Annotated in this window: 52 protein-coding genes (1 of these 52 running past the window's edge); 21 read left to right on the top strand and 31 right to left on the bottom strand. The window is 67.2% G+C overall.

Going from position 1 to position 57,671, the window contains the following annotated elements:
• Positions 1-1,063 carry the 5' portion of a M24 family metallopeptidase gene (locus ACIBK2_RS31925; protein ID WP_396972617.1) on the bottom strand. It extends 65 nt beyond the left edge of the window, so 1,063 of the gene's 1,128 nt are visible here — the first part of the coding sequence; its start codon is at positions 1,061-1,063; the stop codon falls past the left edge of the window.
• A gap of 403 nt (positions 1,064-1,466) precedes the next feature.
• Here ACIBK2_RS31925 and ACIBK2_RS31920 point away from each other — a divergent pair, with 403 nt between their 5' ends.
• Positions 1,467-2,438 (top strand): 5'-3' exonuclease H3TH domain-containing protein, encoded by a 972-nt coding sequence (locus tag ACIBK2_RS31920; RefSeq protein ID WP_396972615.1) that lies wholly within the window; start codon positions 1,467-1,469, stop codon positions 2,436-2,438.
• 785 nt (positions 2,439-3,223) lie between these two features.
• Here ACIBK2_RS31920 and ACIBK2_RS31915 read toward each other — a convergent pair.
• From ACIBK2_RS31915 to ACIBK2_RS31885, 7 genes are all read right to left on the bottom strand, one after another.
• Positions 3,224-3,904, bottom strand: a complete 681-nt coding sequence (locus tag ACIBK2_RS31915) for a DUF4333 domain-containing protein (protein ID WP_396972613.1) — start codon at positions 3,902-3,904, stop codon at positions 3,224-3,226.
• 119 nt (positions 3,905-4,023) lie between these two features.
• Positions 4,024-6,726, bottom strand: coding sequence for a DEAD/DEAH box helicase (locus ACIBK2_RS31910; protein WP_396972611.1), 2,703 nt, complete (start codon positions 6,724-6,726; stop codon positions 4,024-4,026).
• Positions 6,727-6,728: 2 nt separating this feature from the next.
• Entirely contained in the window at positions 6,729-7,682 is a 954-nt protein-coding gene (gene tatC, locus ACIBK2_RS31905) for a twin-arginine translocase subunit TatC (RefSeq protein WP_396972609.1), read from the bottom strand.
• 111 nt (positions 7,683-7,793) lie between these two features.
• Positions 7,794-8,069 (bottom strand): Sec-independent protein translocase subunit TatA, encoded by a 276-nt coding sequence (gene tatA / locus ACIBK2_RS31900; RefSeq protein WP_357389358.1) that lies wholly within the window; start codon positions 8,067-8,069, stop codon positions 7,794-7,796.
• A 113-nt stretch (positions 8,070-8,182) separates the two neighbouring features.
• Positions 8,183-9,208 (bottom strand): 2-dehydropantoate 2-reductase, encoded by a 1,026-nt coding sequence (locus tag ACIBK2_RS31895; protein WP_396972606.1) that lies wholly within the window; start codon positions 9,206-9,208, stop codon positions 8,183-8,185.
• On the bottom strand, positions 9,205-10,179 hold the full coding sequence (locus ACIBK2_RS31890) for a helix-turn-helix transcriptional regulator (RefSeq protein ID WP_396972604.1): 975 nt from the start codon (positions 10,177-10,179) through the stop codon (positions 9,205-9,207). Before ACIBK2_RS31890 ends, ACIBK2_RS31895 begins: the two co-directional genes overlap by 4 nt.
• Positions 10,176-11,171, bottom strand: a complete 996-nt coding sequence (locus tag ACIBK2_RS31885) for a helix-turn-helix transcriptional regulator (RefSeq protein WP_396972603.1) — start codon at positions 11,169-11,171, stop codon at positions 10,176-10,178. Before ACIBK2_RS31885 ends, ACIBK2_RS31890 begins: the two co-directional genes overlap by 4 nt.
• Positions 11,172-11,260: 89 nt before the next feature.
• Here ACIBK2_RS31885 and ACIBK2_RS31880 point away from each other — a divergent pair, with 89 nt between their 5' ends.
• The gene (locus ACIBK2_RS31880; RefSeq protein WP_396972601.1) at positions 11,261-11,557 is read left to right on the top strand and encodes an MTH1187 family thiamine-binding protein; all 297 of its coding nucleotides are present in this window, start codon (positions 11,261-11,263) and stop codon (positions 11,555-11,557) included.
• A gap of 83 nt (positions 11,558-11,640) precedes the next feature.
• Here the strand turns inward: ACIBK2_RS31880 and ACIBK2_RS31875 are convergent, their stop codons facing one another.
• From ACIBK2_RS31875 to dop, 6 genes are all read right to left on the bottom strand, one after another.
• On the bottom strand, positions 11,641-12,018 hold the full coding sequence (locus ACIBK2_RS31875; protein ID WP_396972599.1) for a nuclear transport factor 2 family protein: 378 nt from the start codon (positions 12,016-12,018) through the stop codon (positions 11,641-11,643).
• 188 nt (positions 12,019-12,206) lie between these two features.
• Positions 12,207-13,565: a Pup--protein ligase gene (gene pafA / locus ACIBK2_RS31870; RefSeq protein WP_396972597.1), complete on the bottom strand. Its 1,359-nt coding sequence runs from the start codon at positions 13,563-13,565 to the stop codon at positions 12,207-12,209.
• 208 nt (positions 13,566-13,773) lie between these two features.
• Positions 13,774-14,544 carry a proteasome subunit alpha gene (gene prcA / locus ACIBK2_RS31865; RefSeq protein ID WP_396972595.1) on the bottom strand — a complete coding sequence of 257 codons (771 nt, stop codon included), beginning with the start codon at positions 14,542-14,544 and terminating at the stop codon, positions 13,774-13,776.
• Positions 14,541-15,401, bottom strand: coding sequence for a proteasome subunit beta (gene prcB / locus ACIBK2_RS31860; protein ID WP_357389342.1), 861 nt, complete (start codon positions 15,399-15,401; stop codon positions 14,541-14,543). The genes prcA and prcB overlap by 4 nt, the downstream gene beginning before the upstream one ends.
• Positions 15,398-15,592, bottom strand: a complete 195-nt coding sequence (locus ACIBK2_RS31855; protein ID WP_107657679.1) for a ubiquitin-like protein Pup — start codon at positions 15,590-15,592, stop codon at positions 15,398-15,400. The genes prcB and ACIBK2_RS31855 overlap by 4 nt, the downstream gene beginning before the upstream one ends.
• Positions 15,593-15,752: 160 nt before the next feature.
• Complete coding sequence (gene dop, locus ACIBK2_RS31850) at positions 15,753-17,252, bottom strand: depupylase/deamidase Dop (RefSeq protein ID WP_357389339.1); 1,500 nt, start codon at positions 17,250-17,252, stop codon at positions 15,753-15,755.
• Between the two features lie 156 nt (positions 17,253-17,408).
• Here dop and ACIBK2_RS31845 point away from each other — a divergent pair, with 156 nt between their 5' ends.
• Positions 17,409-18,617 (top strand): DUF418 domain-containing protein, encoded by a 1,209-nt coding sequence (locus ACIBK2_RS31845; RefSeq protein WP_396972592.1) that lies wholly within the window; start codon positions 17,409-17,411, stop codon positions 18,615-18,617.
• Positions 18,618-18,654: 37 nt separating this feature from the next.
• Here ACIBK2_RS31845 and ACIBK2_RS31840 read toward each other — a convergent pair whose 3' ends face one another.
• Positions 18,655-19,410, bottom strand: coding sequence for a DUF6882 domain-containing protein (locus tag ACIBK2_RS31840; protein ID WP_396972590.1), 756 nt, complete (start codon positions 19,408-19,410; stop codon positions 18,655-18,657).
• Between the two features lie 64 nt (positions 19,411-19,474).
• Between ACIBK2_RS31840 and ACIBK2_RS31835 the strand changes: the two genes are divergently transcribed.
• Positions 19,475-20,026: an NUDIX hydrolase gene (locus tag ACIBK2_RS31835; protein ID WP_396972588.1), complete on the top strand. Its 552-nt coding sequence runs from the start codon at positions 19,475-19,477 to the stop codon at positions 20,024-20,026.
• Here the strand turns inward: ACIBK2_RS31835 and ACIBK2_RS31830 are convergent.
• The gene (locus ACIBK2_RS31830; protein WP_396972586.1) at positions 20,019-20,729 is read right to left on the bottom strand and encodes a TetR/AcrR family transcriptional regulator; all 711 of its coding nucleotides are present in this window, start codon (positions 20,727-20,729) and stop codon (positions 20,019-20,021) included. The genes ACIBK2_RS31835 and ACIBK2_RS31830 overlap by 8 nt on opposite strands.
• Before the next feature lie 99 nt (positions 20,730-20,828).
• On the opposite strand from ACIBK2_RS31830, the gene ACIBK2_RS31825 reads away from it, so the two are divergent.
• The 13 genes from ACIBK2_RS31825 to yidC all read left to right on the top strand — a co-directional run bounded on the left by ACIBK2_RS31825 (position 20,829) and on the right by yidC (position 38,512).
• Positions 20,829-21,728, top strand: coding sequence for a diiron oxygenase (locus tag ACIBK2_RS31825; protein ID WP_396972584.1), 900 nt, complete (start codon positions 20,829-20,831; stop codon positions 21,726-21,728).
• The gene (locus ACIBK2_RS31820) at positions 21,725-23,482 is read left to right on the top strand and encodes a DUF4873 domain-containing protein (RefSeq protein ID WP_396972582.1); all 1,758 of its coding nucleotides are present in this window, start codon (positions 21,725-21,727) and stop codon (positions 23,480-23,482) included. Before ACIBK2_RS31825 ends, ACIBK2_RS31820 begins: the two co-directional genes overlap by 4 nt.
• Before the next feature lie 40 nt (positions 23,483-23,522).
• Entirely contained in the window at positions 23,523-23,804 is a 282-nt protein-coding gene (locus tag ACIBK2_RS31815; RefSeq protein WP_396972580.1) for a DUF427 domain-containing protein, read from the top strand.
• Between the two features lie 199 nt (positions 23,805-24,003).
• Complete coding sequence (locus ACIBK2_RS31810) at positions 24,004-25,614, top strand: right-handed parallel beta-helix repeat-containing protein (protein ID WP_396972578.1); 1,611 nt, start codon at positions 24,004-24,006, stop codon at positions 25,612-25,614.
• Between the two features lie 336 nt (positions 25,615-25,950).
• Positions 25,951-27,756, top strand: coding sequence for an AMP-dependent synthetase/ligase (locus ACIBK2_RS31805; protein WP_396972576.1), 1,806 nt, complete (start codon positions 25,951-25,953; stop codon positions 27,754-27,756).
• Between the two features lie 20 nt (positions 27,757-27,776).
• Positions 27,777-28,949: a PucR family transcriptional regulator gene (locus tag ACIBK2_RS31800; protein WP_396972574.1), complete on the top strand. Its 1,173-nt coding sequence runs from the start codon at positions 27,777-27,779 to the stop codon at positions 28,947-28,949.
• 270 nt (positions 28,950-29,219) lie between these two features.
• A complete protein-coding gene (locus ACIBK2_RS31795) occupies positions 29,220-31,268 on the top strand; it encodes a CocE/NonD family hydrolase (protein WP_396972571.1) in 2,049 nt (682 codons plus the stop codon).
• A gap of 564 nt (positions 31,269-31,832) precedes the next feature.
• On the top strand, positions 31,833-33,137 hold the full coding sequence (locus tag ACIBK2_RS31790; RefSeq protein ID WP_396972569.1) for a condensation domain-containing protein: 1,305 nt from the start codon (positions 31,833-31,835) through the stop codon (positions 33,135-33,137).
• A complete protein-coding gene (locus ACIBK2_RS31785; RefSeq protein ID WP_396972567.1) occupies positions 33,131-34,585 on the top strand; it encodes a condensation domain-containing protein in 1,455 nt (484 codons plus the stop codon). Before ACIBK2_RS31790 ends, ACIBK2_RS31785 begins: the two co-directional genes overlap by 7 nt.
• Positions 34,582-35,964: a condensation domain-containing protein gene (locus ACIBK2_RS31780; protein WP_396972565.1), complete on the top strand. Its 1,383-nt coding sequence runs from the start codon at positions 34,582-34,584 to the stop codon at positions 35,962-35,964. The genes ACIBK2_RS31785 and ACIBK2_RS31780 overlap by 4 nt, the downstream gene beginning before the upstream one ends.
• 196 nt (positions 35,965-36,160) lie before the next feature.
• On the top strand, positions 36,161-36,952 hold the full coding sequence (locus ACIBK2_RS31775) for a helix-turn-helix transcriptional regulator (protein ID WP_396972563.1): 792 nt from the start codon (positions 36,161-36,163) through the stop codon (positions 36,950-36,952).
• A gap of 132 nt (positions 36,953-37,084) precedes the next feature.
• Positions 37,085-37,384, top strand: a complete 300-nt coding sequence (locus ACIBK2_RS31770) for a DUF6412 domain-containing protein (RefSeq protein WP_357389310.1) — start codon at positions 37,085-37,087, stop codon at positions 37,382-37,384.
• A 96-nt stretch (positions 37,385-37,480) separates the two neighbouring features.
• Complete coding sequence (gene yidC / locus ACIBK2_RS31765) at positions 37,481-38,512, top strand: membrane protein insertase YidC (RefSeq protein ID WP_396972560.1); 1,032 nt, start codon at positions 37,481-37,483, stop codon at positions 38,510-38,512.
• Positions 38,513-38,653: 141 nt separating this feature from the next.
• Here the strand turns inward: yidC and ACIBK2_RS31760 are convergent, their stop codons facing one another.
• A complete protein-coding gene (locus ACIBK2_RS31760; RefSeq protein WP_396972558.1) occupies positions 38,654-39,037 on the bottom strand; it encodes a nitroreductase family deazaflavin-dependent oxidoreductase in 384 nt (127 codons plus the stop codon).
• 91 nt (positions 39,038-39,128) lie between these two features.
• On the opposite strand from ACIBK2_RS31760, the gene ACIBK2_RS31755 reads away from it, so the two are divergent.
• Positions 39,129-39,635, top strand: coding sequence for an NUDIX domain-containing protein (locus tag ACIBK2_RS31755; protein WP_396973049.1), 507 nt, complete (start codon positions 39,129-39,131; stop codon positions 39,633-39,635).
• A 34-nt stretch (positions 39,636-39,669) separates the two neighbouring features.
• On the opposite strand, the gene ACIBK2_RS31750 is transcribed toward ACIBK2_RS31755, so the two are convergent.
• The 3 genes from ACIBK2_RS31750 to ACIBK2_RS31740 form a co-directional block, all read right to left on the bottom strand.
• Positions 39,670-39,873, bottom strand: a complete 204-nt coding sequence (locus ACIBK2_RS31750) for a hypothetical protein (RefSeq protein ID WP_396972556.1) — start codon at positions 39,871-39,873, stop codon at positions 39,670-39,672.
• On the bottom strand, positions 39,843-40,523 hold the full coding sequence (locus tag ACIBK2_RS31745; protein WP_379290395.1) for a TIGR00266 family protein: 681 nt from the start codon (positions 40,521-40,523) through the stop codon (positions 39,843-39,845). The genes ACIBK2_RS31750 and ACIBK2_RS31745 overlap by 31 nt, the downstream gene beginning before the upstream one ends.
• 62 nt (positions 40,524-40,585) lie before the next feature.
• Positions 40,586-40,942 (bottom strand): arsenate reductase family protein, encoded by a 357-nt coding sequence (locus ACIBK2_RS31740; protein WP_396972553.1) that lies wholly within the window; start codon positions 40,940-40,942, stop codon positions 40,586-40,588.
• Between the two features lie 91 nt (positions 40,943-41,033).
• Here ACIBK2_RS31740 and ACIBK2_RS31735 point away from each other — a divergent pair, with 91 nt between their 5' ends.
• On the top strand, positions 41,034-42,518 hold the full coding sequence (locus ACIBK2_RS31735) for a bifunctional phosphatase PAP2/diacylglycerol kinase family protein (protein WP_396972551.1): 1,485 nt from the start codon (positions 41,034-41,036) through the stop codon (positions 42,516-42,518).
• Positions 42,519-42,551: 33 nt separating this feature from the next.
• On the opposite strand, the gene ACIBK2_RS31730 is transcribed toward ACIBK2_RS31735, so the two are convergent.
• From ACIBK2_RS31730 to ACIBK2_RS31695, 8 genes are all read right to left on the bottom strand, one after another.
• The gene (locus ACIBK2_RS31730) at positions 42,552-43,859 is read right to left on the bottom strand and encodes an aspartate aminotransferase family protein (RefSeq protein WP_396972549.1); all 1,308 of its coding nucleotides are present in this window, start codon (positions 43,857-43,859) and stop codon (positions 42,552-42,554) included.
• A 1-nt stretch (position 43,860) separates the two neighbouring features.
• Positions 43,861-45,003: an ABC transporter substrate-binding protein gene (locus tag ACIBK2_RS31725; protein ID WP_396972546.1), complete on the bottom strand. Its 1,143-nt coding sequence runs from the start codon at positions 45,001-45,003 to the stop codon at positions 43,861-43,863.
• Positions 45,000-45,788: an ABC transporter permease gene (locus tag ACIBK2_RS31720; protein ID WP_396972544.1), complete on the bottom strand. Its 789-nt coding sequence runs from the start codon at positions 45,786-45,788 to the stop codon at positions 45,000-45,002. The genes ACIBK2_RS31725 and ACIBK2_RS31720 overlap by 4 nt, the downstream gene beginning before the upstream one ends.
• A complete protein-coding gene (locus tag ACIBK2_RS31715) occupies positions 45,788-46,684 on the bottom strand; it encodes an ABC transporter ATP-binding protein (protein WP_396972542.1) in 897 nt (298 codons plus the stop codon). Before ACIBK2_RS31715 ends, ACIBK2_RS31720 begins: the two co-directional genes overlap by 1 nt.
• Before the next feature lie 175 nt (positions 46,685-46,859).
• Positions 46,860-47,747, bottom strand: a complete 888-nt coding sequence (locus tag ACIBK2_RS31710) for an ABC transporter permease (RefSeq protein WP_396972540.1) — start codon at positions 47,745-47,747, stop codon at positions 46,860-46,862.
• A gap of 106 nt (positions 47,748-47,853) precedes the next feature.
• Positions 47,854-48,888: a TIGR03842 family LLM class F420-dependent oxidoreductase gene (locus ACIBK2_RS31705; protein ID WP_396972538.1), complete on the bottom strand. Its 1,035-nt coding sequence runs from the start codon at positions 48,886-48,888 to the stop codon at positions 47,854-47,856.
• Positions 48,889-48,927: 39 nt separating this feature from the next.
• Positions 48,928-50,349, bottom strand: coding sequence for a dihydropyrimidinase (gene hydA / locus ACIBK2_RS31700; protein ID WP_396972536.1), 1,422 nt, complete (start codon positions 50,347-50,349; stop codon positions 48,928-48,930).
• Positions 50,350-50,363: 14 nt separating this feature from the next.
• Positions 50,364-51,200, bottom strand: a complete 837-nt coding sequence (locus tag ACIBK2_RS31695; protein ID WP_357389285.1) for a nitrilase-related carbon-nitrogen hydrolase — start codon at positions 51,198-51,200, stop codon at positions 50,364-50,366.
• 387 nt (positions 51,201-51,587) lie between these two features.
• On the opposite strand from ACIBK2_RS31695, the gene ACIBK2_RS31690 reads away from it, so the two are divergent.
• Both ACIBK2_RS31690 and ACIBK2_RS31685 read left to right on the top strand, forming a co-directional pair.
• On the top strand, positions 51,588-53,000 hold the full coding sequence (locus tag ACIBK2_RS31690) for a PLP-dependent aminotransferase family protein (protein ID WP_396972534.1): 1,413 nt from the start codon (positions 51,588-51,590) through the stop codon (positions 52,998-53,000).
• Between the two features lie 260 nt (positions 53,001-53,260).
• The gene (locus ACIBK2_RS31685) at positions 53,261-53,992 is read left to right on the top strand and encodes a peptidylprolyl isomerase (RefSeq protein ID WP_396972532.1); all 732 of its coding nucleotides are present in this window, start codon (positions 53,261-53,263) and stop codon (positions 53,990-53,992) included.
• Between the two features lie 50 nt (positions 53,993-54,042).
• Here the strand turns inward: ACIBK2_RS31685 and ACIBK2_RS31680 are convergent, their stop codons facing one another.
• From ACIBK2_RS31680 to ACIBK2_RS31670, 3 genes are all read right to left on the bottom strand, one after another.
• A complete protein-coding gene (locus tag ACIBK2_RS31680) occupies positions 54,043-55,977 on the bottom strand; it encodes a CocE/NonD family hydrolase (RefSeq protein WP_396973047.1) in 1,935 nt (644 codons plus the stop codon).
• A 234-nt stretch (positions 55,978-56,211) separates the two neighbouring features.
• Positions 56,212-56,652 carry a VOC family protein gene (locus tag ACIBK2_RS31675; RefSeq protein WP_396972530.1) on the bottom strand — a complete coding sequence of 147 codons (441 nt, stop codon included), beginning with the start codon at positions 56,650-56,652 and terminating at the stop codon, positions 56,212-56,214.
• 99 nt (positions 56,653-56,751) lie between these two features.
• Positions 56,752-57,468, bottom strand: a complete 717-nt coding sequence (locus ACIBK2_RS31670; RefSeq protein WP_396972528.1) for a methyltransferase domain-containing protein — start codon at positions 57,466-57,468, stop codon at positions 56,752-56,754.
• Positions 57,469-57,671 lie beyond the last annotated feature (203 nt).

The following is a 57,671-nucleotide window of genomic DNA, read 5'->3' as shown; positions in this document are numbered from 1 at the left end:
CGATGTCTTCGATGCGGGCGCCCCAGTTGCCGCGGAAGTAGATGCCGGGTTCGATGCTGAAGGCCATGCCCTGCTGCAGGATCAGGTCGTTGCCTTCGACGATGTAGGGCTCTTCGTGGACCGAGAGACCGATGCCGTGGCCGGTGCGGTGCACGAAGGCGGGGCCGAAACCGGCTTCGGTCAACAGGTTTCGGGCGGCGGCATCGACGGATTCGGCGGTGACGCCGGGACGGACGGAGGCTACGGAAGCGGCCTGGGCCTGTTCGAGGGCGGCGAAGCTGGCGGCGATCTTCGGGTCGGGTTCGCCGAGGACGTAGGTGCGGGTCGAGTCGGAGTAGTAGCCGGGGTCGACCGGGCCGCCGATGTCGATGACCACGACGTCGCCGGATTCGATGCGGCGCTCGGAGTCGTGGTGGTGCGGGTCGGCGCCGTGCGGGCCGCTGCCGACGATGACGAACGCGGCCTCGGTGTGGCCTTCCTCGACGATGGCGGCGGCGATATCGGCGCCGACCTCGGCCTCGGTGCGTCCGACCTGCAGGAATTCACTCATTCGCGCGTGCACCCGGTCGATGGCGGCACCGGCGCGACGCAGCGCGTCGATCTCGGCGGCGTCCTTGATCATGCGCAGTTCGCGCAGCACCGGCGTGGCGGAGGCGGGCAGGCCGGTGAACGATTGGGCCAGCGGGATCAGGTGCAGTGCGGGCATGGCGTCGGCGACGGCCACGCGGGAGCCGGCGTGCAGCGCGGACTTCACGATGCCGTACGGATCGACGCCATCGACCCAGTCCAGGACCTGCAGGCCGAGTTCGCCGGCCGCGGATCCTTCCAGTGAGGCCAGTTCCAGTTTCGGAATGACCACCGAGGGGGTCGCGCCATCGGCGGGGATCACCAGGCAGGTCAGCCTTTCGAACGACTCGGCGGCCGACCCGATCAGGTACCGCAGATCCGGGCCCGGCGTGATCAGCAAAGCGTCCTGATGAGCGGCCCGCATCAGCTCCACCGCCCGCTCCAACCGCTTACCGTAAACGTCCGCCGCGAACCTGGAATCCGTATGCGAGCTCATTCATCCGACGTTACCTGTCCGACCCGCGCACGCGAACCCGAGCACCCCCACTCCACTTCGCAGAACCGCACCGTCTTCGCACACTCGCTCGGCGCCTCGCACAGCCGTCGACCGGTCTAAAGATGTGTGACAAGACGACCAACTTTGCGAAGACGGAAGTCGTCGAGTGGGACCCGATCGGCGCATGTGGGGATGCCTGCTCCGGAGTTGGCGGGGCGCTGAACCCCCGCTGGCCGATATGGAGGCAGGGCACGGATTCGGCACGTGCCTGCTGAACGCACTGGATTGGGCTCCGAGAAGTCCGGTCAGGACTGTCGTGGCCTCGATGCGTCGACCGCACTGCGGCTCGCACATCGGGCCGGATCGTCGGGGGTTTGTCGGGGGTGGGAGGTAGCCTCAGCGCGTGACTTCTGCTGCGACCTCCGGTGGACCGCTGTTGCTCCTGGACGGGGCGAGCCTGTGGTTCCGTGCCTTTCACGCGATTCCCGAAAAGATCACCGCGCCGGACGGGCGGTCGGTCAATGCGGTGCGCGGGTTCACCGATATGGTCGCGTCGCTGATCACGAAGCATGCGCCGAGCCGGTTGGTGGTGTGCCTCGACCTGAACTGGCGGCCCACGTTCCGCGTCGAACTGGTGCCGTCGTACAAGGCGCATCGGCTCGACACCTCTGCCGACGCAGGTCCGGGCGCCGAGACGGTGCCGGACACGCTGACCCCGCAGGTCGACATGATCATGGAGGTGCTCGCGGCGGCCGGGATCGCGACCGGCGGCGCCGAGGGGCTGGAGGCCGACGACGTGCTCGGCACCTTGGCGACCCGCGAGACCAGTGACGACGTCGTGGTGGTCAGCGGCGACCGCGACCTGCTGCAACTCGTCCGCGATTCACCGAAGCCGCCCGTACGGGTGCTCTACGCGGGACGTGGACTGGCCAAGGCAGAGCTGTTCGGCCCGGCCGAGGTTTCCACCAAATACGGTGTGCCGCTGGAGAATGCGGGCCGCGCCTACGCGGACCTCGCCACCCTGCGCGGCGACGCCTCGGACGGCTTGCCCGGCGTCGCGGGCATCGGCGAGAAGTCCGCGTCGCTGCTGATCACCCGATTCGGTTCCCTGGAGGCACTGGTAGCCGCAGTCGAAGACCCCGAAGCCGACCTCTCCCAGGGTATCCGCGCCAAACTCCGTGCAGCAGAAGACTATTTGAAGGCAGCAGCCCCCGTAGTCCGCGTAGTCTGCGACGCCGAAGTCGAACTCTCCCGCCCCGACACCCTCCCCACCACCCCCGCCGACCCCGACCGCCTCCACGAACTGGCCACCACCTACAACGCCGAAAGCCCCATCACCCGCCTCACCAAGGCCCTCGCCACCCGCACCGGATAGACAAACCGCCGCCCGCCGCGCATCTCTTTGCCCGCCGGCGCACAGTATTGCCAGCAATCCCGTGCGCGGTAGCACAACTCGTGCGCGGCGACTTCCATCACGCGCCACTCCGCCCACTGCGCACCGGTGAGGATCGCCGCGCCCCCGCGCACCTTTCAGCCAGTTGCGCACGAAATTGCCAGCAATCCCGTGCGCGGCTGCATAATTCGTGCGCGGCGAGGCCCACCCCGCATCTGACCGCATTCGCGAGTTGGCCACCCACAACGCCGAAAGCCCGGTCACCCGCCTCATCAGGGCCCTCGCCACCCGCACCGGCTCGACAAAGCAGTCCGCCGCGCATCTCTTTGCCCGCCGCGCACGGTATTGCCAGCAATTCCGCGCGCGGTAGCACAACTCGTGCGCGGCGACTTCCATCACGCGCCACTCCGCCCACTGCGCACCGGTGAGGATCGCCGCGCCCCGCGCACCTTTCAGCCAGTTGCACACGAAATTGCTGGCAATACCGTGCGCAGCTGCACAATTCGCGCGCAACGAGGCCCCCGCGCACACAAGCGGTGTGCAGCCTCTAATTCGCCTCGCTGACGACAAAATCCGCGCACACTCTCGGGATCCGCACTGGCTCTAGGGCCCTATTCCGAGTGCAGATCCCGAGAGTCGGTGCGGGGGTTGGCATGGCGGGACCGCCCGCCGCGCGCGACAGGGTGCGGATCTCGGGTGGGCGTGGGTACAGACGCAGACGGTCGGCCCATGGGGATGGGCCGACCGGGGCGTTGGGTGAAACGGTCCTAGTTGGGGCGGCCGACCTCGTAGGTTCCGTCTTCCTTGGTGATCTTGATGGTCACCTTTTTGGCTTCGCCGCTGACCTTGAGGTTGCAGTCGAAGGTGGCGTCGACCTTGACTTCCTGGCCGGAGGGGCAGGAGACGTCGGCGACGTCCTGGATGCCGTAGGAGTCGGTGAGGACCTTTTTGACGCCGTCTTGGACGGCGGACTGGTCCAGTTTGTCCTTGGAGGTCAGCACGAGGACGAGGGCGATGATGGCGCCGATGACGACGACACCGAGCACGACCAGGCCGATGACCAGGCCTTTCCCCTTGCCGCCGGACTGCGGCGGTTGCTGCTGCTGGCCCCACTGCGGCTGCTGTTGCCCCCATTGCGGCTGCGGCTGACCCTGCTGCCAATCCTGCGGCTGCGCCTGACCCCACTGCGGCTGGCTCGGCTGACCGGGCTGACCCCACTGCGGAGTGGGCTGCTGACCCCACTGCGGCTGGGCAGGCTGCTGCGGCTGCGGAGCCCACGGCTGCTGCGGCGGCTGCTGATCACCCCACTGCTGGGTCGGCTGCGCCGACGCAGGCGTCTGCGGTTGGCCCCACTGGGGCGTCCCGCCGGGTGCCTGCTGTCCACCCCACTGCTGGGTGGGATCGTTGCGTCCCTCCCCGGGTTCGCTGGGTCCAAACGGGCCGCTCATCTGGTTGCCTCCACTCGCATCGTTGTACACACGGTAGCCCCCCGCGTGGGAACGGTCGGATTACTCGAGTCCTCCGCCACGGTCGGTACGCGAAAGAAATCAAATCACAATCGAATCCGCTACGCGGCGTCCACCGCGACGACACCCCGCCTGATCGCTCGCACGGCCTTCGCAGCGGTCGAGGCGACCTCCGGATCGTCGGCGCTGCCGTGGATCTGATCGAGCAGGTCGATCACCTGCCTGCACCAGCGCACGAAATCGCCTGCGGACAGCGGCGCGGCCTGGTCGCCGCTGGCGAGCAACGACTCGGCCAACCCGTCGCCACGTGCCCATTTGTGCACGCCGGTGACGAATCCCAGGTCCGGTTCCCTGGTCGGCGGCAACTTGTGCCGCGACTCGTCGGACCGCAATTCGCTCCACACCCGAATGGTCTCGCCGATCGCCCGCCGGATCGGCTCCGTCGGACCCGTCACACCGAGATACCCACCGTCCTGGCGGGATTCGAACACGAGAATCGAAACGACACCGGCCAATTCGGCCGGACCGAGCCCGCGCCACAGCCCCTGCCGCAGGCATTCGGCCACGAGCAGGTCGCTCTCCGAGTAGATCCGCGCGAGCCTGCGCCCGTCCGCGGTCACCTCGGACTCGTGCACGAAGCCGCGTTCCTCCAGCAGCCCGACGATCCGATCGAAGGTCCGGGCCAGCGAGTTCGTGGTGGCGGCAACCTTCTGGCGCATGGTCTCGGTTTCCCGGGCCAGCCGGTTGTAGCGCTCGCCGATGCGGGCCATCTGCTCCCGATCCGCGCGGGTGTGCGCCGGATGGGAGCGCAGGCTGCGGCGCAGGGTCGACAATTCGCGATCGTCGGCGGCCGAACCGCGTTTGCCACGCCGCGGCCGGCCCGGCGCGGAAATTCCGGTGCTGCGCAGCGCCAACGCCAGATCGCGGCGGGTCTGCGCGGTGCGGTGGTCGATCCGTCGCGGCAACCGCATGTGCCCCAATGTCTCTGCGGGCACCGGGAAATCGGCGACCGAGACCCGGCCGGCCCACTTGTCCTCGGTGAGCACCAGCGGCCGCGGATCGCCCGGCGTCGCGTCGGGTTCGAGAATGACCGCAAGACCGGCGCGGCGCCCGGACGGGATCGCCACCACGTCACCGCGGCGCAACGCGGTCAGCGCGGCGACCGCGATCCCGCGCCGATCGGAGCGACCCTGCTGCTCGATCTGCCGTTCCCGCTGCTTGATCCGCTCGCGCAGCGAAATGTATTCCAGGAAGTCACCATCCGTGCCGCCGAGCTGATCACGCAGCTTGCGCAGCTGCGCCTCGTTGCGTTCGATGCCGCGCACCAGCCCGACCACCGAGCGGTCGGCCTGGAACTGCGCGAACGAACGCTCCAGCAGCAGACGCGATTCGGCGGAACCCATCCGGTCGATCAGGTTGATCGACATGTTGTAGCCGGGCTTGAACGAACTACGCAGCGGATAGGTCCTGGTGGAAGCCAGACCGGCGACGGCGCTGGTGTCGACCTCCGGCTGCCACAGCACCACCGCGTGACCCTCGACGTCGATGCCACGACGTCCGGCACGACCGGTCAGCTGGGTGTACTCACCGGGAGTGAGCTCGGCATGCGACTCGCCGTTGTACTTGACCAACCGCTCCAGCACCACCGTGCGCGCGGGCATGTTGATACCGAGAGCCAGTGTCTCCGTAGCGAATACGGCCCGCACCAGACCCTTGACGAACAGCTCCTCGACCGTATGCCGGAACGCGGGCAGCATGCCGGCATGGTGCGCGGCCAGCCCACGATGCACCGCCTCGCGCCACTCCCAGAAGCCGAGCACTTCGAGATCCGCCTTCGGCAGGTCACCGGTGTGCTTCTCGATAATCGCGTCGACCTGTTCGCGGTCGTCCTCGCGGCTCAAATCCAGCCGCGCACGCAGGCACTGCGCCAGCGCACCGTCGCACCCCGCGCGACTGAAGATGAAGGTGATCGCGGGCAGCAATCCCTCTTCGTCCAGCTTGGCCAGCACCTCGGGCCGCGGCAACGGCCGGAAATCACGCCGCGGACCGCCACGTCCATTGCGCGGCCGATCCCAGCTGTTCGCCCGATCAGCGGCCTCACGCTGCCGGATGAACCGCACCAGATCCTCGTCGACCAGCACCTTCTGATCGGTGGAATCGGTGTCGAACAGATCGAACATCCGCCGCCCGACCATCACGTGCTGCCACAGCGGCACCGGCCGAGTCTCGTCCACCACCACCGCGGTGTCACCGCGCACGGTCTCCATCCAGGCGCCGAACTCCTCGGCGTTGCTGACCGTCGCCGACAGGCTGACCAGCTTCACGTCCGGCGGCAGATGCAGGATCACTTCCTCCCACACCGCGCCGCGGAACCGGTCGGCGAGGTAATGCACCTCGTCCATCACCACGAACGACAGCCCGCGCAACACATCCGAGGACGCATACAGCATGTTGCGCAGCACCTCGGTGGTCATCACGACCACCGACGCACCGGGATTGATCGACTGGTCGCCGGTGAGCAGACCGACGCTGTCGCGCCCGTAACGCTCGGTCAGGTCGGCGAACTTCTGGTTCGACAACGCCTTGATCGGCGTGGTGTAGAAGCACTTACCGCCCGCGGCGAGCGCCAGATGCACGGCGAACTCGCCGACCACGGTCTTGCCCGCACCGGTCGGCGCGCAAACCAGGACGCTGTGCCCCTCTTCGAGTGCCGCACAGGCGGTGCGCTGGAAAGGATCCAGGCTGAACTTCAGCTCGGTGGAAAACTTCGCTAGCTCGCCCGTATGCGACCGGTGATGTGTCACCGTCAGAGGGTATCGGAGTAGTCCGACATCGAGCGCCCGGTTTTATCCGGGGGCGTCACCAGCGAGTCGGCCGGATCGATCGGGTCGGGGCCGGTGATCGAGGACGCCTCTTCGTCGGCCAGCGCGGCCAGGCTCTCCTCTTCCCTGCGGGCCCGGCGGATGTCGTTGATCCGGGAGAACTGGATCGCGACCTCGAACAGCACCGTCAGCGCGATCGCCAGGGCGAGCATGGAGAACGGGTCCTGCGGGGTCACGATGGCCGCGAACACGAAGAGCCCGAACGTGATTCCGCGCCGCCACGCCTTGAGCCGCGCGTAGGTGAGCACCCCGATGAGGTTCAATCCGATGATCAGCAGCGGGGTTTCGAAGCTCACGCCGAAGATGACGAGCAGCTGGATGATGAAGCCGAAGTACTGCGAGCCGCTCAGCGCAGTGATCTGGACGTTGTTGCCGATCGAGAGCAGGAAGCTCAACGCGTGGGCGACAACGACATACGCCAACGTGGCGCCGGTCGCGAACAACACGGTGCCGGTCGACACGAAGCCGACCGCGTACTTGCGTTCCTTCGCGTACAGGCCAGGTGTGATGAACGCCCACAACTGGTAGAGCCAGATCGGCGCGGCGAGCACGATGCCCGCGGTCATACCGACCTTCAAGCGCAAGGTGAACTGCTCGAACGGCGCGGTGGCCAGCAGCTTGCAGGTACCGTCCGGGCTGATCGCGGCGCGTGACGAATCCGGCAGCGAACAGTAGGGCCCGCGCAGAATATCGCCGAGGCTCTCGACGCCGAGGAACCCGTACTCGTACCAGATGAACCCGAACACGGTGGTGACGATGACCGCGGCGATCGAGACGAGCAGCCGATAGCGCAGTTCCTGCAGGTGCTCGACCAACGACATGGTGCCGTCGGGGTTGGTCCGGCGCTTGCTCTGCCGGGGATCGAACGGGATTCGCATGGCTGGTGATTGCCCCTGGGTCGGAAGCTCGGCTAGTGAGCTGGCGAGTGCTGAATGCAACAGCACAATGCCCGGAGTGAGTTCCTGCTCACTCCGGGACGAGCATTACGCTCAGAGCGTCTTCGGCTCGGCCTGGGGTTGCGGCTGCTGGGTGACCGACGGGGTCACCGGCTGTGCGGCAGGCAGTTGCTGCGCGGGCTGCTGCACCGGAGCGGCCGACGCGCTGTCGGACTCCTTGCCCTCGTTCTGCATCTGACTGACCTCGCTCTTGAAGATGCGCAGCGACCGACCCAGGCTGCGGGCCGCGTCGGGCATCCGCTTGGCACCGAAGAACATCACGAAAACGACCGCAATGATCAGCCAGTGCCAGATGCTCAGACTGCCCATGATTATTACCTCCCAAGACTGGTGATGGTTCTGATGCTACCGGAGGGTGACGTGCGTGAACGCACCGTCCGGCCCGCGTTGGCCCAGCGTTCAGCCGAGCCGTGCGCACTCTCTCAACGGCCGCTCGCGTGCGCGGCCCGCAGTTGTTCGTACAGTTCCGCACCGGTCCAGGTGCGCCGGTCGCCCTGCTCGGCCGCGACGATCAGTTCGATCAGCCGCTGATTCACCGGTGTCGGCAGGCCGACCATCGCACCGAGACCGACGATTTCGCCACAGAGCCAAGAGATTTCGGTTTTGCGGCCGAGTGCGAGATCGTCCGCCATGGACGAGCGTGCCATCGGATCGACGGCGAGCACCCGACCGAAGACCCGCCGGAAAATACCGTCGGGGACGGTCAGCAGCGTCGCCATCACCGCTGGTGGCAGCGGTGTCAGGCGGGCTGGTGTGATTCGCGCCCTGTTCATCACCGCGAGCGCTTCCCGCTGGGCCAGCGACAGGCAGCGGCGATAGTTGCGGTCGGCGAGTTCCTCGCGCAACGGACGCCCGGACAGGGCGTTGATGGGGTTGTTCAGGTTCAGCAGCAGTTTTGCCCACTGCACCGGGCGCAGGTCGGGGTAGCGGCGCAGTGCGAGGCCGGCCTGTTCGAAGACGCCGAGGAACGGCGTGAGCCCGGGATCGTCCTGCACGGCGAGCACGCCCTGGGTGCCGCGATGGAACCGTCCGCCCTCGTGATGCACCACGTTGAACATCACCATCCCGGCCAGCACCACGCAATTGGGCAGGATTTCCCTGATCACCGTGTCGTTGCCGATGCCGTTCTGCAGGCTCAGCACCACCGTGCCCGGTCGGATCTTGCCGGTGAGCTCGCGCACCGCGTCCGCGGTCGCCGCCGATTTCACCGCGACCAGCACCAGATCGGCCGAGCCGACGTCGTCCGGCTCGGTGGCCGTGTGGAATCGACCGGCAGGCAACGAATCGTCGCCGCCGTCGAGGTCGGTGAGCCGGAGACCGGACGCGGTGATCTCATCGAGCATCCGCCGCCTGCCGACGAACGTCACGTCGGCTCCCGCCACGGCCAGTTTGCCGCCGACGAACAGGCCGATGCTGCCCGCACCGATCACCATGATCCGGCTCGTCACCCGGCCGCCTCGAATCCGGCCTCCGCGTAGGCGGCCAGTGCGGCGTTGGAGCGCTCGCGCACTGCGGCTACCAGTTCCGGCGGGCCCAAAACCGTTACGCCGGAACCGAAGCCGAGTAGCAGGCGGGCCATCCAGTCCAGGGTGGCGAACCGCATGGTCGCCTCCAGGCTGCCGTCGGGGTGCACCGCGAGCCGGTTCATCGGGTACTGGTCGAGCACCCAGGCGTAGTCGCCGCGAATTCGCAAGCGCGCCAACGGAACCGCAGGATCGTCCTGGAACAGGTCGAGCGCCGCGGATTCCTCGGTGGCATGGCTCGGCGGCCTGGCCGGTTCGTCGAGTTCGGTGGCGGCCTCGATCCGGTCGAACCGGAACAGGCGAACGCCTTCGGCCTGCCTGCACCAGGCCTGCAGGTAACTGTTGTTGTCCACCAAGACAATTCGGATCGGATCGACGACCCGTTCGGTGACGACGTCGCGGCTCGCCGAGTAGTAGACCAGACTCAACGCGCGCTGCCTGGCCAACGCCGAACGCACCGCGGCGACGGCGGGCGCCTCGGTCGGCGGGATGCGGTGGCCGTCGGGTGCGGTGCCGGATCCGCCGACAATGGCCGATTCGATCTTCGCGATGGCCGCGTGGGCCGCGGTCGGGTCGACCATGCCGGGCATGTCCACGATCGAGCGCAGCGCCACCAGCAGCGCGGTCGCCTCGGTGGAGGTGAGGCGCAGCGGGCGGTCGATGCCCGCGGAGAAGGTGACCTCGATGCTCTCCTCGGAGAACGACAGGTCGATCAGGTCGCCGGGGCCGTAGCCGGGCAGGCCGCACATCCACAGCTGGTTCAGGTCGCTCATCAGCTGCTTGGTGGTGACGCCGAGGTCGGCGGCCGCCTCCGCGGCGCTGATGCCAGGGTGCGCGATGAAGTACGGGATCATGTTCAGCAGCCGGGAAAGTCGAACGGACAGCCTGGAATTCACGCGGTGACCTCCGTGCGATCGAAGACCGAACGCAGGCGGGTGACCACATCCGCGCGCAGTTCCGCCGGGGCCAGCACGACCGCGTCCGGGCCGAGGCCGGTGATCAGGCGGGCGATCCAGTCGCGGGAGCGCACCGGCAGCTCGACCACGGCGCCCACCCGGCCGCCGATGGTGCGTTCGCCGGTGACCTGGCCGATCCGGCGCAGCTCGCGGCCGCGTCCATCGGCCACCCACACGGTCGCGGTGCCGCTGACCGGTGCCGAGCTGGTGACCGTGTCGACGATCTTGCGTAGGTCGATACCGTCCGGTTTGCTGACGGCGTTTTCCGGCCCGTAGGCGGTCACGTCGTCGCCGATCCGGGACAGCCGGAAGCTGCGTACCGCATCGCGGGCCCGGTCGTGTCCGACGAGGTACCAGCGGCCGTGCCGGGTCACCACGCCCCAAGGTTCCACGTCACGCATCAGATATGGGGCATTGATCGCGCCGCGATGCTCGAAACGGACCGCTTGGCCCGCGTCGATCGCGGCGAGCAGTTTGCCGAGTACCGGCTCCGAGCCGCGAGTCCGCGCGGGCACGGCAGGCACCGACGCCACGGCCGCATCGGTCTCCACATGAATGCCCGCGGCACGCAGTTTGAGCAGCGCGCCGTCCGCGGCGGCGGCCAGTTCCGGCGATTCCCACATCTGCACGGCGACCGCGACGGCGGCGGCTTCCTCGTCGGTCAGGTCGATCTCGGGCAGCTCGTAGGCGTCCCGGTTGATCCGATAGCCCTCGACCGACGAGTACTTGCCGACCGGCCCGATCTCCAGGGGTATGCCCAGGTCACGCAGCTCGTTCTTGTCCCGCTCGAACATTCGGCTGAACGCCTCGTCGCTGGCCGAATCCTCGTACCCCGCGACGCTGTCCCGGATCCGCTCCGCGGTCAGGAACTGCCGGGTCGACAGCAGCGCGATGACCAGATTCATCAGCCGCTCGACCTTGGATATCGCCACCCGATAGAGGGTAATCGGCCTGACTCCGCACGTGCGCGTCGGCGCGCGATTCACTCGATCACATGTGTCGGAGCGGCAGTATTGATCTCATGATCATCGCTTTCTCCGTGACCCCACTCGGCACCGGCGTCGACGTCGGCCGCGCCGTAGCCGAGGCCGTCCGCATCGTGCGTGCCAGCGGCCTGCCCAACCGCACCGATGCCATGTTCACCACCATCGAGGGCGAATGGGACGAGGTGATGGGCGTCGTCAAGCAGGCCACCGACGCCGTCCTCGCCGCCGCCCCTCGCTGCAGCCTGGTCCTCAAAGCCGACATCCGCCCCGGCGTCACCGACGGCATGACCTCGAAGGTCGAAACCGTCGAGCGCTACCTCGCGGAAGGCTAGACGGCCGCACGCCATCTGATTTCCCGCACGACGGCTCGCCGCACCAACACGCGTGCGTATGTCAAAAGCCGTGCGGCGGAGGGCTAGTCCGGGATCGGCGTCTGCTGATAAAGCGCCAGTTTCCACTCGCCGCCCGCACGCAGGTAGACGCTCGACATGATCCCGCGGAACGCAGGCGCCTCCGCATCGCCGTAGGCGACGCCGGTGTAGACGAGAATCTTGCTGTCCACATCGGCGTCGACCACCCGCGGGTCGAGGATCTCGTAGGTCCGCCACGGCGGTGAATCTTTGAGCGCGGCAACAACTTCGCCACGCCCCAGCACCACCCCGTGCGCCAGCACCAGCACCGCGTCACCGGTCATCAGGGAACCGTAGAAATCAGCGCCCGTGCCATCACACAGCGACTCCCAGCCCCTACGCTCAACCTCGAGCAGCTCGTTCAGAAGTTCCGTGTCTGCCATATGTCCACGGTAGGGACAGTTGCCACATCCGACACCCGAGCAAGCCAGGTAGGTACTTCGCCGCGAACTTCCCTCAGCCGTCCAGCGCGCTGACGCAGCACTCTCACGTCTTCGTCAGGCACGTCCAGAATCTGGATGGTCACCATAGCTCTAATCTATGACGCCCAATCAGCGCCCGACTAGTGCTTTTACATCGACGCGATCAGGCGGTCCACGCGTTCGTCGACCGAGCGGAACGGGTCCTTGCAGAGGACTGTGCGTTGGGCCTGGTCGTTGAGCTTGAGGTGGACCCAGTCGACGGTGAAGTCGCGGCCTGCCTCCTGGGCGGCGGTGATGAAGTCGCCGCGGAGTTTTGCCCTGGTGGTTTGGGGTGGGGTGTCGACGGCGGCGTCAACGGCCTCGTCTTCGGTGATGCGCTTGGCCAGGCCCTTGCGTTGCAGCAGGTCGAAGACGCCGCGGCCGCGCTTGATGTCGTGGTAGGCGAGGTCGAGCTGGGCGATCTTCGGGTCGGACAGTTCCATGCTGTAGCGGTCCTGGTAGCGCTGGAACAGCTTGCGCTTGATCACCCAGTCGATTTCGGTGTCGACCTTGGCGAAGTCCTGGGCCTCGACGGCGTCCAGGGTGCGACCCCACAGGTCGACGACCTGGTCGATCTGCGGGTCGCGGTCGCGGTTGCGCAGGTGCTCGACCGCGCGGGCGTAGTACTCGCGCTGGATGTCCAGGGCGCTGGCCTGGCGACCGCCGGCGAGACGCACCGGACGACGACCGGTGAGATCGTGACTGACCTCGCGAATCGCCCGAATCGGGTTGTCCAGGGCGAAGTCCCGGAACGAGACGCCCGCCTCGATCATCTCCAGCACCAGGGCGGCGGTGCCGACCTTGAGCATGGTGGTCGGCTCGGCCATGTTCGAGTCGCCGACGATGACGTGCAGGCGGCGGTACTTCTCCGCGTCCGCATGCGGCTCGTCGCGGGTGTTGATGATCGGCCGCGAACGCGTGGTCGCGGACGACACGCCCTCCCAGATGTGCTCCGCACGCTGGGACAGGCAGAACGTGGCCGCCTTCGGCGTCTGCAGGATCTTGCCCGCACCGCAGATCAGCTGACGGGTCACCAGGAACGGCAACAGCACGTCGGAGATCCTGGAGAACTCCCCCGCACGCACCACACAGAAGTTCTCGTGGCAGCCGTAGGAGTTGCCCGCGGAGTCGGTGTTGTTCTTGAACAGGTAGATGTCGCCGCCGATGCCTTCTTCGGCCAGCCGCTGCTCGGCGTCGATCAGCAACTCTTCGAGGACCCGTTCGCCCGCTCGGTCGTGGGTCACCAGTTGGTGCAGGCTGTCGCATTCGGCAGTCGCGTACTCCGGGTGGGACCCGACATCCAGATAGAGCCGAGCACCGTTGCGGAGGAACACGTTCGAGCTGCGACCCCAGGACACCACCCGGCGGAAAAGGTACCGGGCTACCTCGTCGGGGGACAGCCGACGGTGACCGTGGAAGGTGCATGTCACACCGAACTCGGTCTCGATCCCCATGATTCGTCGCTGCACACTATCGACATTACAGCCATGTGATGCGCTCGCGTGGGGCTGCGGACAACACGAACGCATACGTCTTCACAACGATTCGGTCCGGCGCACGGAACGAAGTGGCCAGGATCACCCTCCCGAACAGCGGCAGCCGACAGACTTCGGGCCCGTGCACGGGCACCCGCGATCGCGGTATGCCCCTACACGGGCCCGAAGTTCTAGTTGGTGGTTACTCCGTTTCCGGAGTCTCCGCAGGCGCCGGTTCCGCCGCCTTGGCCTTGCCCTTCTTGGCCGGGTTCAGCAGCTGCTCCAGCGCGGAGTTGGTGACCCGGCGGAAGGCCCGCCGCGGCCGCGCCTGCTCCAGCGCCGCGACCTCGAGCGAGTTCACGTCGAGCACCCGCTTTTCCTTCTCTGCACCCTCGGGGACGCCCGCCTGCAGCGCCGCCACCGCGACCTTGACCGCGCCGGCCAGGTCGAGCCCCGGCTTGTAGGACCCCTTCAACGCGGTGAGGATCGGCTCGGTCGTGCCGCCCATCACCACGTATTCGCGCTCGTCCACGATCGATCCGTCGAAGGTGATCCGATACAGCACCGAGGTCGGCTGCTGCTCCGGATACCCCACCTCCGCCACACAGATCTCCACCTCGTAGGGCTTGAGCTGATCGGTGAAGATCGACCCGAGCACCTGCGCGTAGGCGTTGGCCAGCGCACGGCCGGTCACGTCGCGGCGATCGTACTGATAACCGCGAATGTCGGCCTGCAGGATTCCGCTGCGGCGCAGATTCTCGAACTCGTTGTACTTGCCGACCGCGGCGAAACCCACCCGGTCGTAGAGCTCACTCACCTTGTGCAGCGTCGCGGACGGGTTCTCCGCGACGAACAGCACACCCTTGTCGTACACCAGAACCACCACGCTGCGACCCCGACCGATGCCCTTGCGGGCGAGCTCGGTCTTGTCGCGCATGATCTGCTCGGCAGACGCGTAATAAGGCAGTGTCATGCGCGGGCACTCCCCTCTTCGGCAGCCTCACGATCGGCCACGATGCCACGGGCGATCACCTCGAGGCGGTCCTCGGTCACCTCGACCGCGCCCTCCTCGTCGATCACGATCGCCGTCGGATAGATCCCGCGCATCAGATCGGGACCGCCCGTCGCGGTGTCGTCGTCGGCCGCGTCGAACAACGCCTCTACGGCGATGCGCAGCGCGCGCTCCTGATCAATTCCCTTGGCGTACAGCTTCTTCAGCGACCCCTTGGCGAAGACCGAACCCGATCCCACCGCGGCGTAACCGAACCGCTCCTCGCTACGTCCACCCACCACGTCGTACGACACGATGCGACCGACCTTGTCCGGATCTGTCGCATTGACGTCGTAACCAACCAACATCGGCACCACCGCGAGCCCCTGCAGGGCCGCGGGCAAATTCTCGCGCACCATCTTCGACAGCTTGTTGGACTTGCCGTCGAAGGTCAGGGATACGCCCTCGAGCTTCTCGTAGTGCTCCAGCTCCACCGCGAAGATCCGCACCATCTCGACGGCCATGCCCGCGGTGCCGGCGATGCCGGCCGCGGAGAAGCTGTCGGTGATGTAGACCTTCTCGATGTCCCTGCTGGCCAACAGGTTTCCCTGGGTGGCCCGCCGGTCACCGGCGATGAGCACGCCACCGCGGTAGCTGATCGCGACGATGGTGGTGCCATGCGGCGCGATGTCCTTCGCACTGGTGGCGCTCAGAGCCGCGCCATCGATCGGTCCGAACTTGTTGCCTGGCAACATTTCCGGAGCGTGCATGCGGAGGTATTCGGAGAAGGACGAGAGGGCGTACCCCAGGTGGAGACGCGAGGGGTCACCTACTGTCACTGGCCGCCTTTCTGAACGTACGCACGGACGAAGTCTTCGGCGTTCTCCTCGAGCACATCATCGATCTCGTCGAGCAGGTCGTCGGTCTCCTCCGCCAGCTTTTCGCGGCGCTCCTGACCGGCGGCGTCCGCACCCTCCGGACCGTCATCCTCGTCGCCGCCCCCGGCGCGCTTGGTCTGCTCTTGTGCCATGGCAGCCGACCTCCTCTGTCCTCATCATGACCGGAGCTCCATTCTGAGCACGGCCCCGGTCATGAGCAATGTCCGTGCTCGTTCTTCAACACTACCCAGCCGAACCGACACGATGTCGTATTCCGTGCCGATGTGGGCCGAGTCGATAGCGGTCTCGTGATCAGGTTGTGAGCTGTTCCACAAGATCGGCGGCGGAGGTCACGCCGTCCAGCAGCTTGCCTACGTGCGCCTTTGTGCCACGGCGCGGCTCCAGCGTCGGGATGCGGACCAGTGAATCGCCGCCGAGGTCGAAGATCACCGAATCCCAGCTCGCCGCCGCGATGTCGGCGCCGAACCGGCGCAGGCATTCGCCGCGGAAATAAGCGCGAGTGTCCGTGGGCGGGTTGGTCATCGCGTCCAGCACCTGCTGCTCGGTGACGAGCCGTTTCATCGAGCCACGGGCCACCAGGCGGTTGTACAGGCCCTTGTCCAGCCGCACGTCGGAGTACTGCAGATCCATCAGGTGCAGCTTCGGTGCGGCCCAGCCGAGACCCTCGCGCTGGCGCATGCCCTCGAGCAGGCGCAGCTTGGCGGGCCAGTCGAGCAGGCTCGCGCATTCCATCGGATCGCGCTCGAGCAGATCGAGCACCATGGCCCAGTTCTCGATGATGTCCTGCACGCGCTTGTCGTCGTTGCCGGTGCGATCCATGAACTTGATCACCCGGTCGAGGTACATCCGCTGCAGCGCAAGGCCGGTCAGCTCGCGGCCGTCGGTGAGCGCGACGGTGGCGCGCAGCGTCGGGTCGTGGCTGATGGTGTGCACGGCGGTGACCGGGCGGGCCAGCTGGAATTCGGACAGGTCCTCGCCTGCCTCGATCAGATCGAGCACCAGCGCGGTGGTGCCGACCTTGAGGTAGGTGGACATCTCGGCCAGGTTGGCGTCGCCGATGATCACGTGCAGCCTGCGGTACTTGTCCGCGTCGGCGTGCGGCTCGTCGCGGGTGTTGATGATGCCGCGCTTGAGCGTGGTCTCCAGGCCGACCTCGACCTCGATGTAGTCGGCGCGCTGGGACAGCTGGAAGCCCGCGTGGTCGCCGGACTGGCCGATGCCGACCCGGCCGGAACCGGTGATCACCTGGCGCGAGACGAAGAACGGGGTGAGCCCGAGGATGATCTGATTGAACGGGGTGTCGCGGCTCATCAGGTAGTTCTCGTGGGTGCCGTAGGAGGCGCCCTTGCCGTCGACGTTGTTCTTGTACAGCTGCAGGCGCGGTGCGCCGGGCACGCTCGACGCGTGCCGCGCGGCGGCCTCCATCACCCGCTCGCCCGCTTTATCCCAAATGACCGCGTCCAGTGGGTCGGTGACCTCGGGCGCGGAGTATTCGGGGTGGGCGTGGTCGACATAGAGCCGGGCGCCGTTGGTGAGGATCATGTTCGCCGCACCGACCTCGTCGGCGTCGATCACCGGCGCCGGTCCGTTCATCCGGCTCAGGTCGAAGCCGCGCGCATCGCGCAGCGGCGACTCCACCTCGTAGTCCCAGCGGGTGCGTTTCGCGCGCGGCACACCCTCGGCGGCGGCGTAGGCGAGCACGGCCTGGGTTGAGGTGAGGATCGGGTTGGCCGACGGCTCGGTTGGGGTCGAAATGCCGTACTCGACCTCGATTCCGATGATGCGCTGCATAGGGTCGAGCCTAACGGGCATCGTCCGGCGGAGTCCGTGGGCTGCCTGCACCGGGCCGGGTGACGACGCGGTGGACCATGGTCGCGTTCAATCTCATACCGCGGGTGGTACTTCCGGAGGACCCGCGTGGCCGCAGGTCGGCGCGATAGTCGGGACATGACCGAATCTCTCGCCGATCCGCACGTCGGCACCGCAGCGCGGCATCGTGCGGCGGACGCTCCCCCGGCCGGGCGTTCGCGATTGGTCGCGCTGGATGTGCTGCGCGGTATCGCGATCCTCGGCACGCTCGGCACCAACATCTGGATCATGACCAACCAGCAGGGGCTGATCGGCTACCTCGACGAGTTGAAGCAGCCCGCGACCGGCTGGCTGTGGGCCGAGCGGGCGTTGCAGCAGCTGGCGCAGGGCAAGTTCCTCGGGCTGCTCACCATCATGTTCGGCATCGGGCTGGCCATTCAGCAGGGCTCGGCGCAGCGCGGTGGGCGACGCTGGCCGGGCAAGTATCCGATCCGGGCCGGGCTGTTGCTGCTGGACGGGCTGCTGAACTTCGTGTTCGTCGCGGAGTTCGACGTGCTGATGGGATACGCGGTCACCGGGCTGCTCGTCGCGTTCGTGCTGGCGACCGGTGAACGCGCGCAACGTCGTTGGCTGATCGTCGCGGCGAGCATTCATCTGGTGATGCTCACCGCCATCGGGCTGGCCACGGCGTTCCATCCGCGGCCCGCGCCGCCGCCCCGCACGCTGGACCCGAATCCCTATGCCGACGGGTCGTTCTGGGACCTGGTGGTGTTCCGGCTGCAGAATGCAGGCGAGTTCCGCTCGGAGACGGTGTTCGTGTTCGCCATGTCGGTGGCGTTGTTCCTGCTGGGCGCCAGGCTGTTTCGGGCCGGGATCTTCCGGCCGGAGGGTGCGCGGATGCGCAAGTGGCTGATGATCGCCGGCTTCGGTGTCGCGATGCCGATCGACCTGATCGCCGGGATCGCGGGCAACGGCGCCTACTTCATCGTCACCCGGTACGGCACCGCACCTGTTGTCTCGCTGGGCATTTTGGCCCTGGTCGCGCACTTCTATCTGCGCAGGCCGCGGGTCGGGTTCGTCGGCCGCCGCCTCACCGAAGTCGGGCGCGCCGCGCTCAGCTGCTACATCCTGCAGAACCTGGTGGCGTCGATCCTGTGCTACGGCTGGGGTTTCGGGCTCGCCGCGCGCGTCTCCCCCGACGCGCGTGTGCCGTTCACCGTCGGCATCTACCTGCTGGTCGCGCTGATCATCGTGACCGGCGCGCACTTCTGGTTACGTCGCTTCGAGCGTGGACCGGTCGAATGGGCCTGGAATCGCAGCTTCCAGGCGCTGGCCGGAAAGGCCTGATCGCAGCCGGGCGCCCGATCCGTGAGGATCGGGCGCCTCAAAGCGAGTTGGCCGACTGCGTTTTCGTCTCCGACGGCAACTCGATTCGATCCATGACCACGCCAACATCGAGGTTCGCGACGCCGCCCGCCGCATCGAATTCGATGGACCCCGCCAGGCCGGAGCCGCTGAATTCGAGCACGCGATAGTCCTCGAGGAAACCGGTGGCCAGGCCGCGCCTGCTCAGGTAACTCTGGGTGGCGCGCCGATGGTCGACCAGCGGCAATGCGCCTATGCCATGGGCGAGTACGCGCGCGATCACCGACGCGCTGGGCGGCGGCAGTTCGAACGCCGGGTGCTCGACGAGAAACGCCACGCAGGTGCCGTCGGTGACACCGCAGTACGAACTCCAATGCCCGGAAATCACTTTCGCCGCATCGGCCAGCAGCTCCGCCACCTGGTGCGGTTCGGGTGCCGCCCGGCCGAGCGCGACCGGCATTTCCGCGGCACACAATTCAGCGACGCCATAGCGAAAGCCGAACTCGCGCACCATCCGCGCCACCGCGAGCAGCGGCTTGGGGAAACCCCACGGATTCGCCCATGCCCATAGCCACGACTCGGCGTCGGCGGTGCCGAGCAGATGGAAGTCAGTACACACGAATGTCTGCTCTTCACCGACGAATTCGAGCCGCCCCGCCTCCATATCGGCCTGCCACCGATGCGAACCCAGCAATTCTTCGACGTGTAGTCGGTGCTCGAGCGACAGTAACCCCGCGTCGTCGAGCAGCCTCGTCAAGGGCACAGGTTCGGACACCGGCATGAGCGTAGTCAACACAATCCCCCTCGTACGTATCGTCGCCTGCCAGTAGTTTCATGAGGTGACCTTGGCCGACCGTTATCCGTTGTTGCACACCCCGACCCACTGGGCGTGGGGTGATATGGACGTCCGGTTCTCCACCGTTGCCCCACCCGACGAACTGGTCACCAACATCCACGTCGTCTGCTTCGTCGGCGACAATATCGTGCTCTGCCGCGACGACCGCGATATCTGGCTACTTCCCGGCGGCACGCGCGAGCGCGACGAGTCCATCGAGGACTGCCTGCGCCGCGAGCTCCGCGAAGAAGCAGGCGCCTACCCTACCGGCCCGGTCCGCTGGCTCGGCGCGCACTACGCCACCAGCAATCTGGCTGCACCCTTTCGGGATTGGCAGCCGCATCCGCACAAGGCCTGGCTCTGGTGTGCCGCCGACGTCGTCCTCGACTCGGTGCCGACCAATCCCGACGACGCCGAGCAAATCCTGGAGGTGCGCGCCGTCCCGCTGCCCGAAGCACTGCGGCTGGCCCGCACCGACGGCGACTACGTGGCCGAATTGATCGCCCTGGCAGTCGAATTGCACCGACCGACCCGCAGGGCTGACGGAACTACTTGACGCGCAACGCTTCCGGCCTGGCGAGCAGGTCGCCGACGACCACATCTCGTTCCAGCGGAACACCGAGACTGCGCGCGTTGCCCTCGAACAGCGCCAGCACCGATTCGGTGAGAATGCCTTCCACCTGATCCGAGGAGAGGGTGGTGGCCGGGTCAGCGCGCCAGCTGTTCACCACGCCGTCGACGAAGCCGATGATGCCGAAGGCCATCGGGCGGGCCCGGCCCGGGTCGATGCCGAAGCCGGACAGCCAGATGGCGAACAGGTCGGCCAGCCGGCCGCCGATCCGGTCGCGCGCCCCTGCCAGCGACGAATCCCCCTGGGGCGCAGCGCCGCCGATGAAACGGTGCAGGTTCGGGTGGCGTTCCACCCAGCGCACGTAGGTGCCGATGACGCCGCGCACCGCATCGCGCACGGTGCCCTCCGGGTCGAGCTTCGGCATGATCTGCGCCAGTAGCGATTCCAGGATCTGGCGGCGGATCTGCTCGTCCAGGTCGGTGCGGCCGTCGAAATGGCGGTAGACCACCGGGCGCGGCAGCTCGAGCCGGTCGGCGATCTGCTGCACCGACACCTCGACGCCGTGCTCCTCGATGACGGTGATCGCGGCGTCGATCACGTCGGCCCGGCGCTGTGCCTTATGTCCGTTCCAGCGGGTAGCGCGGCCGTCTGCGACGGGAGGCTCGGGGTTTCCGCTGGTCGTGGTCACCCAATCACGATACCCGCACGACGGTTGACTGCGACAGTGCGTCTCACTAATCTAAATGTGACAGCTTGTACCGGATAGTCGACATGTTGGAGAGCAGTCATGGGCAACGAGGCCGCACTGATCCCGCAAGAGTCCTTCGCGCAGCGCCTACTGACCGGATCGGTCAAGAAGTCCTACGACCCGGTGGTCGACCTGGACTGGGACGCGCCGCTCGATCCGGACAAACTCTTCCTCCCCGCTGAGGTCGTCTCGCTGTACGGCACCGAGCTGTGGGAATCGATGACGCCGCAGCAACAGCGCGAACTGTCCCGCCAGGAACTGGCCAACGTGCTGTCGGTCGGCATCTGGTTCGAGAACCTGCTGAACCGACTCCTGTTGCGCGAGTTGATGGCCGACGACCCGACCACCCGGCATTCGCATTACACGCTCGTCGAGATGGGTGACGAGTGCAGGCACATGATGATGTTCGGCAAGCTGATCGACCGCATCGAGGCCCGGCCGTACTGGCCGCACCGCGCGGGCCGAATGGCGATCGGCGTGCTGCCGATCTTCTTGCGCGGCTCCATGACCTGGGTCGGCGCGCTGGTCGGCGAGGAGATCTTCGACGCGATCCAGCGGCGCACCCTGGACGATCCAGAGTTGCAGCCCTTGGTTTCTCGCGCGATGCGCATCCACGTCACCGAGGAGGCGCGCCACATCGGTTTCGCCAGGGACGCGCTGGCCAGGATGGTACCGAGCATGTCGCGGGCCGAACTCGCCTACACCAGGCTGTGTGTCGCGGTCGCCGCGCCGCTGTTCGTCTACCTGCTGACCAATCGGCACATGTACACCCGCGCCGGCTTGGACGGGCGCGCCGCCCGGCGGATCGCGACCAGCAACCCGGACGCCAAGAAGGCGCTCGGCATCGGCGCCGCGAATCTCGGTGTGTTCCTGCAGAAGCAGGGTCTCATCGGTCCGGTCGGCGAGTGGATCTGGCGGCGACGGGGGCTGCTCGCATGAGTGAGAACCCGGAAATCGTCATTGTCGGTGCGGGTTTCGGCGGTCTCGGCATGGCCATCGAGCTGCGCAAGGCGGGCATCGACGATTTCGTCGTGCTGGAGAAGGCCGACGAGATCGGCGGCACCTGGCGGGAGAACACCTATCCCGGGGCCGGCTGCGACGTGATGTCGCTGATGTATTCGTACTCGTTCGAGCCGAACAAGCGGTGGACGCGGATGTTCGCCCGGCAGCCGGAGATCCTGGACTACCTGCGCCGCACCGTCGACAAGTACGACCTGCGCAGGCATCTGCGCCTGCACGCCGAGGTGGTGACCCTCGACTTCGACGACGCGGCCGACCGCTGGGATATCGGCCTCGCGGACGGACGGCAGTTCGATCCACGCATGGTCGTGATGGCGCCCGGCCCGCTGCACGAACCCTCGGTGCCGACGTTCGCGGGCCGGGACACGTTCCGCGGCAAGAGCTTCCACTCGGCGCAGTGGGACCACGACTTCGACATCCGTGGCAAGCGGATCGCGGTGATCGGCACCGGCGCCAGTGCGGTGCAGTTCGTGCCGCAGATCGCCAAAGAGGCCGCGCAGGTGACGGTCTTCCAGCGCACCCCGCACTGGATCGTGCCGAAACCGGACCGCCCGCTGACCTCGGTGGAGCACGGAGTGTTCCGGTATCTGCCTGGCGCGCAACGGCTTTACCGCTGGGCGGTCTACTGGGGCTACGAGGCCATGATCCCCGCGTTCATGAACCCGGAGCTGATGCGCCGGGTGGAGACGGTCGCCCGCGGGCACCTGCGCCGCCAGGTCCACGACCCGGACCTGCGCGATCGGCTCACCCCGGACTATCGGCTCGGCTGTAAGCGAATCCTGGTGTCCAACAACTTCTATCCCGCGTTGCAGCGCGACAACGTCGACCTGGTGACCACGCCCATCGCGCGTCTCACCGAGTCCGGTATCGCCACCGTCGACGGGGCCGAGGACAGCTTCGACGCGATCGTCTACGGCACCGGATTCAAGATCTCCGACCGGTTCGCCGACCAGCACATCGTCGGCGCCAACGGCCTTGCCCTGCAAGAGGCTTGGCGCGACGGCGTGGAGGGCTTCCTCGGCGTCGCCGTGCACGGCTTCCCCAACATGTTCCTCATCGTCGGCCCGAACTCCGGCGGCGGACACCAGTCGATCATCTTCATGATCGAGGCGCAGGCCCGCTACATCCGCCAGTGCGTCGAACTGCTGCGCAAGACCTCCAGCACCCGGATGGAGGTGCGCGCGGCCACCCAGCACGAGTTCAATCGCCGCACGCAGCAGAAACTGGCAGGCACCGTGTGGAATGCGGGCGGCTGCAACAGCTGGTACCTCGACGAGCACGGCGTCAACCGTGCCGCCTGGCCCGGCTCCAGCGTCTCCTATTGGCGCACCATGCGGCACCCCGATCCCGGCCACTACGACCTCACCGTTGCCGCGGATCGCGAACCGGCACACGAGTATTCGGGCCCGGCCACGCTCGACTCCCCCGGGTCACTGCTCCCGGTGACCGTCACCCTCAGCGGCCACGCCGACCCCATCGACGGTAGCTACCACTGGTACGGCCGGATTACCGGTGCCGACCTGCCCGATCCCGGCCGCGCCGAGGTCTTCCTGACCCTCCCCGGCCGCTTCCCCACCGCAGGCCGCCTCCAGGAGCGCGACCCCTGGGGCAACCTGCGCATCGTCGGCATCGGCGACCCGCCGTACCCGCTGGAGCCCGCCGAGGTCCATTAATCACTGGGACCACTCCGGCCGCTCCGGCAGAATCGAAGACATGGCAACGGCAACTTGGCAGGGCCGTGTCCTCGCGAGCAGCGACGACACGATCATCGTCGAAGGCAACCACTACTTCCCACCCGATTCCGTGCACACCGAGTTCTTCCAGCCCTCGCAGACCGACTCGTTCTGCCCATGGAAGGGCACGGCCAGCTACTACACCGTCGTCGTCGACGGCCAAACCAACCCGGACGCCGCCTGGTACTACGCGGATCCGAAACCCGAGGCGGCTGAGATCAAGGATTACGTGGCCTTCTGGCGCGGCGTAGACGTCGCCTGAGGGACCAGCCGCACGCCTTTTGACATCCGCACGCGGGTCGATTCGTGGTGCGTCAGATCAGTAGGCGTGCGGACTTGGCGTTCGCACAAAGAATCGGCGGCAGGTTCGGGATTCTGCCGATACCACGCGGTCCGATTATGGGGTGGGCTGGATCACACGGCGGTGCGCGGCATCGTCGAGATCGATCTGGAAGGCCCCCATGACACTGTTGTCACCGCGGTTCGCCGCGGCGAGCGCACTGTGCTGCGCGCTCGTCGTCGCCACGGCTCCGATGCACGCGAGCGCCGACCCGGGCCAGACCTGGTTCGTCAGCGCGACCGCCGCGGCAGGCGGAAATGGCACGGAGGCAACGCCTTTCAACACGTTGCAGGCGGTCCAGCAGGCGTCGGGTGACGGCGACACCATCGTCATCCTCGCTGCGCCGCTGGCCCTCGACGGCGGCATCACCCTCAAACCGGGCCAGCATCTGCTCGGTCGCGAGGCTCCCGGAAGCGTTGCGGCCGTGGCCAATACGACCGCCGCCAACGACGGTGACGCCGTTCGGCTGGCACCGAACACGGAAGTCCGCGACCTCACCATCACCAGCGCCCAGCGCGGCGGCATCTATGGCCGCAATGTCGGCACGACGGTCCTCGCGGGCAACACCGTCGCCGCCACCAACCGCGCCTGCCACGACGGCTTCGTCGTGCAACCCTTCCCGCCGATGATCGGCGTCCCGTTCGGCATGTCGCTCCCGGTCACCCCGAACGTGGTCGCACTGAACAACGGCTGGGCGGGCATCATGATCGACTCCGATGTCGGCGCAAGCTCTCTCACCATCGAGCGAAACACCGTGCACGACACCGCATGCGGCGACGGCATCGACGTCCGCACCACCGGCACCGCCCAGGTCAGCGCCACCATCACCGACAACCTCACCCAGAACATCAACGAGGGCATCGCCAAACTCTCCGTCCTCGCCATGGGCCTGCAGAGCACCGGAACCTCCTCGCTCACCGCCGCTTTGCGCGGCAACACCCAGCGCGGCATCGCACTCCCCGCGAACGACCCACTCAACGCCGCCGCCGACAGCGAGGGCATCTTCGTCAACGCCGCCGACCGCGCCCGCATGCGAATCACCATTGACCGCAACAGCTATCGCCACGGCGGCGGCCACCTCTCCGCCAACGGCATCGAATTCGTCACCAGCAACGGCACCCCGGACAGCGAGGTAACCCTCACCGACAGCGAATTCCTCGATGTACCAGGCGATATCGTGCAGAACCTGAACCTCAGCGCCGAGGGCGCCCGGCACGTGATGACCATCGACGGCCTCACCGCGTCGGGCTCGAATTTCCCCGGCGCCGCGCTCAACCCGCTGGTCCCCGGCAATCTCGGCAGCTGCCTGTTCTCGGCCAGCTTCGGCCGCGACAACACCACCGCACTCACCCTGCGCAACGCACAACTCAGCCGCTGCAGCGCCGACGGCATCGGCGTGTACGCCTACTCCCCCGCCGGACCTGCTCCCGCCACGGCGACCATGCGTTTCGATATCGCCGACACGTCCGTCGCGGACAGCACCGTCGCCGACCTGCACGTCCGCACCGTCGGCGACCTAGAGCTGACCGGCAAGATCGAACGATCACGCTTCGCGGGCCCGGTCGTCCTTGGTCAAAGCGACAGCACCCTGAGCGCGGGCTCGGTGCTCGATTTCGGCGGCGGCCGCCTCGGCAGCGCCGGAAACAACTGCTTCGCACCGACCACCGCCGCCGCCATGGCGGCACCGAGTCTGCCGCTGGATCACCCGCAATCCTGGCCAACCTGCGGCTAACCACACCCATCCCACTGACCCCCACCCCATCCCGACCGAAGGGCACCTTCAGCACGCCAGACCGACCGAAAGTGCCCCTCATTCGATTCGGGCTTGCCGACCGAAGGGGGCCTTCATCCGTTCAGACGGGCTGGAGGTCGCCTTCGGTCTCACCGGATCCGGATCTGGCCGGGGCCTAATTTGGTCGAGTGCACAATGTCGCGCGCCACACTCTGCGCGTTTGCCGCTAGCGCACACACTCGCTCATGCGTTCTGCTGATAGATGACGATGAGGTCATCCCCGTCCCCACCAGACCGGGGCATGACCTCAGCCCTTCGCTAGCAGAGGTTAGGTTCTTGGTTTCATCGACAGTCCCGGCGGCCGCCCGCCCGGACACGCTATGTGCGGCGTTCCAATCAAACGTTGCGAAGTACCCGGACGCGGTCGCGCTGCGCACCCTCGGCGGCGCCATCTCGATCACCTGGCGGGAGTACGGCGAACGCGTGCGGGCCATCGCGACCGGCCTCGCCGCCCTCGGCATCGAACCGGGCGACACGGTCGCGATCATGCTGACCAACCGCCCCGAGTTCCACCTCTGCGACACCGCCGTCCTGCACACCGGCGCGACACCGTTCTCGGTGTACAACACCAACCCGGTCGACCTGCTGGTCTATCAGTTCAGCAACGCGCGCAACAAGGCCGTCATCTGCGAGAGCCAGTTCGCGCCGAAGATCCTGGAGGCGGTCGCCAAGGCCGCCGCGCAGGGCGTGCACGTCGAGCACGTGATCTGCGTGGACGAGGCCCCCGAGGGCACCATCGCGCTCGCCGACGTCGAGCGGGCCACCGCGGGCACCTTCGATTTCGAGGCCACCTGGCGCAAGGTCAAGCCCGACGACCTGCTCACCATCGTCTACACCTCCGGCACCACCGGCCCGCCGAAGGGTGTCGAGCTCACGCACACCAACTTCATCGAAAACGCCCGAGTCCTGGACACATTCGGCGGTGGTGGCCCGGACGACCGGGTGATCTCCTACCTGCCCGACGCGCACGCCGCCAACCGCTGGTTCGCGCACTACCTGACCTTGCTCGAGGGCTGCCAGATCACCACGGTCGCCGACTTCAAGCAGGTGGCAACGGCTTTGGCGGAGGTGCACCCGAGCGTATTCCTCGGCGTGCCCCGGGTGTGGGTGAAAGTCAAAGGCGCACTGGAGGAACGGTTCGCCACCGAGTCGCCGGTCAAGCGCCGCCTGATCGACTGGGCGATCGGCGTCGGCCGCAAGAAGGCCCGCGCCACCTCCGACGGCCACGCCCTCGGCGTCATCGACAAGGTCCAGTACGCGCTCGCGGATCGGCTGGTGCTCGCCTCGATCCGCGCCGGACTCGGACTCGACCGGGTTCGCATCGCGGTCACCGGCTCGAACGCCATCCCGCCGGAGGTGCACGAGTTCTTCCTCGGGCTCGGCATCCCGCTGTGCGAGGGCTACGGCATGAGCGAATGCACCGCGGGCGCCACGCTCAACCCGCCGGAGCGGGTCAAGATCGGCACGGTCGGCACCGTGCTGCCCGGCGCCGAGGTCAAGCTCGCCGAGGACGGCGAGGTGCTCATCCGCGGCAAGATGGTGATGCGCGGCTACCGGGACGACCCGGCCAAGACCGCGGAGGCGATCGACGCCGACGGCTGGCTGCACTCCGGCGACATCGGCACCATCGACAGCGACGGCTACCTGTCGATCATCGACCGCAAGAAAGAGCTCATCATCAACGCGTCGGGCAAGAACATGTCCCCGGCCAACATCGAGAACACGGTCACCGACAACTGCTCGCTGATCGGCACCGTGGTCGTCATCGGCGAGCAGCGCCCGTTCAACACCGCGCTGCTGATCCTCGACCCCGATCTGGCCGCCGCCTACGCCCAGCGGCACAACCTGGCGGGCAAGACCGTCGCGGAGCTGTCGAAGGATCCGGAGATCCTGACCGCCATCGAGCAGGGCATCGCCGCGGCGAACAGCAAACTGTCCAGGGTCGAGCAGATCAGGAAGTACATCGTGCTCCCCGAGGTCTGGGAGAACGGCAGTGACTACCTGACCGCTACTGGCAAACTCAAGCGCAAGCCCATCTCGAACGGCTACACAGATACCATCGAAACCTTGTACTCGACCTAAGTCCGGGAAGAAGAACCAGCATGATGCCATCGCGGACTCGGGTGTTCGACGATCTCCATCGGCGGACCGCGTCGATGCTCGAAGCGTTCTACGCCGCGCTGCCGCCGTATCAGCGGCTGCCGCAATCGTTGGTGGAGACCGACTTCGCCCGGGGCACCAAGCTCAACGTCGACCTGTTCTTCGAGTACCTGCGCCGCGGCGAGGAGCCGACGGAGGAGGACACCAGGGAACTCGTCGAGCTGGCGATGGACCGGTTGCGCGACGGCACCCCGCTGCCGGAGGTACTGGAGCGCTACCGGTTCGGCGCGGCGTTCATCTGGGAACGGCTGCGCGCCTCGGCCACCCCGGCCGAGCGCGAGCTGCTCTTCGACGCGTCCCTCATGCTGCTGCAATACGTCACGCTGGTGGTCTCGCGGATCGCCACCGCGGCCACCCAGCGGGTGCACGACCCGCGCTGGGAGCTCCTGGAACGCAGGCGCGGCATCGCCGACGCGCTGCTCACCGGCCGCGACCCGGTGGAGTGGGCGAACGATCCGGTGATCCCGGTGGCCGACGCCTTCCTCGTCGCGGTGTTCCGCCTGTGCGGCACCCGCGGCGGACCGGCGTCGGCGCTGCGGCACCGGGTCGAGGCGATTCCCGGCGTGTTCCTGCGGTTGGACGCGGGCGGCTGGACCGCGCTGATCCCGCTGCAGTCGGGCGACGACGGATCGGCCACGCTGTCCGCGCTCACCTCCCGGCTGCCCGCGCAGGAACCGGCCGAACCGCCGCCCTACTGGGTCGGTGTCGGCGCGGCCCGCAGCAAGGACGCGATCCCGGCGATGTACGCCGAGGCGCGGGTGCTCGCCGAACTGGGCCGCTGCCTCACCCGACGCGACATCCTGTGCCGCAGACAGGATTTGCAGTTCGAGTACACGGTCGCGGTGAGCGACGCGGCCCGGCCGGGCTTGGCCTCGGTGCTCGCGCCGCTCGACGCGCAGCCGATGCTGGCCGAGACCCTGGAGGTGTTCGTCGACAGCGGTTTCAATCAGCTGGCGACGGCACGGCAACTCAACGTGCACCGGAATACGGTGACCTACCGGCTTTCTCGGGTGCACGAGCTGACCGGGCTGGACCCGCATCGGCCCGCCGACGCGATGACACTGTCCGCCGCACGGCTGGCCAGGCGACTCGAATCCGCCTCGTTCGCACCATAATCCGCGACATTCGCTCCGTAATCGGCTGCGACCGAACAACTTTTAGGCACTATTCCAAAGACACGGCGAATCCCCTTGGGAATTGCCGGTGTTGGAGCACCCCGCTTATGCGTTGTGCTGTGTACGACGATGAGGTCAGGCGTGGCCGCCGACCATCCGGACACAATCCGGGATCGGGCGGCCCAGTTTCGGCACTCGAACCGCGGTATCGGCCGGCGGACGGGTAGCTAGCCGCCCGGCCTCGACCATAGCCAGCAAAGGTTCAGGTAGTTGAGAATTGCATTCCGGGCGCGCCGCGCCGTGCCGGTCGCCGCCGCCATCACCGCCGTCGGTCTGATCCTGCAACTCGCACCCGCGGCAAACGCGGTACCCACCGCGGGCCCGGTCCCGAACGCGCCGGCCAACTTCGGCCTGCCCGCCGACTATCAACCGACACCCGAGCGCTACGGCATCGCCTACGAACTCGGACATATCGTTCCGCTCTCCGACGGCACCCAGCTGCAGACCGAGGTGCGCTACCCGACCGACCCCGCCACCGGCCAGCGCGCGGCGGGCGACTTCCCGGTCGTCGTCAACTTCACCACCTACGGCGCGGTCTCCAGCGCGCTCGCCGCCGCGGTGACCAGCGTGATCGACACACTGCACATCCCGCTGCCGGATCAGCTGAAGGACGCGCGCCGAATCATCAACCAGGCCACCAGCGCCCAGGACATGCTGGTGCGGCGCGGCTACATCGAGGTGATCGCCGACGTGCGCGGCACCGGCGGTTCGACCGGCGCGTGGAACCCGGCGTCGCAGCAGGACGGCCTGGACGGCGCTCAACTGGTCGACTGGGCCGCGAAGCTGCCCGGCTCCAACGGCAAGGTCGGCATGTACGGGTACTCGTTCCCCGCGCTGTCCGCGCTGCGCACGGCCGAATCCGTGTCGCCCGGTTCGCCGTTGAAGGCGATCGTGCCGATGGCCATGCCGAACAACATCTTCAACGAGGTGCTCGGCCACGACGGCATGATGAGCCCTATCCTGCTCACCGCCATCTCGGTGTTGGTGCCGTACCTGAGCCTGCTCGGTCCGTTCATCACGGCGGTGGTCTCGCCGCAGATGTTCATCAAGACCCTGGTCGATCATCTCCAGGCGGCGGTCTCCTCCGACAGCACGATCAAGCTGCTGATCGAGGCGTACGGCGGCGGGCCGCTGGCCTACGACGGTCAGTTCTGGCAGGACCGCCGGTTCGAGACCGACCTGAACAAGGTCGTCGCGAACGACATCGCCATGTACCAGGTCGGCGGCCTGTGGGATCTGTATCAGGAAGGCCCGTGGCGCAACTACTCCCAGCTGCAGAACCTCGCCGCGGGCAAGGACCAGTTCGCGCCGATGGCGCCGGGCCAGGCCACCGACGGCCGGTTCCAGCTGCTGATGGGCCCGTGGTACCACGTCGGCCTCGGCTTCGGGCCCGGCTCCCGGCTGGACACCGACATGATCACGCTGGCCTGGTTCGACCGCTGGCTCAAGGACATTCCGAACGGCATCGACAAGACCGACACCCCGCTGCACGTCATCGACCCGAACAACATGGCGGTCGCCACCGCCCGATACCCGTTCGAGCAGGCCGCGATTCAGCAGCGGTACTTCGACGGCGATCGCCTGGTCGCGCAGCCGCCCACGGTCGTGGACGCGTCGGATCGCCTGGACTACACCGGCATCGACACTATCTGCAACCGGCAGAGCCTCGGCCAGTACAGCGCCGGGCTGTTCGATTTCCTGTTCCGCCTGTTCAACGCCTACAACCCGTGTACCGAGTGGGTGCAGGAACCGACCGCGGGCCGCCGCTACACGATGAACCCGGTCACCGAGCCGACCGTGCTGGCCGGACCGAGCAGCGTCACCCTCTACGCGTCCTCGACCAGCAACGACGCCGCCTTCCAGGTCTGGCTCGACGATGTTGCGCCGGACGGCTCGGCGGTGAACATCACCGGCGGCTCGCAGCTGGCGAGCCAGCGTACGCTGAACGACGAAAAGACCTGGCGCGCAACGGATGGCACCATCTACGCGCCGGAACACGTGATTCGCAAGGATGTCGAACAGTTGTTGACGCCCGGCGAGGTGACCAAGCTGGAGGTCAAGATTCGCCCGACCTTCTACCGGTTGGAGCCGGGACACGCGCTGCGCCTTCGGATTACCAGCGGCACCTTCCCGTCCACTATGCCCATTCCGACCGATTTGCCGCGTTTGCTCGGTTCGTCCCAACAGCTGCACCGGGACGCAGCGCGGCCGTCCAGCCTGGTGGTGCCGCTGGCACCGGCGTCATCCTTCGGCGGCTGAGCCGGAGCGCCCGACCGGCCTGCGGCCGACGTCACGTTTAGCCCGGCTTCATGCCCGGGAGCTGTAAAGATCTTGCAAACCTGGGATGAATTCCAGGTGCATTGAGACACAATGTCCAGCAATCTATCAGCTACCTGACCATTGAATGTTTCACATTCACGCTGGCAGCGGCGTTGCACTCGGCCATTGCGCCGCCCGCAACGCCGTTGTCCGTGTTTCTCCGGCAAATACCGGTGATCAGGCTCACCCACACATTCACCAAGAATTTCTTCTACAGTTTGTCTCGTTCCGGTCCGACGATGACGTCCCGGAACCGTTCGGACAAAGTTCTCGGATGCAGGCCGAAATTCTTGTCACTATTCGGATCGGCAATTCCCGTACCGCGCACGGGGATCGCCGATGGGCAGCTGAAGGTGTGTCATGGAATTCATCGAACTGGCCGATTATCCGTTGCCTAGCGGCCGTGTGATCGAGTGGCTCCCGACAGCCACTTCGCACTGGGCCGACTGGCCGCGAGATACTCGTGCCGTTTCCTATAATCACGAGCATCATCTTCGAGATGCGGTGGAACACAGTAGAATACGGGACCGGCGCCACTACTGGCTCGGTCATGCTTACCGGATCGACGGACCGCTCGACCCGCAAGCCTGGCGTACCGCCTTCGATGCCTGGATCGACCGGCACGAGGGTCTGCGCTCGCATGTCGCCATCGAGGGCGGCCAGCCGGCAAGGTACACCTTGCCGCCCGGTGAGATCCGGGTGCAACCGGTCGACGCGGGCGCGCCGACCTCGACAATGGCGACATATCGCCTGGTACACGGGCTACTCGACGACGGAACCTCGCCGCTGCGGTGGCCCTCCTACGTCGCCGTGACCATCGCGAACCGCGACAGCTTCACCGTCGTGTTCGCCGCCGATCACTCGATCATGGACGGCTACTCGACCGTCTCCACCGGCGGCGAACTGCACGCGCTCTACAACGCGGTCCGCGCGGGCAAGTCCGCTGACCTGTGCGATACCGGCAGCTACGTCGACTTCTGCCATGACGAGCGGGTCCGTGCGACCGCGGCCACCGCCGCGAACCCCGCGGTGCAGACCTGGGAGACCTTCTTCCCGGAGAACACCGAGAACACCCTGCCCTGCGGCACCCTCAGCAAGGTGGCCGCGGCGCCGATCGAGTTCACCGGTCCCGCCGAGGCCTCGCCGCGCCGGGCGCCGCAGCGCAATCTGTCGGTCGAGGTGCTCGACGCCGACGCGGCCGACGCGGCGGCGGTGGTCGCCAGGGAACAGGGTCAGGGGTTGTTCGCGGCGCTGCTGGCCGCGTTCGCGGTGACCACCACCGAGCTCGGCGCCGGACGGGATTTCCGCACGGTGATCCCGCTGCACACCCGCACCGAACCGCAGTGGGCGGACACGCTCGGCTGGTTCGTCGGGCTGGCACCGTTCCAGCTGGATTGCGGTCCGGCGCGTAACCTCGCCGAGCTCATCCGGCCTGCGGGCGAGGAGCTGCGGCGCACCCGCGGCGCGGCGACCGTGCCGTTCGGCCGGGTCTGCGAGTTGCTCGGCACCCGGCCGCGCATCTCGTTCATGGTGTCGTACATGGACGTGCGCGGCGCACAGTCCGCCCCGACCTGGGTCGATACCAACACCCGCTGGCTGCGCAGCCGCAACGTGTCGGCCGACGAGTTCTTCTTCTGGTTCGTCCGCACACAGCACGGCGTGACGCTCAACATGCGCTACCCGGGCACCACCAAGGCGACCCGCGACATCCACCGGCATGTGCTGCGGATGCGCGACCTGCTCGCCGAGTTCACCCGCTATGGAGATGCCCGTATCCGTCCGATCGAAGGAGCGCCGCTGTCATGGTAGAGATGACCCTCACCGAACACTGGCAGCCGAAACCCGGCGTGCTACTCGAGTTCACCACCACCGCGGCGAGCCAGGCGGCCACCGCGACCACCGCGCCCTCCGACATTCCCGCGACCTATCTGCAGGAATCGCACATCCGCCGCTGGTCGGCGCGCAGGCAGACCAACGACCCGCTCGCCTCCGAGCTCTCGTTCTGCTTCTCGGTCGCGCGCCCGCTCGACGCGGACGCGCTACGCCGGACCTACATCGCGTTCCTGCAGCGTCACGAGACCTTGCGTTCGTGGTTCCGGATCGACGAGTCCGACGGCGGGTTCGCGCTGACCAGGTACCTGCTCGACCCGGCGGCGGTCGACCTGGAAACCCACACCCTGGCCACCTTCACCGACAGCGGCGAGCTCCGCGACACCTTGGTCGCGAAGTTCAAGGCCAACGCCAATCCGACGCGCTGGCCTGCGATCGTCTGCTGCGCGATCGACCATGGTGCGGACGGATTCACCGTGGTCTACAGCGCCGACCACGCGTTCACCGACGGCATGTCGGTGCTCACGTCCACCTACGAATTCCACGCGCTCTACACGGCGTTCAGCACCGGTCAGGAGCCGGTGCTGCCGCCGGTCGGCAGCTTCGTCGAGTTCGCGCGGACCGAGCGCGCCGCCGTCGCCGCGCGGCCGCCGGAGCTGGAGCAGCTGGCCGGCCTGCTTGCCGAGAAGGGGCATCAGGTCCGCCAGCTGCCGATCGAGCTGGGCCTCGCGCCCGGCGAGGTGGCCGACAGCTTCGGCACCAAGGTCGACATGCTCGATGCGGCCGAAATCGACGCGTTCGCCGCGGCATGCAAGAACGCAGGCGGTTCGTTCTCCGCGGGGCTGTACGCCGCGGTCGCCCTCGCCGAGCTCGAATTAGCAGGCCGGACAAGCTATCTGGGCATGAACGTGGTCGGCACCCGGAGCGAGCCGCAGTATCAGCTCGCGCAGGGTTGGTTCATCAACCTGATGCCGATCGCGTTCGATCTCGAGGGCGCGCATCGGTTCACCGACCTGATCGGCCGAGCCGGTGTCGCATTGGACTGGACCAAGCCGCTGTCGAACGTCCCGATCCATGCCGCGCTCGATCGGGCAGCCGTGCTCACCGGATCACCGCTGCCGGTCACGACGGACTGGCCGTGGGTGTCCTACCTGGACATGCGCGCCGTGTCCGGTCCGGCGCTGGAGGCCGCGATGCCCGGCGTCTCCGGGATCAACGGTCTCGGCTCCCGCAGCAAGATCGGGCAGACCTCGCCGATCTGGTTCAACCGTGAGGTGGAGCGGCTGCACGTCACGATGATGTACCCGGACACGCCGGTCGCGCACAAGTCGGCCGCCGACTATCTCGGGCAGATCCGCACCACCTTGCGCGCCATCGCCGCCACCGGCGATTTCGCGGTCACCGCACCAGCTCTCGCGAGGTCATGATGCAGTTGCTTTTTCTCGACCAACTGAATGCACCACCGGGCACCCTGCTCGAATGGACCGCGCTCGCCGAGCCCGGTCCGACACCGGACGCGACACCGCCCTCCGCCAACCAGGCGATCCACCTGTCCTCGGGCGGGCCGACCACCTGGCTCGCCGCCACCTTCGACGTGGCGGGCCCGATCGACGAATCCGCGCTGCAGACGGCGTTCTCGGTGTGGTTGCCGCGCCACGACGCGCTGCACTGCAGTTTCGAACCGCCGGCCGACGGCAAACCGCCGTCGGTGCACGTGGTGGTGGACAGCGACATTCGGCTCGTCGCCCAGCCTGCCGTCGATACCGTGACCGCCGAGGACCTGCGCACCGTCCTCGGCGGCCGGCTCGACCAGGCGTGCTCGCCGTTCACCTTCGCGCCGTATTTCCTCGGCGCGATCAGCAGGCCCGAAACCTCCACCGTGGTGTGCGGATTCGATCACGCGGTCTGCGATGCCTGGTCGATCACCATCGCGGTGGCCGAACTGGACGAGCTGTACCGGGCCGCCTGCGAGGACGGCAACGACGGTGCGGTCGCGGCCGCCGACCGGCTGCCCGAGCCGGGCAGTTTCCTGTCCTACTCGGCCAGGGAAGCCGCCATTCCGGCGGCGGTCACCGGTCCGCTGATCCGCTCGTGGCGCGACTTCCTGCACGCCGCGGGCAACGACCTGCCGCACTTCCCGCTCGATCTCGGGTTGCCGTCCGGGTCGGTGGCTCCCTTCGGCAGCGATGTGCGCCTGCTGCTCGGCTCGATGGCCACCGACGCGCTGCATCGCAAGTCGCGGGCCGACGGGTATTCGATGTTCGCCGCGCTGCTGGCCGCGGTCGCGATGGCCGCGGCCGAACTCGGTGGGCGCAGCGGGATCGACCTGGTGTTTCCGGTGCACACGCGGCGAGAGCCGCGGCACCACAACACCTTCGGCTGGCTGGTGTCGAACGCGCCCGCGCATGTGCCGGTGGCGCACGACTTCTGCGCGACCGCACAGGCCGCCGACGACGCGGTCCGGTCTGGACAGCGGCTGGCCCAGGTTCCGGCGAACCGGGTGCTTGCCGCGATGGGTAACGATCTGCGCTGGACCAGGCGGGATCTGTTCAGCGTCTCCTACACCGATTACCGGCGACTACCGGGCGGTTCGCGCAGCGACACCACCCGGATGGTCCCCCGAAATCCGGCTCAGCTCAGCCGCAGTGCGCCGTTGGACGACGTGCAGCTGTGGTTCACCCGCACCGACGACGGGCTCGCATTGCGCACCCGTTTCCCCGCGACCCCTACCGCGGGGCCGCTGATCGGTGAGTTCCTCGACAAGGTCGCCGGGACCCTGTCCGCAGCGATCTCGGTGCGGGTATGAGGGGCCACTACGCGCCGGGCGCGCACCCGTCTCGACCCGCCGACGCGACACCCTCGAAGACGAGGCTGTCGCGCCGCGGACAGGCGGGCTTGTTCGGGCCGCAACGATTGACAAAGCACGACTACCGGGTAGCCGAACCCGATAGTCTCAGCACAGGATCCAGCGAGAATTTTCTCGTGAAAGCCGGGAGCGTCCGATGATGAAGGCTCTGGTCAGCAACGACTTCTCGACGTCATCGTGCGCCGACGACACCGCCGCGGCACAGTGGCAGGGCAGCGCCCTGCTCCGGCCGGGCATTCTGGCCTTCGAAGGCGAGATCCTACCGACCGAACTACATGCCCATCACGCGGTGCAGGTGATGGCCGCGTGCACACCTATCTCCATCGTGGACGGCAGTGGGGTGCGGCGGCAGGGCACACACATCGTGGTGCCCACCGATGCGCCACATCGGGTCTGCGGCGGTGCCAGCCATGGCATCGCGATCTATCTGGATCCGGAAACCATCGCCGGTGCGGCGGCCGATCGGCGGGCGCACCTGCACGGATGGGTGCACACACTCAGTGTCGATCCCGCGCACGGCAAACTGGCCGAGCATGTGGCGGACGTCCTCGCGGATCTGCTGCGGGACAACGCGACAGCGGGATTGGACGATCGGCACGGTGTGGTGACCGCGGCGTTGCAGTTGCTGCCCGACATGGTCAAGGGCGGGTCGGTGCGCGGCTCGGATGTGGCGCGGCAGCTGGGGATTTCGGCGACGCGGCTGACCCATCTGTTCACCGAACAGGTCGGTATTCCGTTGCGCCGGTACATCCTGTGGCTGCGGCTGCACATCGCGATGAACGGCGTGATGGCCGGTGACGATGTGACGACCGCGTCGGCCTCGGCCGGGTTCGCGGACAGCTCGCATCTGACCCGGACCTGTCGGCGGACCTTCGGGCTGCCGCCGTCGATGATGAGTCGCGACGTCGACTGGGACATCAGCCTCTGAGCTGACGGTTTCCCGACCGGCCCCGGCATTCCGGCGAACGCCGGATCGAGCAGTGACCTCATCTCACGACTCGATCCGGCGTTCGTCCGGGATGACGGGGCCGGTCGGCGTGCCGGGCAGTATGCTCGAAACATGATCTCGCGGGCTCAGCTGATGGCGTATGCGGTTGTCGCATTCGTGCTGCCCGCGCTCGTGCTCTTCGCGATACCGGCGGGTGAGCCCGGTTCGGTCGCCGTCGTCGGCATGGTCGCAGCGTCGCTGTTCGTCGCGCTGGCCACGCTGCACCCGGCCGCCGCACTGCCGCTCGCACTCGTCGGCTCCGGCCCGCCACCGTCCGCGCAACGGCGCCGACGTGGCTCTTTCCTGCGCCAGAGCAATCCGGACACCCCGGGGCGTCCGCGCCCACGAGCACCAGGGTTCCCGACCGCCTGACGTCCACTCCGCACCTGCTGCGGGGTGTCGTCGGCGTTGTCGTCGAAACCCTTCCGTCCTCGTGCGCGCACGCACGCCCACAGTCAGGTGCTGTCCATGCTCGACTTCGTCTACTACCCCGTGTCCGCCATTCTCTGGCTCTGGCACTATCTCTTCGCCGCCGCCTTCGGACCCGCGAGCGGGCTCGCCTGGGTCCTTTCGGTGATTTTTCTCGTGCTCACCCTCCGCGCCGCCCTTTTTGTGCCATTCCTGAAACAGGCGCGCATGCAAGTAATTGTCAAAAAATTGCAACCCGATGTTTCCAGGCTGAAAGAAAAATACAAAAGCGACCCCCGACGCCTACTGACCGAACAACGGAAACTGAATAAAGACAACGGCATCAATAGCTTCGCGACACTGATTCCGTTGATCGGTCAGGTTTTGGCCTTCATCGGCCTGTATCACGTACTGCGCTCGTTCGATCGCACCGCCGGACTCCGCCACCTCCCCTTCCAGGCCGTCGCGAACCCGATGACCCCGGAGCAAAACGCCGCGACACCCAATTACGTTTTCAGCGCCACCGACGTCCAGTCCTTCCTGCACGCCAAGATCTTCGGCGCCCCGCTGTCGACCATCCTGGCCGGCTCGGGCGACCTGCTGGCAACGGTCGCCGTCATCGCCATCCCACTGATGCTGATCGCCGCTGTCGCAACACATTTCACCGCCCGCGCGTCGCTGACCCGCCAGGAAACCCCCGCCCAGATCGCCGCGATCATGCGCCCACTCACCCTGTGGGCCTTCCCCGCGTTCGCGCTGATCGGCGGCGCATTCGTCCCGCTGGCGATCCTGCTGTACTTCGTCACCAGCAACGCATGGACGTTGGCCCAACAACACTTCGTCTACCGCCGCCTCGACGCCGAAGCCGCCATCGAGGCCGAACAGACCGCGGCGGCCCGCGCCCAGCTGGCCCCGAAGCCCGGCGCCAAGCCCATCCGCACCCCGTCGGCCCCGAAGGTCGGCGCCCAACCCGTCCACCCGCAGTCGGCTCCCAAGCCGGTCCGCGCACAGTCAGCGCCGAAACCCGGCGCCAAAGCTGTTCGCACACAGTCGACCCCGAAGGTCGGTGCCAAACCCGTCCGCCGCCGGTAGGCCGCTGACATGAGTATGGGGCGGAAACCATGTCGCGGTTTCCGCCCCATCCGGCCGGTGCTACGACCGGTTTGCCCGCCAACGTGATTCGAGGCTCGGCCCCCGATCACAACCTGGCGATCAGCGGGAAATCGGCGAGCGCTACTCGGCTGCGGGGCGGGCTTCGACGTAGTACTCGGCCGACAACGCCTTCAGCCACGGACGCACCGCTACCGGCGCCCAGTGCACCGACGGATCGTGCAGGACAGCGGGATCGGTCAACTCGATGGTCTTGCCGCGGGTGTGCAGGGTGAAAGTGCCTGCGGCACTGATGTTTTTGGCCCAGTCGACGTTGCGACCGTAGGTCAGCGCGATGCGGTAGACACCGTCGCGATGGAACACCGAAACCGGAGTTCGGTACTCGCGCCCGGACTTTCGGCCTTTGTGCTGCAGGAGGGCGAAGCCGGGCGCGCGGCCGGCGAACAGTCCTGCGGCGGGGTTGGTGGCATACCGGTTGAATTTCGCCAGTGCGCGTGGAAGCACCATCGGCGCTGTCCTCTCTCGAGTCGGCGGGCGCGCCTAAGGTTACTCTCGACCGGTGTCAGCGCAGCCGGAACGAGTCCAGCAGAAGTCCGAGATGATCGCCGTCTACGACGCGGCGGGCCGGGTGGTCGGGTCCGCCGATCGGGCTGCGGTGTACCGCGACGGCATGTGGCACGCGAGCGCCGGTGTGCTGGTTCGTTCCGGCGACGGCGAGCGGATCTACGTGCATCGCCGCACCGACACCAAGATGGTGTTCGCGGGCATGCACGACTGCCTGGCGGGTGGCGTGGTCGACCCGGGGGAATCGCCGGAGGAGACGGCCGTGCGGGAACTGGCCGAGGAACTCGGCATCACGGTGCCCGGCGCCGAAGCGCTCCGACCTGCGGCAAAGGCGGCTTGGGACGGCGAGTGGCTGGGGAATCCTATGCGCTGCCACGTCTTCGCCTATGAACTGCGCTACGACGGACCGATCCGCCACCAGAAAGAGGAGATCGCCGACGGCTGGTGGTGGACCGACGCGGAACTGCGCGCCCACCTGGCCGACCCGGAGTGGCCGTTCGTGCCGGACACCCGGGTACTCGTCGGCGATCTACTCAGCTGAGCGCTCGAGCGCTCGTCTTACTCAGCGACGCTGATCAGGCCGCGCTGCCGCTACCCAGCGACAGGATGGAGGTAAAGAGGTTGGCGACAACTTCGAGCAATTCCATGATTCTCCGATTGTTGGCTTTATCGATGAGCACCGGAACCTTGACGACCGACAGGGCCGAGGCTTGAACACCGCGTGAACGCCGATGGTCGCCGCGCCGGATTACCCGGAGGAGGCTACCGAACTTGCCCACGCAGCGAAAGCGCCAGGGTTGCGCGTCTGCAGCAGCACCCGGCCGGGCCCGACGAAGTCGAAGACGAAACCCTCACCGGACTTGAGCGATTGGATGGACCGGCCGACCACCGCGCGACGGATGGTGAAGTTCATCGCCAGGTCGTAGGCGACGACGTGCCCGGTGTCGATGGTGATCGGCTCCCCCGGCTGCAGATCGATCACATCGATCGCGCCGAACACTCCGACCACGATCTCGCCGTCACCATGCGCGCGCAGACCGAAGCCGCCCTCGCCGCCGAACAGGTTCGCGAAGCCGCCCCACTTGCTTTCCACCTGCACCCCATGGGAATTCGCGATCCAGCCGCCGCGGCTGATGAAGAACGGGCGATCCTGGGTGATCTGCAGATTCAGCATGTCGCCGGGCAGCGCGGGCGCCACATCCACCCAGCCGCCCTGCTGCGGCGCGGTGAACGTCGAGACGAAGAACGATTCGCCGGCGAGCACCGAGCGCTTCAGTCCGGCCAGGATGCCGCCTTCGGCCTTGGCCGCCAACGTGACTCCCGCCGAATGGGCGACCATGGCGCCGCTCTCGACCCGCATCGGCTCGCCGCCCGCGAGGAAGCACCGCGCGATGGTCGAGGCGGGGTTGTGGCGCAGTTGTACCTTCATATTCTGCGACCCTACCGGCTGATTCGCGGCGGCAGGGACACCACTATCGGTGCTTTGACGGCTTATTCCAGCGACCGCAATGCGGCGTCGTCGCGTGCGACCACCGCGCCGCCGTCGGCGGTCAACACGATGGGCCGCTGGATCAGCCGCGGATGCTCGGCGAGTGCCTCGATCCACTTCTCCCGATCAGCCTCCGTGCGACCCCACTTGGCGATGCCGAGATCCTTGGCGATCTGCTCGCCGGTGCGAGTGATGTCCCACGGTTCGGCGCCGAGCCGCTGCAGCACGGACCGCAGTTCGGCCGCGGTGGGCGGGGCGTCGAGGTAGCGCCGCACCGAGTACTCGACGCCTGCCTCGTCCAGGAATTTGGTGGCATTGCGGCTCTTGGCGCACTGCGGGTTGTGCCAGATCTCCGTCATGCGAGCAGGGTACCGAGCGGCTCCGACACCGTGACCGACATACCTGCGGCGGCACCGTTTGACGGGCGTTTTGCTGGATAAGCTCGACACGATGCGTAAACGACTGAACCGGATCAACGCCTTGGATCGCCGCCTCGTGCAGCGCACCGCGCGCTTGCGACCGACGCCCGCCGACCATGCCCTGCGTTCACTCAGCATGAGCGCCAATCACAGTCGCCTCTGGATGGCGATCGCCGCCGGGCTCTTCGTGGCGGGCGGCCGGGCCCAGCGGCGCGGAGCGGTGCGCGGTCTCGCGGCGGTGAGCCTGGCCAGCGGCCTGGCGAACGGTGTCGCGAAGCCGCTGTTCCCGCGGCGGCGGCCGCCGGTGGAGGCGGTGCCGCTGTTGCGGCGGCTGGTGAAACCGCCGGTGTCCTCCTCGTTCCCGTCGGGCCATGCGGCTTCCGCGGCGGCGTTCACGACGGCGGTGGCGCTGGAGGCGCCTGGTACGGCCGCGGTGATCGCGCCCCTCGCGGTCGCTGTCGCCTACTCGCGGGTGCACATCGGCGTGCACTGGCCCTCCGATGTGGTGGTCGGTGCGGCGCTGGGTTCCGGTGTCGCGCTGGCGACCCGGCGCTGGTGGGCGGTGCGTGACGACGAGCCCGCCACGCTCGGGCCCGAGAAGCGGACCGAACCGCTCCCCGAGGGACGCGGGATGCTGTTCGTGGTCAATCCGTCCTCGGGCACCGACGACGGCGGCGAGCTGGCGGATCTGTTGCGCTCGCGGCTGTCCGCGGCGCAGATCCTCGAACTTCAGGGCGACATCGACCTCGAGGCCGAGATCGATGCCCGGGTGCGGCGCGACGATATCGCGGCGCTCGGCGTGCTCGGCGGTGACGGGACGGTGTCGACCGTGGCGGAAGCCGCTGTGCGACACAACCTTCCGTTGGCGGTGTTCGCCGGTGGGACGCTGAACCACTTCGCGCGTGACATCGGCGTGGAGAATCCGGTGACGACGCTCGCCGCGCTCGATTCGGGTCAGCTCGTCCTCATCGACACCGCCCGGGTGCGCTTGGACGACGGCGAGGAACGCACCTTCGTCAACACCGCCAGCCTCGGCGGCTACCCCGATTTCGTCCGCCTACGCGAACGCTGGGAACGCCGGGTAGGTAAGTGGCCCGCGGCCGGATTCGCCATGCTGTGCGTGCTGTTTCGCGCGCAACCCCTGCACTGCACGATCGACGGTAAGCGCAGCGCCCTCTGGATGTTGTTCCTCGGCAACGGCGCATACCACCCGGCGGACCAGATCCCGATGTCGCGCCCGCAACTGCACGACGGCACCCTCGACGTCCGTTATCTCCGTGCGGACCTCCGCTTTTCGCGCCTCCGCCTGATCTTCGCCACCTTCACTGGGACACTGGATGTTTCGGATACCTACGTGCATCAGCGCGTCGGGCACCTGGACGTTCGAGTCGACGGTGCCCCGGTATCGCTGGCCACCGACGGCGAAGTCAACCACAAGGCAAAGCGCTTGGACTTCGCCAGCCAACCGGCCGCGTTGGCCGTGTTCCGGGAACTGCAAGCCGACGACGAGGGCTGAGGCCCCGCGAGCGGCTCACGGGGCCTACCGGCGTCAGTTCACGTATTCGTCAGCGACTTTCAGTACCTCGTCGACGATCGCCAGCCCGATGCGCAGCTCGTCCGCCGTTGTGGTGAGCGGCGGCGCGATCTGAAAACGGTTGCCCACGCTGAACGGCCAGAGACCACGCGCCTTCGCGGCGGCGGTCACCTTCGCCATCGGCTCGGCGGCCGCACCGGCGGCGGCGAACGGGATCAGCGGTTCCCGTGTCTGCGGATCACGCACCAGATCGAGTGCCCAGAAGAAGCCGAGACCACGCACCTCGCCGACGCTCGGGTGCCGAGAAGTCAAGTCCTGCAAGCCTTTTCCGAGCACGTCGGCGCCCACCGAGCGCACGTGGTCGAGAATGCCGTCACGCTCGAAGATGCCGATCGAGGCGACGCCCGCCGCACAGGCCAGCGGGTGCCCCGCGTAGGTGAGGCCGCCGGGATAGACGGTGTGGTCGTAGCGCTGCGCGATGCGTTCGGCGATGAGCACGCCGCCCAGCGGGACGTAGCCCGAGTTCACGCCCTTGGCGAAGGCGATGAGATCCGGTGCGACGTCGAAGGCCTGCACCGCGAACCACTCGCCGACCCGGCCGAAGCCGACCATCACCTCGTCGGCGATGTAGACGATGCCGAACTCGTCGCAGAGCGCGCGCACTCCGGCGAGATAGCCCGGCGGCGGGATCAGTACACCGTTGGTGCCGACCACCGTCTCCAGGATCAGACCCGCGATGTTCTGCGGCCCCTCCAGCTCGATCACCTGCCGCAGATGGGTCAGTGCCGCCGCCGTCTCCTCCTCGGGAGTGCTTGTACCCCAGGGTGATCGGTAGGGGTACGGGCCGAAGAAGCGCACCACGTCGACGTTGGTCGGCTCGGCGCCCCAGCGGCGCGGTTCCCCGGTCAGCCCGATCGCGACGCCGGTGCCGCCGTGATAGGAGCGGTATGCGGCGAGCATCTTGGTGCGGCCGGTGAAGCTACGGGCCAGCCGCACTGCGTGTTCCACCGCTTCCGCGCCGCCGGTGGTGAACAGGACCCGGTTCAGGTCGCCGGGTGCGCGTTCGACGATCAGCTCGGCCAGTTCGCTGCGCGCCGCGTTGCCGACGGTCGGCGAGATGGTGGTGAGCAGCTGGGCCTGGGCGATGATCGCGGCGACCATGTCCGGATGCTGGTGTCCGATATTGACATTCACCAGCTGGGAGGAGAAGTCGAGGTAGCGGTTGCCGCTGTCGTCCCAGAAGTAGGAGCCCGACGAGCCGACGATCGCCGGCGGGTTCAGCTCGGCCTGCGCGGCCCACGGATAGAAGACGTGATCGGTCAAATCACTTGCCCCCTTCGGTCAGCGTGACCTGCTGCGGCGCGTAGTGCGCACCGGTCGCATCGATGCCACCGGACATCAGCAGTTCCAGTGCCTTCATGACGTAGTCGCTCGTGTAAGCGCTCGCGTCGGGATCCTTCTTGAGAACCGTTGCGCCCTCTTGGTTCTTGGTGTCCTTGGCGATCTGCACGGTCCTGGCCCAGGCCGTGCTGTCGACCATGCCGATGCCCGCGGGCGACGGCCAGATCAGCTTGTTCACCTCGTTGATCTGCCACTGCTGGTGGGACGCGCCGAGCGTGCTGCCCGCGGCGACGGTGATGTCGCGGCACTTGTCCACGTTGTCGCGGCAGAAGATCCAGCCCTTCAGCGAGGCCGCGATGAACTTCACCGTCTGGTCCTGATACTTGGCGTCCTTCAGCTTCTCGGTGTTGGCCCAGATGGCGTCCTGCAACATCGCGACGCCCTCGCTGTTCCAGTCGATGGTGGCGAAATCGTCTGCGGTGTACAGCTTTCCGGTGGCCGGGTTCTTGGTCTCCAGCAGCTGGGCGTACTCGTTGTACGACATGGCCTGCGCGGCGGCGATGTCCTTGCCGAGGAAGGCGTTCATGTCGAACTGCTGCTGCACCAGCTTGACGTCCTTGGCCGGGTCGATTCCCGCCTTGGTCATGCCGGCGAACAGCTCGAATTCATTGCCGTAGCCCCAGTTTCCGACCGTCTTGCCGCGCAGCGCGGCGGCATTGGGGATGTTCTCCGACTTGAACGACACCTGCTTGGTGCCGGAGCGCTGGAAGATCTGCGCCACGTCGGTGATGCCCGCGCCCGCCTCGCGGGAGGCCAGCGCCTTCGGCACCCAGGCGATGGCGTAGTCGGCCTGGCCCTGTGCGAGCACGGTCTGCGGGACGATATCCGTTCCGCCGTCGAGGATTTCGACCGACAAGCCCTGTTCCTTGTAGAAACCCTGGTCGACCGCGGCCAGGTAGCCCGCGAACTGTCCCTGTTTGAACCACTGCAGCTGCAGGCGCACCTTGGTGAGCCCGTCGGCCGTGGTGCCGGAGGAGCTGTCGGTGGTGCTGCAACCGGTGAGCGCGGCCGCGACCAGCGCGGCGAGCGCCAAACAGGTACGGAATCGCTTGGTGGACTTCGTCATCTAGATCTCCAGAGGGTGGTGCGGGGTCTACGGGTGAGTTGTTCGAGTAACAGGACAGCGGCGAGGAAAAGGAGGCCGACGAGCACGGCGCCCGCCACGTAGGCCCACGCCCTGGGATAGGCGGTGTTGGCGGCGGCGGAGGTGATGCGGCTGCCGAGGCCGTTCTGCAGCCCGCCGAAGTATTCGGCGATGATGGCCGCGATCACCGCGCCCGGTGCGGCGATGCGCAGGCCGGTGAACAGGTACGGCAGCGCCGCGGGCAGCCGGACGGTGCGGGTGACCTGCCAGCCGCCCGCCGCGTAGGACGTCATCAGGTCGGTGTGCACTTGCGGGACCTGGCGCAAGCCGCGGGCCGTGCTGACGAACATCGGGAAGAACACGACGATGGTGACGACCATCCGGCGCGGCGTGTCCGTAGTGGTCGAGTACATCGAATTCAGCAGGGGTGCAAGGGCAACGATCGGCACGGCGGCCGCCGCGGCCGAGAGTGGCGTCAGCAGTCCCTCGACCAGATGGAACCGGATGGCCAGCATCGCGGCGACGATGCCGAGCACCGCGCCGACCAGCAGGCCGATCAGTGCATTGGTGCCGGTGGCGGTCGCCGCGTCGGCGATGCGGCTGAAGTTCTCGGTGAACTCGCTCGCGATCGCGGTGGGCGCGGGCAACAGGAACGAGGGCACCCCGGCGACGACGGTCAGCACCTGCCACAGCGCGAGCCCACCGATGCCGAACACCAACGGCGGCAGGACTGTTCGCCACGGCAGTGCCGTTTTCCAGGACGTCATCACACCGACCCACCGGTATCGCCGTGACCACCGCGCAGCGCCTCGCGCACCGCGGCCACCGCCTCGAAAAACGCTGGGCTGGAACGCACATCGTCGCCCGCCTCGGCCGCGTCGCGTCGGCCCCAGCCGCCGGTCGGCACGATCTCGGTGATCCGCCCCGGTCGCGGCGACATGACCACCACCCGGTCCGAGAGGAACACGGCCTCCGGAATCGAGTGCGTCACAAAGACCACGGCGGCCTCGGTCTCCCCCGCGATCCGCAGCAGCTCACCCTGCATCCGCTCGCGGGTCATCTCGTCGAGCGCGCCGAACGGTTCGTCCATCAGCAACAGCGACGGCTTCGGCGCCAGCGCGCGCACGATCGCGACCCGCTGCTGCATGCCGCCGGACAGTTCGGCGGGATAGCGCTTGGCGAAGTCGGTCAGCCCGGCCATCTCGAGCAATTCCGCACTGCGCGCGCGACGTTCACTCTTCGGCACCTTGTGTAGTTCGAGTGGCAGTTCGACATTCGCCTGCACCGTGCGCCAGTCCAGCAGTCCGGACTGTTGGAAGGCGATGCCGTAGTCCTGGTCGATCCGCGCCCGCCGCGCCGTCTTGCCGTGCACCGTGACGGTGCCGCCGGTCGGCTGCTCGAGGTCGGCGATGATGCGCAACAGGGTCGACTTGCCGCAGCCGGACGGGCCGATGAGCGAGACGAATTCGCCCGCGGCGACGGTCAATGAGACATCCGACAGTGCGGTGACCGAGCCTGCGGCGTAGATTTTGCCAACGTCCGCGAGTTCCACCGCGGCGATGCGCTCGGCGGCCGGCTCGGCGAGTTCGACGGCACCCACCTGCTCCGCCGAATCCGGCGCTGATGTCGCCGTGGCGACGGCCGGTCGTGCTTTGGCGGTCAACGGATACCTCCTGGAAAGCTGCCTGCCTCACGGGGCGGACGGTCGTAGCAGTGCGCGGATTCGGGTTCGACGGTCCGGGTGCTCATGGTCATTGGACGTCCGCCGACCAGCGCATCGAGTTGGTGGTGACGCGGCGTGCGTCCGAGATCGGCGCTGCCCGTTGCGGCACGGTGGTTCATGAGGTTCCGTTCAGCGAGCGCGACGCGCCCGCCGGTCGGCTGTAGCGCCGCAGAGCCAGTTCGGCGAGGCCGACGACGGCCGTGACCGCGACACCGAGCAGAGCGGCGGCCAATACGGCCGCGTAGAGCCGGGAAGCGTCGCCGGTGGCCTGCTGGGCGAAGACGATGATCTGGCGGCCGATGCCGCCCGCAGTGCCGGTGGAGATCTCCGCGACCACCGCACCGATCACCGAGGCGGCCGCTGCCAAACGCAAGGCGGGTAACAGGTGTGGGACGGCGGACGGAAAACGCAAGTGCACCAAGGTTTCCCACCAGCTGGCCGAATAGCTGTGCAGCAGTTCGACCGACGCCTTCGACGGTGCCTGTAGTCCGCGCAGCATGCCGACCGCCACTGGGAAGAACGCCAGGTACGACGCGATCACGGCGATGCTCATCCACGGCCGCCACGGCTCACCCGCGATCACGATCTTGCCGCCCCAGCCGGCCACCAGCGGGGCCAGCGCGATCAGCGGAACCGTTTGCGAGACAATGATGTAGGGCAACAATCCGCGTTCGACCCAGGCGAAGCGCTGCATGAGGATCGCCAGCGCGACTCCGACGACGGTGCCGATGAGCAGCGCGAGCATAGCCAGTCCGAACGTGAATCCGGCTGTCTTGAGCAAGGTTTGGCCTACCGTGCCGGAACTGTCCCGCTCGCCCAGCACCGTGACGACCGACCACACATGCGGCAGCGCGCCGTCTCCGGTGCGCGGCAGGATTCGCTGGTCGCCGAGGCTCACACCACGTTCCGGGACAACGAGTTTCACCAACTCCCAGAGTGCGAGCACCAGCACCAGAACGGTGACCGCGTAACCAACGCGGGCCGTTCCAGGCCCTATCCTCATTCGTCCTCCGCATTCACCACGGCCACCTGGTCATCGACGCGGTGCGGACCGAACTCGATCAGCACCAACGCCACCGCCGCGACGACACCGACGATCAACCCCGTCATCAGGCACCTTCCGTCGCGGTGACCGGGTGGGCCAGCCGGGGCAGTACCGACTCGCCGTACGCCTCCAACGTGGCGGTCTTCGCATCGTGCTGCAGGTAGACCGCGAACTGGTCGACGCCGAGCTTCTCCAACTCACGCAGCCGGGTCAGCTGGTCGTCGGGCGTGCCGAGCAGGCAGAAGCGGTCCACGATGGTGTCCGGGACGAAGTCGGCATGCGTGTTACCCGCGCGGCCGTGCTGGTTGTAGTCGTAACCCTGCCTGCCCGCGATGTATTCGGTGAGCGCGGCCGGAACATCGCTGCCCGCACCGTATTTCGCGACAATATCGGCCACGTGGTTGCCGACCATGCCGCCGAACCAGCGGCACTGTTCACGGGCGTGGGCCAGCGCGGCGTCCGACCCGTCTGTCACGTAAGCCGGTGCGGCGACACAGATCTTCACCGACCCCGGGTCACGGCCCGCGCGCTCGGCAGCAGCCCGCACCCGGGCGATGGTCCACGCGGTGATGTCCGGGTCGGCCAGCTGCAGGATGAACCCGTCGGCCACCTCGCCGGTGAGATCCAGTGCGCGCGGACCGTATCCGGCCATCCAGACCTCCAGCTTGGAGGCGGCCGCCCACGGGAACCGCACGATCGTGTCACCGACCCTGGCACTGCGCCCGTTGCCGAGTTCCCGGATCACCTCGATGGATTCGCGCAGGGTGGCCAGGGTGGTCGGCTTGCCGCCGAGCGTGCGCACCGCCGAGTCGCCGCGGCCGATGCCGCACACGGTGCGGTTGCCGAACATGTCGTTGAGCGTGGCGAAGGTGGACGCGGTCACGGTCCAGTCCCTGGTGGCCGGGTTGGTCACCATCGGGCCGACCACGACCTTCCTGGTGGCGGCGAGGATCTGGCTGTAGATGACGTACGGCTCCTGCCACAGCAGGTGCGAGTCGAACGTCCAGACGTGCGAGAACCCGTGGGTCTCGGCCTGTCTGGCCAGTTCGACTACCCGGGAGGCGGGGGGTGTGCATTGCAGCACCACACCGATGTCCATGCGGCACTCTCCGTTTCGAGGTCGGCGACAGCTTGGCTGTCAGATCAGGTTCTGCGACAGTTCGCGTTTGACGAACCGGCCGTGCCCGGCGCTGCCGAGGTACGCGCTGTTGTCGATGACCACCCGGCCGCGGGAGAGCACGGTGTCGACGTGGCCGTCGATCTCGAAGCCCTCGTAGGCCGAGTAGTCCATGTTCATGTGATGGGTCTTGCCGAGGCCGATGCTGGTGTGCCCGTTGGGGTCGTAGATCACGATGTCGGCGTCCGCGCCGGGACTGATCACGCCCTTGCGCGGGTACATGCCGAACATCCTGGCCGGCGTGGTGCAGCAGACCTCGACCCAGCGTTCGAGGGAGATCTGACCGCTCTTGACGCCCTGGAACATCAGGTCCATCCGGTGCTCGACGCCGCCGATCCCGTTCGGGATCTTGCTGAAATCGCCGATGCCCATTTCCTTCTGGTCCTTCATGCAGAACGGGCAGTGGTCGGTGCTGACCGTTGTCACGTCGCCGGTGCGCAGGTAGCGCCACAGCTCGTCCTGATGCCCCTCGGCCCTGGACCGCAGCGGCGTCGAGCACACCCACTTGGCACCCTCGAAACCCGGTGCGCCCAACTGTTCTTCGAGCGAGAGGTACAGATACTGCGGGCAAGTTTCGCCGAACACGTTCTGGCCGTTGCCCCGTGCGGTGGCGATCTGTTCCAGCGCCTGCTTCGCCGATACGTGCACCACATAGAGCGGCGCACCGGTCAACTGCGCCAACATGATCGCGCGATGGGTGGCCTCCTCCTCCATCTGCCACGGGCGACTGGTGCCGTGGAAGTACGGAGCGGTGTCGCCGCGTGCGATGGACTGCTCGACCAGCACGTCGATGGCGATCCCGTTCTCCGCGTGCATCATCAGCAGCGCGCCCAGATCGCCCGCCGACTGCATGGCGCGCAGGATCTGGCCGTCGGTGGAGTAGAAGACGCCGGGGTAGGCCATGAACAGCTTGAAGCTGGTGACACCCTCGGACACCAATTCGCTCATGCCCTTGAGGGATTCGTCGTTGACCTCACCGATGATCTGGTGGAAGCCGTAGTCGATCGCGCACTTGCCCGCCGCCTTCTGATGCCAGGCGCCGAGGGTGTCCTGCAACCGCTCCCCCGGCGTCTGGACCACGAAGTCGACGATCGTCGTGGTGCCGCCCCAGGCGGCGGCGCGGGTGCCGGTCTCGAAGGTGTCGGACGCCTCGGTGCCGCCGAACGGCATCTGCATGTGCGTATGTCCGTCCACGCCACCGGGAATCACGTATTTGCCGGTCGCGTCGATGACCACCTCGGCGGTCGCGGTGAGGTCCGCGCCGAGGGCGGTCGCGCCGGGTTGTAATACGGCGACAATGGTTTCGCCGTCCACCAGCACGTCGAGCAGTTGCGATCCGGTGGCCGAGACCACCGTGCCGCCGTGGATGAAGGTCAGTGTCATGTGATCGCCCGGCCTCAGGGAGCCACCAGCGGACCATAGGCGTCCGGGCGGCGGTCGCGATAGAAGGCCCACCGGTCGCGCACCGTCTTGATCAGATCCAGGTCCAGGTCGCGGATCACCAGCTCGGGGTCGGTGTCCGAGGCGACCTCGCCGACGAACTTGCCCTCGGGGTCGACGAAGTAGCTGGTGCCGTAGAAGTCGTCGTCGCCGTACTCCTCGATGCCGACCCGGTTGATCGCGCCGATGTAGTACTCGTTGGCCACCGCCGAGGCGGGCTGCTCCAGCTTCCACAGGTAGCCGGACAGGCCGCGCGAGGTCGCGGACGGGTTGAACACGATTTCCGCGCCGGCCAGGCCGAGTGCGCGCCAGCCCTCCGGGAAATGCCGGTCGTAACAGATATAGACGCCCACCTTGCCGACCGCGGTATCGAACACCGGCCAGCCCAGATTGCCCGGCCGGAAGTAGAACTTCTCCCAGAAGCCGTTGACATGCGGAATGTGGTGCTTACGGTATTTGCCGAGGTAGCTGCCGTCGGCGTCGATCACCGCCGCGGTGTTGTAGAGCAGGCCCGGCTGCTCCTGCTCGTACACCGGCAGGACCATCACCATGCCCAATTCCCTTGCCAGCGCGGCGAATCGCTCCGTCGTCGGGCCCGGCACCGACTCCGCGTACTCGTAGAACTTCGCGTCCTGCAACTGGCAGAAATACGGGCCGTAGAACAGCTCCTGGAAGCAGATCACCTTCGCGCCCTGCGCGGCCGCCTGACGGGCGTAATCCTCGTGCGCTTTGATCATGGACTCTTTGTCGCCGGTCCAGTTCGTCTGGACGAGCGCGGCTCGAACGATTCCCATGCTTTGTTATACTTCACTCCGAACCAATTCGGTTGTGTTACAAGATTGCGGAAACAGTTTCGTAGCCGTAAACCTTGATTCTGGTCGTAGTTCCGCCGCCACACCCGACGCAGAATGACGGTGTGAGCGAGCGAATCGGAGGCACAGCGCCCATGCGTATGACGCCTGCGCGCGCCGGCCGGAGTCCGCGGGTGAGCAGCGGCGCGGCCGCCTGGGGTGGGGTCCACTACTTGCAAGACGCAGTCCTCCGCGAGCACGGCAGGCGCACGCTGCGTGTCGATGCCCGATCCTCGCACCCTCTCTCGGCACCCGCACCCGCTATAGGGCCCCAGAGCCAGTGCAGATCCCGAGAGAGAGTGCGGGTCGTGCGGGTGAGGGGGTGGGGTTGTGACGGTTGAGCCGACGGCTGCCGGAGTGGACGGGGTGGGGCAGTTCATTGCGGAGTTGGATGATCGGACACCGGCGGGGATTGCGGCGGCGGTGAGTCGGCAGATTCGTTCGGGGGCGTTGACGCCTGGGGCCAGGCTGCCGACTGTTCGTGAAGTTGCCCGCGAGTTGAAGGTTTCGCCTGCGACTGTGAATCAGGCCTGGCGGGCGCTTGCGGCGGCGGGGGCGATCGTCGCGCGTGGACGGGCCGGGACCTTTGTCGGCGCGCCCGTCGCCACCAGGCCCGTGACCGCCGTCGGCCGTTATCAGCGGCTGCATCCGCCGTCCTACAGCGCTTTTCGCATCGACCTCTCTCGTGGCACGCCCGACCCGGAGCTACTGCCCGATCTCGGTGCCGCACTGCGCGACCTCACCCGCGACGGGGCAAGCGACCTGGCCGCCGACTACCTCGGCGAGGCGGTGCTGCCGGAGCTGGCCGCGAAAGTCCGGGCCGACTGGCCTTTTCGCGCGGAACGGATCGCTGTCCTCGACGGCGCGCTGGACGCCGTCGACCGGCTGCTGTCGGCGCACGTCCGGCTCGGTGACGCGGTGGCGGTCGAAGATCCCTGTTTCCCACCGTTTCTCGACCTGCTCGCCGGTCTCGGCGCCCGGCCCATCCCTGTCCGAATGGACGAATCCGGTTTGCTGCCGGCCGAACTCGCCCGCGCCATCACCGACTACGACGCCACCGCACTCATCCTGCAGCCGCGCGGCCAGAACCCCACCGGCGTCTCCCTTACCGCGCGCCGCATCCGCGAGCTGTCCGACATCCTGCTCGACGCAGGCACTCTCGTCATCGAGGACGACCACTCCGCCGGAATCGCCGCCGCCCCACTGCGTTCCCTCGGCAGCCGCGTCCCCCGCCGCACCGTCCACATCCGCTCGTACTCCAAGTCCCACGGCGCCGACCTCCGCCTCGCCGTCGCGGGCGGCCCCGCCGACCTGCTCGACCCGGTCATCGAACGCCGCATGCTCGGCGCGGGCTGGACCAGCCGACTCCTCCAACGCGTCCTGCTCAGCATGCTCGACGACGAAACCGCTATCCACGCCGTCACCACCGCCCGCGCCGAATATCGCAGGCGCTCAGCCGAACTCCGCCGCGCCCTGGCCCGCCGCGGCATCACCGTCCCGCGCGGCGACGGCATCAACCTCTGGCTGCCCGTCGCCGACGAAAACGCCGCCATGATCTCCCTCGCTGCGGCAGGCATCAAAGCCGCGCCCGGCGGCCCCTTCATCGTCGGCGACCACCCGCCGACCGACTACCTCCGCATCACCATCTCCCCGCTCACCGACAACGACCTCGACTGGCTCGCCACCGAACTCGCCGCCGCCACCGTCGCCGTCCCCACTTACCGCCGCATCCGCCGCGCCTGACGTGAAATCGCACACTTCGCTACATAGCCCAGAGACATCTGTCATCGCTCCGGGCAGCGCCGTTTCGCCGGATTCGATAGCCCACGGACATGCATCGGCCAGGCGAAGAACCCGTGAGTTATGCGAAGGACCCCTATTTACCTGCTGGTGTGTGGAATTCGCAGCGATCGAGGCGGTCCCGGCACGCTGACGGCGGGGAGATGGAATGATTCGGCTCGGCATCAGCCGGTGCGCAATCCGATCGAAGGAGATTCCTAGCGGTGAGCAGCGAAGTGCAGGGGCGGCAGTTCGGGGACGGCAAGCGAGGATGGCGGTTCGGGGTGCCGCGCGGCGTGCTACGCGTGGTCGGTGTCGCGGCGGTCGCCGCGGCGCTCGCGGCGTTCGCGTCCGGCGGTGTTTCGGCGAAGACCTTTGATGTGCGCACCCAGCAGCAGGCCGCGCAGTGCAATGCGCCCGCGGAAGGCGCGGTGACCGCCCGCAACAACTACCCGGCTCCCGGCCCGGCCACCGAGCCCGGCGCCACCTACTCCGCGAAGCTCGACACCACTTGCGGGGCAATCGATATCGCGCTGGACCCGAAGGCACCGCAGACAGTCAACTCGTTCGCGTTCCTGTCCAACGAGCAGTACTTCAACCACACCAGGTGCCACCGGATCACCACCAACGGCATCTTCGTCCTGCAGTGTGGCGACCCGACGGCCACCGGCACCGGCGGTCCCGGCTACCAGATCGCCGACGAGAACCTCGCCGGCGCCACCTACCCGGCGGGCACCGTCGCGATGGCGAACGCGGGCCCGAACACCAACGGCAGCCAGTTCTTCCTGGTCTACAAGGACAGCCCGCTGCCGCCGAGTTACACCCCGTTCGGGCGGATCACCGGCGGCCTGGACGTGCTCCAGTCCGTCGCCGCCGCGGGCACCAGGGACGGTGGCCCGGACGGCGCGCCGCGTGACGACGTCGTCCTCAACAAGGTCGAAACCTTCAAGAACTAGTTTCTCCCCTCGAGACAATGGCGGCGTCCCCGACGCCGCCATTGTCGTTTCTATTTGTGCGGGGTGAGGTCGAACGTGGTCGAGCCGTTGTTGCCGGACGGGATGACGGGGACGGTCACCGAGGACGGGTGTTCGGGGTCCTTGTAGATGGTTTGGGTGGCCTGTTCGGTGCGGGTGCTCTCGCCGAAGGGTTCGCCGGTGTTGGGGTTCGGCGCGTATTGCGGATAGTCGCTGCTGGACACCGAGATTCGAATGCGGTCGCCCGCTTTGAACTGGTAGCTGGTCGGCCAGATCTTGATGGTGAACTGATAGGGCTGGCCGGGCACGATCGGTGTCGGGTTGGTGAGTGAGTCGCGGAATGCGGCGCGGATGATGCCGTTGTTGAGGTTGACCGAGGAACCGTCCGGCGCAAGCACTTCCAAGCGGGCGACGAAGTCGGTGTCGGGTGCGGTCGAGGAGGCCCAGAGTTTCACCGTGGTCGGGCCGGTGAGTTCGGTGTCGGCGCTGAGCGGTTCGGTGTCGTAAGTCAGTACGTCCGAACGCTGTTCGACGGCGGCTTGATCGAACGGTCCCTGCGGACCCGTGCCGACGCCGCAGCAGGAATGGCCGCCGACGCTGGGCGCCGGGTCGGTCGGGTCGTAGAGATAATGGTCTGCGTCGGCCGGTCCGGTCGGTGCCTGCTCGACCAGTTTACCGGTGCGTCCCGCGGTGCCGTTCGCGCCGCCGCCGTTGAAATAGTAAGTCTCCCACTGGGTTTGCGGCAGCGGCCAGCTCGGGGCCGACTTCCACCGGTTGGCGCCCATCACGTAGTAGTCGACCCGCGGGGTGCCCGCGACGCCGTTGTCCACGCCCTTGAGGAAGTGGTCGTACCAGGCCAGCATCAGCTCGTTGATCGGGCTGTTGCCGACCGGTCCGAGCTGGTCGAGCCGAGGCGCGATGGTCGAGGTCGGCCTGCCCCAGCCGAGGTGGTCCCATGGGCCGATCACCAGTCGCTGATTCTGCCGCGCTTCGGGTGTGCCGCCCTTGTCGACCATGCCGGTGAAGTTCTCGATGCCGCCGGACAGGAACGCGTCGTACCAGCCCTCCATGTCGAGCACCGGCACCTTCACGTTCTGGTAGCGCTCGCGGACGCTCCGGTTCTTCCACGAGTCGTTGTAGGTCGAGTTGTGGATCCAGTCGAAATACCACGGCGCGACCGCCGGATTGCCCGGCTGCATCGGCGGAAAGTCTTTGTACGGACGGAAATTCATCCACTGGGTGGCGTTCTGCATGGCCGCCTGGATCTGGTTCACCGCGGCGGTGTCGTGGCGCTGCTCGGCCGCTTCCAGCCCGATCGTGCCCATCGCCCACGGCTCGACGAAACCGAGCCGGAACTGGCCGCCCTCGTAGGTCCAGCCGTCGTAGTAGTCGGACGCGGTGTTGGCCGGGACGATGGCGGCCAGATGCGGCGGGGTCTCGACCGCGGCGAGCCACTGGGTCGCGCCGATATAGGACGAGCCGTACATGCCCACTTTGCCGTTCGTGCCGGGCAATTGGGCCGCCCACTCGACGCTGTCGTAGCCGTCACGCATGTCGTTGTCGAACTCGGTGAAGACGCCGTCCGACTTGCCGAGGCCCCGAATGTCTTGAATCACAACCAGATAGCACTGTGAGGCGAACCAGTCCGGGGTCTGGTAGCGCGAAGGTTGGATCTGCGCAGCGGTTTTCCCGTACTGGGTGCGCATCAGGATGACGGGGACCGGATCAGTGGTCTTGGGGCGGTACACATCCGCCCGCAGGATCGTCCCGTCCCGCATGGCCGCGGGAACGTCGGTCTGTTTATCGACCTCGCACTTTCCCCGGCCTTCGGTCGGTGGCCAGGTCCCCGCCTGCCCCGGCGCCGATGTCTGTGTACTCGACGCGGTATTCGTATCGGAGCTCGAGGTACACCCGCCGACCAACACTCCCACGCACAACACCGCGGTGAGCAGGCGACCGATGCCCATTCCATGACCAGACAAGCTGACACACCTCCCAGGAGAGGCGCTACCGGACACTCGACGCGTGCTGTTCGAACGCCTCTGTCGAGCAGATGTTACCAAGATCCACTATCAAACGTCCCATGAATGCGCACAACATTCAGCCGACCGGTCGGCTCGTCAATCCCATCGAATCCTGTTGACAGGCAGACACTCCCGGACTTTGCCGACAGGTCATGATTCCTGGACACGATGCCGGAATCAGTTGGGGGGCTGACCGTTCAGGAAGTAGACCAATTCCCAGAGGTGGCCGTCGGGGTCGGTGAAGTACCCGGAGTAGATGCCCCAGGGCCGCTCGAGCGGCGGGCGAACGATGGTGCTACCGGCTTGCCGGGCTTGGTCGAGGATCCGATCGACGTCGTCGCGAGTGTCGACGAACAAGCCGAGACTCATCGGGGACCCGGTGACCTGGCCGACCGGGAGGGCGGCGTCCTTGGCGAGGTCGGCGCGCGAGTAGAGGGACAGGATGAGCCCGTTATCCAAGGTGAACATGGCGGCCGAGCCACCCGGTTGTTCCTCGTCGGCGACATACTCGGTGCCGATAATGCCCGGCGAGGACAGGCCGAGACCCTCACGATAGAAGCGAAGCGAACGTTCGAGATCGCTCACGCCCAGGGTTATCGCGTTGATGTGGGCCTTCATGAGTGCACTCCTCCGCTCGACGCCGGCTGCGTACCGCCCAGTCAACCCGTGCGGCGGCTCGCGGTCTTGAACGAATCGGACACTGGCGCGTCGCCGACCTCACCCACCACGACGCACCACCGTGATGATCTCCGGACTGGCCGCCGTCAGCGGACTACGATCCCAATCCCCGAACTGCTCCACGACCACCAACCCCGCCTCGGACAAAAACGCGCCCAACGCATCCTGGCCGAGAAACCGCAACGTGCTATGACTGACCTCGGGCTGATCCCACCGATCACACGTGAAGGTGTGCGTGAACGAAACCAGCTCCCCTTCAACCGGTTCGGCAACCTCGCACACGCACCGCACCACCGCCCCCGCCGCATCCGACACCACGTCGGAGTACCGCCGATCCCACGTCTCCCATTCCCGCACAAGCGGATTCCGCGTCTCGAACGCGAATTGCCCATCAGAGGTCAACACCGACGCAATCACCGCCAACGTCGACCGCAACTCCACATCCTCGACAAGCACTTGAAACGCATGCCCAGTCATCACCACCAACTCGAACTCCCGCCCCCGAACCGCCCCCACATCCCCCAACACCCACTCGATATCCCCTTGCCCCCGTGCAACTTCCAGCATCCCAACCGCCGGATCCACCCCACACAACCGCCCCCGATGCCCCGCTCCCCGAGCCCGCCGCAGCAATTCCCCAGTCCCACACCCAACATCGAGCACCGACCGCGCATCCATGATCATCGGCAGATAAAACCCGAAGTCCCCCCGCGCTTCCCACGGATTGAACCGGTCATATACCGCCGCCAACCGCATCTCACTGAAAGCTCTGTCGACCATGGTCGAAGAGTGTCAAAGACTCGGCCCCCGCCGCCACCCATTTCCGACTCAGCCTCCGCTGTCGCTCACAGCTTCAGCAGACCTGGGACTATCTCGCTAACGGTGTTTCCGGCGGTTTCTCTCAGTAGGTTTGGGCGTTGGGCCAGCGGTCAGCGAAGGTGATCGCGAAGGCGTTGACC

It is taken from the genome of Nocardia sp. NPDC050175, from assembly GCF_044459885.1.
GTDB lineage: Bacteria > Actinomycetota > Actinomycetes > Mycobacteriales > Mycobacteriaceae > Nocardia.
This window is presented reverse-complemented; position numbering and strand designations above follow the sequence as displayed.

Excerpts from the sequence above, each read along its gene's own strand:
- ACIBK2_RS31770 (WP_357389310.1), top strand. The coding sequence starts at position 37,085 with ATGATCTCGCGGGCTCAGCTGATGGCGTATGCGGTTGTCGCATTCGTG.
- tatC (WP_396972609.1), bottom strand. The coding sequence starts at position 7,682 with ATGCGAATCCCGTTCGATCCCCGGCAGAGCAAGCGCCGGACCAACCCC.
- ACIBK2_RS31815 (WP_396972580.1), top strand. The coding sequence starts at position 23,523 with ATGGCAACGGCAACTTGGCAGGGCCGTGTCCTCGCGAGCAGCGACGAC.
- hydA (WP_396972536.1), bottom strand. The coding sequence starts at position 50,349 with ATGACACTGACCTTCATCCACGGCGGCACGGTGGTCTCGGCCACCGGA.
- ACIBK2_RS31710 (WP_396972540.1), bottom strand. The coding sequence starts at position 47,747 with ATGAGGATAGGGCCTGGAACGGCCCGCGTTGGTTACGCGGTCACCGTT.
- ACIBK2_RS31800 (WP_396972574.1), top strand. The coding sequence starts at position 27,777 with ATGATGCCATCGCGGACTCGGGTGTTCGACGATCTCCATCGGCGGACC.
- ACIBK2_RS31845 (WP_396972592.1), top strand. The coding sequence starts at position 17,409 with ATGACCGAATCTCTCGCCGATCCGCACGTCGGCACCGCAGCGCGGCAT.
- ACIBK2_RS31915 (WP_396972613.1), bottom strand. The coding sequence starts at position 3,904 with ATGAGCGGCCCGTTTGGACCCAGCGAACCCGGGGAGGGACGCAACGAT.
- ACIBK2_RS31705 (WP_396972538.1), bottom strand. The coding sequence starts at position 48,888 with ATGGACATCGGTGTGGTGCTGCAATGCACACCCCCCGCCTCCCGGGTA.
- prcA (WP_396972595.1), bottom strand. The coding sequence starts at position 14,544 with ATGACACTGCCTTATTACGCGTCTGCCGAGCAGATCATGCGCGACAAG.
- ACIBK2_RS31680 (WP_396973047.1), bottom strand. The coding sequence starts at position 55,977 with ATGGGCATCGGTCGCCTGCTCACCGCGGTGTTGTGCGTGGGAGTGTTG.
- ACIBK2_RS31760 (WP_396972558.1), bottom strand. The coding sequence starts at position 39,037 with ATGGTGCTTCCACGCGCACTGGCGAAATTCAACCGGTATGCCACCAAC.
- ACIBK2_RS31670 (WP_396972528.1), bottom strand. The coding sequence starts at position 57,468 with ATGCGGTTGGCGGCGGTATATGACCGGTTCAATCCGTGGGAAGCGCGG.
- ACIBK2_RS31875 (WP_396972599.1), bottom strand. The coding sequence starts at position 12,018 with ATGGCAGACACGGAACTTCTGAACGAGCTGCTCGAGGTTGAGCGTAGG.
- ACIBK2_RS31810 (WP_396972578.1), top strand. The coding sequence starts at position 24,004 with ATGACACTGTTGTCACCGCGGTTCGCCGCGGCGAGCGCACTGTGCTGC.
- ACIBK2_RS31820 (WP_396972582.1), top strand. The coding sequence starts at position 21,725 with ATGAGTGAGAACCCGGAAATCGTCATTGTCGGTGCGGGTTTCGGCGGT.
- ACIBK2_RS31780 (WP_396972565.1), top strand. The coding sequence starts at position 34,582 with ATGATGCAGTTGCTTTTTCTCGACCAACTGAATGCACCACCGGGCACC.
- ACIBK2_RS31675 (WP_396972530.1), bottom strand. The coding sequence starts at position 56,652 with ATGAAGGCCCACATCAACGCGATAACCCTGGGCGTGAGCGATCTCGAA.
- ACIBK2_RS31755 (WP_396973049.1), top strand. The coding sequence starts at position 39,129 with ATGATCGCCGTCTACGACGCGGCGGGCCGGGTGGTCGGGTCCGCCGAT.
- ACIBK2_RS31695 (WP_357389285.1), bottom strand. The coding sequence starts at position 51,200 with ATGGGAATCGTTCGAGCCGCGCTCGTCCAGACGAACTGGACCGGCGAC.
- ACIBK2_RS31740 (WP_396972553.1), bottom strand. The coding sequence starts at position 40,942 with ATGACGGAGATCTGGCACAACCCGCAGTGCGCCAAGAGCCGCAATGCC.
- ACIBK2_RS31825 (WP_396972584.1), top strand. The coding sequence starts at position 20,829 with ATGGGCAACGAGGCCGCACTGATCCCGCAAGAGTCCTTCGCGCAGCGC.
- ACIBK2_RS31855 (WP_107657679.1), bottom strand. The coding sequence starts at position 15,592 with ATGGCACAAGAGCAGACCAAGCGCGCCGGGGGCGGCGACGAGGATGAC.
- ACIBK2_RS31725 (WP_396972546.1), bottom strand. The coding sequence starts at position 45,003 with ATGACGAAGTCCACCAAGCGATTCCGTACCTGTTTGGCGCTCGCCGCG.
- ACIBK2_RS31880 (WP_396972601.1), top strand. The coding sequence starts at position 11,261 with ATGATCATCGCTTTCTCCGTGACCCCACTCGGCACCGGCGTCGACGTC.
- ACIBK2_RS31745 (WP_379290395.1), bottom strand. The coding sequence starts at position 40,523 with ATGAAGGTACAACTGCGCCACAACCCCGCCTCGACCATCGCGCGGTGC.
- ACIBK2_RS31775 (WP_396972563.1), top strand. The coding sequence starts at position 36,161 with ATGATGAAGGCTCTGGTCAGCAACGACTTCTCGACGTCATCGTGCGCC.
- ACIBK2_RS31720 (WP_396972544.1), bottom strand. The coding sequence starts at position 45,788 with ATGACGTCCTGGAAAACGGCACTGCCGTGGCGAACAGTCCTGCCGCCG.
- dop (WP_357389339.1), bottom strand. The coding sequence starts at position 17,252 with ATGCAGCGCATCATCGGAATCGAGGTCGAGTACGGCATTTCGACCCCA.
- ACIBK2_RS31735 (WP_396972551.1), top strand. The coding sequence starts at position 41,034 with ATGCGTAAACGACTGAACCGGATCAACGCCTTGGATCGCCGCCTCGTG.
- ACIBK2_RS31785 (WP_396972567.1), top strand. The coding sequence starts at position 33,131 with ATGGTAGAGATGACCCTCACCGAACACTGGCAGCCGAAACCCGGCGTG.
- yidC (WP_396972560.1), top strand. The coding sequence starts at position 37,481 with ATGCTCGACTTCGTCTACTACCCCGTGTCCGCCATTCTCTGGCTCTGG.
- tatA (WP_357389358.1), bottom strand. The coding sequence starts at position 8,069 with ATGGGCAGTCTGAGCATCTGGCACTGGCTGATCATTGCGGTCGTTTTC.